Source organism: Bizionia sp. (assembly GCF_048259285.1).
GTDB lineage: Bacteria > Bacteroidota > Bacteroidia > Flavobacteriales > Flavobacteriaceae > Algorimicrobium > Algorimicrobium hallyeonense.
Window position 1 is genome coordinate 115343 of the sequence record NZ_JBLXHU010000006.1, and the last position, 41510, is coordinate 156852.

General features: G+C 33.8%; 39 protein-coding genes and 1 tRNA gene (1 of these 40 cut by a window edge). 7 read left to right on the forward strand and 33 right to left on the reverse strand.

All coding sequences use genetic code 11. From position 1 onward, the window contains the following. From ACN0QX_RS04945 to ACN0QX_RS05020, 16 genes are all read right to left on the reverse strand, one after another. A protein-coding gene (locus ACN0QX_RS04945) for an aldo/keto reductase (RefSeq protein ID WP_417195752.1) crosses the window boundary here: on the reverse strand, positions 1 to 125 show its beginning. Its footprint begins 712 nt before the window's first position; only the first 125 of its 837 coding nucleotides appear in the window; it begins with the start codon at positions 123 to 125; its stop codon lies beyond the left edge, outside the window. Continuing rightward, positions 109 to 1263, reverse strand: a complete 1155-nt coding sequence (pseC, locus tag ACN0QX_RS04950) for a UDP-4-amino-4,6-dideoxy-N-acetyl-beta-L-altrosamine transaminase (protein ID WP_417195753.1) — start codon at positions 1261 to 1263, stop codon at positions 109 to 111. The genes ACN0QX_RS04945 and pseC overlap by 17 nt, the downstream gene beginning before the upstream one ends. A gap of 5 nt (positions 1264 to 1268) precedes the next feature. Then, a complete protein-coding gene (gene pseB / locus ACN0QX_RS04955; RefSeq protein WP_417195754.1) occupies positions 1269 to 2282 on the reverse strand; it encodes a UDP-N-acetylglucosamine 4,6-dehydratase (inverting) in 1014 nt (337 codons plus the stop codon). A gap of 157 nt (positions 2283 to 2439) precedes the next feature. Next, complete coding sequence (locus ACN0QX_RS04960; RefSeq protein ID WP_417195755.1) at positions 2440 to 3693, reverse strand: sulfate adenylyltransferase subunit 1; 1254 nt, start codon at positions 3691 to 3693, stop codon at positions 2440 to 2442. A 51-nt stretch (positions 3694 to 3744) separates the two neighbouring features. Further along, positions 3745 to 4650: a sulfate adenylyltransferase subunit CysD gene (cysD, locus tag ACN0QX_RS04965; protein WP_248396857.1), complete on the reverse strand. Its 906-nt coding sequence runs from the start codon at positions 4648 to 4650 to the stop codon at positions 3745 to 3747. Positions 4651 to 4656: 6 nt separating this feature from the next. After that, positions 4657 to 5244 (reverse strand): adenylyl-sulfate kinase, encoded by a 588-nt coding sequence (cysC, locus tag ACN0QX_RS04970; RefSeq protein WP_417195756.1) that lies wholly within the window; start codon positions 5242 to 5244, stop codon positions 4657 to 4659. A 2-nt stretch (positions 5245 to 5246) separates the two neighbouring features. After that, positions 5247 to 5675, reverse strand: coding sequence for a DUF2061 domain-containing protein (locus ACN0QX_RS04975; protein WP_417195757.1), 429 nt, complete (start codon positions 5673 to 5675; stop codon positions 5247 to 5249). Beyond that, positions 5675 to 6469, reverse strand: coding sequence for a 3'(2'),5'-bisphosphate nucleotidase CysQ (cysQ, locus tag ACN0QX_RS04980; protein WP_248396860.1), 795 nt, complete (start codon positions 6467 to 6469; stop codon positions 5675 to 5677). The genes ACN0QX_RS04975 and cysQ overlap by 1 nt, the downstream gene beginning before the upstream one ends. Next, positions 6462 to 7328, reverse strand: coding sequence for a dTDP-4-dehydrorhamnose reductase (gene rfbD, locus ACN0QX_RS04985; RefSeq protein WP_417195758.1), 867 nt, complete (start codon positions 7326 to 7328; stop codon positions 6462 to 6464). Before rfbD ends, cysQ begins: the two co-directional genes overlap by 8 nt. After that, entirely contained in the window at positions 7325 to 7870 is a 546-nt protein-coding gene (gene rfbC, locus ACN0QX_RS04990) for a dTDP-4-dehydrorhamnose 3,5-epimerase (protein ID WP_376858344.1), read from the reverse strand. Before rfbC ends, rfbD begins: the two co-directional genes overlap by 4 nt. Next, positions 7870 to 8733 carry a glucose-1-phosphate thymidylyltransferase RfbA gene (rfbA, locus tag ACN0QX_RS04995; protein WP_248396863.1) on the reverse strand — a complete coding sequence of 288 codons (864 nt, stop codon included), beginning with the start codon at positions 8731 to 8733 and terminating at the stop codon, positions 7870 to 7872. The genes rfbC and rfbA overlap by 1 nt, the downstream gene beginning before the upstream one ends. Then, positions 8734 to 9750, reverse strand: a complete 1017-nt coding sequence (gene rfbB / locus ACN0QX_RS05000) for a dTDP-glucose 4,6-dehydratase (protein WP_417195774.1) — start codon at positions 9748 to 9750, stop codon at positions 8734 to 8736. Next, positions 9740 to 10807 carry a hypothetical protein gene (locus ACN0QX_RS05005; protein ID WP_417195759.1) on the reverse strand — a complete coding sequence of 356 codons (1068 nt, stop codon included), beginning with the start codon at positions 10805 to 10807 and terminating at the stop codon, positions 9740 to 9742. Before ACN0QX_RS05005 ends, rfbB begins: the two co-directional genes overlap by 11 nt. A 6-nt stretch (positions 10808 to 10813) precedes the next feature. Beyond that, positions 10814 to 12508, reverse strand: coding sequence for a DUF6909 family protein (locus ACN0QX_RS05010; RefSeq protein ID WP_248396866.1), 1695 nt, complete (start codon positions 12506 to 12508; stop codon positions 10814 to 10816). Positions 12509 to 12536: 28 nt separating this feature from the next. Beyond that, positions 12537 to 14039: a GH3 auxin-responsive promoter family protein gene (locus tag ACN0QX_RS05015; RefSeq protein ID WP_417195760.1), complete on the reverse strand. Its 1503-nt coding sequence runs from the start codon at positions 14037 to 14039 to the stop codon at positions 12537 to 12539. Beyond that, complete coding sequence (locus ACN0QX_RS05020) at positions 14039 to 14908, reverse strand: M23 family metallopeptidase (protein ID WP_248396868.1); 870 nt, start codon at positions 14906 to 14908, stop codon at positions 14039 to 14041. The genes ACN0QX_RS05015 and ACN0QX_RS05020 overlap by 1 nt, the downstream gene beginning before the upstream one ends. Before the next feature lie 118 nt (positions 14909 to 15026). On the opposite strand from ACN0QX_RS05020, the gene ACN0QX_RS05025 reads away from it, so the two are divergent. Continuing rightward, a complete protein-coding gene (locus ACN0QX_RS05025; protein WP_066254180.1) occupies positions 15027 to 15203 on the forward strand; it encodes a twin-arginine translocase TatA/TatE family subunit in 177 nt (58 codons plus the stop codon). A gap of 74 nt (positions 15204 to 15277) precedes the next feature. Here ACN0QX_RS05025 and ACN0QX_RS05030 read toward each other — a convergent pair whose 3' ends face one another. The 3 genes from ACN0QX_RS05030 to ACN0QX_RS05040 are packed head-to-tail and all read right to left on the reverse strand — an operon-like array spanning position 15278 to position 19100. Further along, complete coding sequence (locus ACN0QX_RS05030; RefSeq protein ID WP_376858347.1) at positions 15278 to 16255, reverse strand: DUF4837 family protein; 978 nt, start codon at positions 16253 to 16255, stop codon at positions 15278 to 15280. A gap of 22 nt (positions 16256 to 16277) precedes the next feature. Next, positions 16278 to 17873 carry a LysM peptidoglycan-binding domain-containing protein gene (locus tag ACN0QX_RS05035; RefSeq protein WP_417195761.1) on the reverse strand — a complete coding sequence of 532 codons (1596 nt, stop codon included), beginning with the start codon at positions 17871 to 17873 and terminating at the stop codon, positions 16278 to 16280. Between the two features lie 39 nt (positions 17874 to 17912). Further along, positions 17913 to 19100, reverse strand: coding sequence for a phosphoglycerate kinase (locus tag ACN0QX_RS05040; RefSeq protein ID WP_417195762.1), 1188 nt, complete (start codon positions 19098 to 19100; stop codon positions 17913 to 17915). Between the two features lie 188 nt (positions 19101 to 19288). Between ACN0QX_RS05040 and ACN0QX_RS05045 the strand changes: the two genes are divergently transcribed. Continuing rightward, on the forward strand, positions 19289 to 20443 hold the full coding sequence (locus ACN0QX_RS05045) for an ATP-binding protein (RefSeq protein WP_417195763.1): 1155 nt from the start codon (positions 19289 to 19291) through the stop codon (positions 20441 to 20443). Between the two features lie 39 nt (positions 20444 to 20482). On the opposite strand, the gene ACN0QX_RS05050 is transcribed toward ACN0QX_RS05045, so the two are convergent. The 5 genes from ACN0QX_RS05050 to ACN0QX_RS05070 form a co-directional block, all read right to left on the reverse strand. Beyond that, a complete protein-coding gene (locus ACN0QX_RS05050) occupies positions 20483 to 21004 on the reverse strand; it encodes an OmpH family outer membrane protein (RefSeq protein ID WP_417195764.1) in 522 nt (173 codons plus the stop codon). Positions 21005 to 21238: 234 nt separating this feature from the next. Beyond that, positions 21239 to 22090: a class I SAM-dependent methyltransferase gene (locus tag ACN0QX_RS05055; RefSeq protein WP_417195765.1), complete on the reverse strand. Its 852-nt coding sequence runs from the start codon at positions 22088 to 22090 to the stop codon at positions 21239 to 21241. 78 nt (positions 22091 to 22168) lie between these two features. Continuing rightward, a complete protein-coding gene (gene mnmG / locus ACN0QX_RS05060) occupies positions 22169 to 24040 on the reverse strand; it encodes a tRNA uridine-5-carboxymethylaminomethyl(34) synthesis enzyme MnmG (RefSeq protein WP_417195775.1) in 1872 nt (623 codons plus the stop codon). A 116-nt stretch (positions 24041 to 24156) separates the two neighbouring features. Further along, a complete protein-coding gene (ybeY, locus tag ACN0QX_RS05065; RefSeq protein ID WP_417195766.1) occupies positions 24157 to 24576 on the reverse strand; it encodes an rRNA maturation RNase YbeY in 420 nt (139 codons plus the stop codon). Further along, positions 24569 to 27994, reverse strand: a complete 3426-nt coding sequence (locus ACN0QX_RS05070; protein ID WP_417195767.1) for a DUF4175 family protein — start codon at positions 27992 to 27994, stop codon at positions 24569 to 24571. The genes ybeY and ACN0QX_RS05070 overlap by 8 nt, the downstream gene beginning before the upstream one ends. Before the next feature lie 254 nt (positions 27995 to 28248). On the opposite strand from ACN0QX_RS05070, the gene gltX reads away from it, so the two are divergent. Further along, a complete protein-coding gene (gene gltX / locus ACN0QX_RS05075; protein ID WP_417195768.1) occupies positions 28249 to 29769 on the forward strand; it encodes a glutamate--tRNA ligase in 1521 nt (506 codons plus the stop codon). An 88-nt stretch (positions 29770 to 29857) separates the two neighbouring features. Here gltX and ACN0QX_RS05080 read toward each other — a convergent pair whose 3' ends face one another. Next, positions 29858 to 30541 carry a hypothetical protein gene (locus tag ACN0QX_RS05080; protein ID WP_417195769.1) on the reverse strand — a complete coding sequence of 228 codons (684 nt, stop codon included), beginning with the start codon at positions 30539 to 30541 and terminating at the stop codon, positions 29858 to 29860. Between the two features lie 162 nt (positions 30542 to 30703). Between ACN0QX_RS05080 and ACN0QX_RS05085 the strand changes: the two genes are divergently transcribed. After that, positions 30704 to 31621 (forward strand): SPFH domain-containing protein, encoded by a 918-nt coding sequence (locus ACN0QX_RS05085; RefSeq protein ID WP_248396890.1) that lies wholly within the window; start codon positions 30704 to 30706, stop codon positions 31619 to 31621. A gap of 86 nt (positions 31622 to 31707) precedes the next feature. Here ACN0QX_RS05085 and ACN0QX_RS05090 read toward each other — a convergent pair whose 3' ends face one another. From ACN0QX_RS05090 to ACN0QX_RS05105, 4 genes are all read right to left on the reverse strand, one after another. After that, positions 31708 to 31920, reverse strand: a complete 213-nt coding sequence (locus tag ACN0QX_RS05090) for a hypothetical protein (protein ID WP_248396892.1) — start codon at positions 31918 to 31920, stop codon at positions 31708 to 31710. A 78-nt stretch (positions 31921 to 31998) separates the two neighbouring features. Further along, positions 31999 to 33159 carry a GNAT family N-acetyltransferase gene (locus tag ACN0QX_RS05095; protein ID WP_417195770.1) on the reverse strand — a complete coding sequence of 387 codons (1161 nt, stop codon included), beginning with the start codon at positions 33157 to 33159 and terminating at the stop codon, positions 31999 to 32001. A 61-nt stretch (positions 33160 to 33220) separates the two neighbouring features. Then, entirely contained in the window at positions 33221 to 33703 is a 483-nt protein-coding gene (locus ACN0QX_RS05100) for a DUF1761 domain-containing protein (RefSeq protein ID WP_376858358.1), read from the reverse strand. A 134-nt stretch (positions 33704 to 33837) separates the two neighbouring features. Beyond that, positions 33838 to 35844, reverse strand: coding sequence for a glutamine--tRNA ligase/YqeY domain fusion protein (locus tag ACN0QX_RS05105; RefSeq protein WP_417195776.1), 2007 nt, complete (start codon positions 35842 to 35844; stop codon positions 33838 to 33840). Between the two features lie 100 nt (positions 35845 to 35944). Between ACN0QX_RS05105 and ACN0QX_RS05110 the strand changes: the two genes are divergently transcribed. The 3 genes from ACN0QX_RS05110 (at position 35945) to ACN0QX_RS05120 (ending at position 36741) form a co-directional block, all read left to right on the forward strand. Next, positions 35945 to 36154 (forward strand): zinc ribbon domain-containing protein, encoded by a 210-nt coding sequence (locus ACN0QX_RS05110; RefSeq protein WP_248396897.1) that lies wholly within the window; start codon positions 35945 to 35947, stop codon positions 36152 to 36154. Between the two features lie 69 nt (positions 36155 to 36223). Further along, positions 36224 to 36592 carry a dihydroneopterin aldolase gene (gene folB, locus ACN0QX_RS05115; RefSeq protein ID WP_248396899.1) on the forward strand — a complete coding sequence of 123 codons (369 nt, stop codon included), beginning with the start codon at positions 36224 to 36226 and terminating at the stop codon, positions 36590 to 36592. Between the two features lie 78 nt (positions 36593 to 36670). Next, a tRNA-Cys gene (locus ACN0QX_RS05120) sits at positions 36671 to 36741 on the forward strand. A gap of 199 nt (positions 36742 to 36940) precedes the next feature. Here the strand turns inward: ACN0QX_RS05120 and ACN0QX_RS05125 are convergent. Genes ACN0QX_RS05125 through ACN0QX_RS05140 form a run of 4 tightly spaced genes read right to left on the reverse strand, consistent with a single transcriptional unit; the run spans position 36941 to position 41331 of the window. Then, entirely contained in the window at positions 36941 to 37594 is a 654-nt protein-coding gene (locus ACN0QX_RS05125) for an SUMF1/EgtB/PvdO family nonheme iron enzyme (RefSeq protein ID WP_417195771.1), read from the reverse strand. Positions 37595 to 37645: 51 nt separating this feature from the next. Beyond that, on the reverse strand, positions 37646 to 38332 hold the full coding sequence (locus tag ACN0QX_RS05130) for a LysE family translocator (protein ID WP_248396903.1): 687 nt from the start codon (positions 38330 to 38332) through the stop codon (positions 37646 to 37648). A gap of 45 nt (positions 38333 to 38377) precedes the next feature. Then, positions 38378 to 39055 (reverse strand): head GIN domain-containing protein, encoded by a 678-nt coding sequence (locus ACN0QX_RS05135; RefSeq protein ID WP_417195772.1) that lies wholly within the window; start codon positions 39053 to 39055, stop codon positions 38378 to 38380. 44 nt (positions 39056 to 39099) lie between these two features. Continuing rightward, entirely contained in the window at positions 39100 to 41331 is a 2232-nt protein-coding gene (locus ACN0QX_RS05140; protein WP_417195773.1) for a ribonuclease R family protein, read from the reverse strand. Positions 41332 to 41510 lie beyond the last annotated feature (179 nt).

The following is a 41510-nucleotide window of genomic DNA, read 5'->3' on the forward strand; positions in this document are numbered from 1 at the left end:
AAATTGTACGCGGTATCTAAAATATATTTTACCTCTAATTTTGAAGTCATTCCTGATTGATTTGATATGCCATAATCAACTCCAAACTGAACAGTTCCTAATCCTATTTTAGTTGTTAAATCCACAACAATTATTTACTTTTTCAATTACAAATTCTTGTTCTTTATCCGTTAAACTTGGATACATAGGTAAGCTAATACATTTGGAATAGTAATTTTCAGAGTTATTTAAATTTGCATTATCATAGCCAATTTCCTTATAATAGGGCAAGGTATGAACTGGAATGTAATGTATTTGAGCAAAAATATGATGTGACTTTAAAAAGTCGTAAAGCCCTTTTCTATCGTCTACCTCAATTACAAATAAATGATGGGCATTTTGAGTTTTACTGGGTAGACTCTGAAATTTAATTTTATTTTTAAACGCTTGTTTGTATCTATCTGCTATCTCATTTCTACGTGCAACACCAGCTTTGTTTTTAGACAATTGGGTGATTCCCAAAGCAGATTGAATATCGGTTAATCTATAATTATATCCCAATTCTTGCATTTCATAAAACCAGCCACCATGATTTTCTGCCATGTTTTCTTTGGTAATGCCGTGCGTTCTTAAAGATGCTAATTTTTTGTATAGCTTTTCAGAATTAGTGGTTACCATTCCTCCTTCTCCACAAGCAATATGTTTTACGGGGTGAAATGAGAAAATACCAATATCAGCATAATTCCCGTTCCCACACATTTGTTTGTTGCCGTTGGAATCGGTAAAATAGCCTCCAGGTGCATGACAGGCATCTTCTATAATCCACAAATCATGTTCTTGGGCTAATGCTCTGAAAGCTTCCAAATTTACAGGTAAACCTGCAAAATCTACTGGAATAATACCTTTAAAAAAACCTTTTGGTTTGCTTTCAATTAATTTTTTAGTACTCTTTAAACACAGTAAATAGGTATCCGGATCAATATCTGCAAACCAAACTTCGCCATCGGCATACCGTACGCAATTTGCGGAAGCTGCAAACGTAATTGGTGTCGTTATAACACGTTCGCCTGCTTTTAACCCTAAAGCCAATACGGCCAAATGTAAACCGGAGGTGGCGTTATTTACAGCTACGGCATATTTGGAGCCTACGTAAGCAGCAAATTTATCTTCAAACTCCTTAACCTTCGGACCTTGTGTTAAATAATCGGCAGTTAGGGTTTCTACAACCGCATCTATATCATCTTGAGTAATTGATTGTCTTCCGTAAGGTATGGCGTCTTTCATGACTATTAAAAGTTTGGATCTACATGTTGCTTAATTAAGTTTCGCAAGGTTTGAACGGTTTCCCAATCGTCATTATCTCCAGAATTATAGCTAAAGCCGTAAGGCACTTTTTTAGCATTAAAATTGCTGATATAATCTTCTAAACTCCATTTATGAGTTGGAGGTAAAATAGTAAAATATTTACCTAAATCATAAGTATAAAACGAATCGGAAGCAGTTATCATTTCCTCATGAACTTTTTCACCTGGTCGGATTCCCACCACGGGTTTATCACAATCAGGACCAATAGCATTTGCCACATCTAAAATTTTATAAGATGGAATTTTAGGAACAAATAACTCACCTCCCCAAGCATGTTCTAATGCGTGCATAACCATATCTACACCGCCTTGTAATGAAATATTAAAGCGTGTCATATTCGGGTCTGTAATTGGAAGGACGTTTTCTTCTTTCTTTTTATTTATGAAAAATGGAATGACGGATCCGTTAGACCCCATAACATTTCCGTAACGTACTACAGAGAAACGAATAGGATTTTCACCTTTTATATTATTAGCCGCAATGAATAATTTATCTGATGTAAGCTTGGTAGCACCATATAAGTTAATTGGTGCACAAGCTTTATCGGTTGACAATGCAACAACGCGTTCCACTTTGGTTTTAAAGCAGGCATCCACCACGTTTTCTGCACCTCCAATATTGGTTTTAATACATTCGTCTGGATTATATTCCGCTATATGAACATGTTTCATAGCAGCTGCATGAATAACGTAATCAACACCTTGAAACGCCCTTACCAATCGTTCTTTATCTCTAACATCGCCAATAAAATAACGGATTTGTGGATAGGTATCAGACGGATATTCTTGAGCCATTTGAAATTGCTTTTGCTCATCTCGTGAAAAAATGATTAAACGTCTTAAATCTGGGTATTTAGAAAGGATATGCGTTGTTAAGGCTTTCCCTAAAGAACCTGTACCTCCTGTTATTAATATTGATTTTCCTTTTAAATCTAGCATGTTCTAATTTTAAATCTTATGTTATTCTTAAAGATGTTGATTTTTAAGTAATTATAAACCCGTAAAATCTCTTTTATGATATTTATCAGTTGGCAAATATAAATAAATCAAAGAGACTTTATAATTTTTATGTTATAAATAAAACAATGCAAATAGCCTAAAAAATCATTCCCGCAGCTACAGTGTCGTTAGTTAAATCATCAACTAAAATAATACTTCCTGTGGCTCTATTATCACGATAAGAATCCACCAATAATGGTTTAGTTGTTCTAATTTTAACTTTACAGATATCGTTCATGTTTAATTCTTTATTTTCAATATCGCGATTTAGTGTTTCAATGTCTATTTTATAAATGATTTCTTTTATCATAGCTTTTTGTACATTATTAGCATGATGTATACTGTATTTTGCACGAGGTTTTGCCGATTTATTATTTAACCAACATAGCATAACCTCAATATCTTGTACCGCTTCGGGTTTATTGTTTGAACGCACAATCATATCACCGCGACTTATGTCTATATCGTCTTCTAATGTCATTGAAACAGACATAGGAGCAAACGCTTCAGATATTTCTTCTTTAAATAAATTAATAGATTTTATCTTTGATGAAAAGCCTGAAGGCATAATGGTTACTTCATCACCGATTCGAAAAACACCACTGGCAATACGACCAGCATATCCGCGATAATCAATGAAATCGCCATATTGAGGCCTAATTATGGTCTGAACTGGGAAACGGGCATCTACTTTGTTAATATCACTACTAATATGTAAGGTTTCCAAGGTGTGCAGCAAAGGCGATCCTTGGTACCAAGGCATATTTTCAGATCTGTTTACAACATTGTCACCTAATAAAGCTGATATAGGAATAAAACGAACATCTTTCACCAACATTTTAGATGAAAAACTTTCAAATTGATTAATTATAGTACTATAAACTTCTTCGGAGAAATTAACTAAATCCATTTTATTTATGCATACGATAATGTGCGATATTTGAAGTAACGATGCTATAAAAGAATGGCGTTTTGTTTGCTCAACAACACCATGTCTAGAATCCACTAAAATTATTGCTGCATTGGCCGTTGAAGCACCTGTAACCATATTACGGGTGTATTGATGATGTCCTGGTGTATCTGCTATAATGAATTTACGTTTGGGAGTTGTAAAATATCTATAGGCAACATCTATGGTAATACCTTGATCTCGTTCATCTCTTAAACCGTCCGTTAACAATGCTAAATCAATCCCTTCACCCCCTTTTCTCTTACTCGTTTTTTCAATGGCTTCGAGTTGATCCTCAAATATTGATTTAGAATCGTATAATAAACGGCCTATTAAGGTGCTTTTCCCATCATCAACACTTCCTGCTGTTGTAAAACGTAATAATTGATTATTATCTAACATGGTAATTATTTGAGTTTTGTAAAAAATTTATATCTTCAAGAGATTTTTACATTAAAAATATCCTTGACGCTTTCTGTCTTCCATAGCCGTCTCAGATCGTTTATCATCGCTTCTATTGCCACGTTCTGTATGGCGAATACTGGCAACTTCTATAACAATCTTTTCTAATGTATCAGCATCAGATTCATCACCGCCTGTAATTGTTATATCTCCTAATGTTCTAAAGCGAATTTTTTTAGTGACCACTTGCTCATAATCTTCCAAAATTAAAAACTCTGAATTTGGTATCCATGTTCCACCTCTATTAACCACTTCACGTTCATGTGCAAAATAGAGAGACGGAATGGGAATATTTTCGAGTTTAATATAATTCCAAACGTCCATTTCGGTCCAATTGCTGATAGGAAACACTCTAAAATGTTCACCTTGAAAATGTTGGCCATTAAAAATATTCCATAATTCTGGACGTTGATTTTTTGGGTCCCACTGACCAAATTCATCTCTATGCGAAAAAATACGCTCTTTGGCGCGTGCCTTTTCTTCATCACGACGACCACCGCCAATGGCACAATCTATATTATGCGCTTCTATGGCATCTAAAAGTGTAGTGGTCTGTAAAGCATTTCGCGTGGCATTTTTACCTCTTTCTTCCGATACGCGTCCACCGTCAATAGAGTCTTGTACAGAACCTATAATTAATTTTACGCCTAAATCCTTAACAATATCATCTCGAAACTTAATCGTTTCTGGAAAATTATGCCCTGTGTCTACATGCATTAAAGAAAAAGGTATTTTAGCCGGATAAAAAGCTTTTTGAGCGAGATAAGTGACTAAAATTGAATCTTTTCCTCCGGAAAATAAAATTACAGGATTCTCAAATTGCGCATAAACTTCACGTAGTATATATATTGCTTCGCTCTCTAATTCCTTTAAATAATTTAAATAATATTTACTCATAATCCATTATAATTTAGGCATTATATAATCTATTATTCGCTCTACGGCCTCATCTACAGTTTCAAATTCGGTGAGAATTTCAATATCTGGATAATCTGGTGCTTCGTAAGGTGCTGATATACCAGTCATATTTTTAATTTCACCAGCCCGCGCTTTTTTATATAGACCTTTTACGTCACGATTCTCGCACTCCTCAATACTTGTATTAATATATACCTCAACAAAGTTAACATCTTTCACTATATTTTTAATCTTCAGTCGATCTTTTTTATACGGAGAAACAAAGGCTGCTAATGTAACTAATCCCGCATCTAGCATAAGGTTTGCAATTTCACCAATTCGTCGCATATTTTCATTTCTATCGGCGGGAGAAAAGGTTAAATCGCTATTAATACCTTTCCGAATGTTGTCGCCATCTAAACAATATGTTTTTATACCTTCTTGAAATAATTTGGTTTCTACAGCATTCGCTATGGTAGATTTACCAGAACCTGATAAACCCGTAAACCATATTAATAAAGGTTTATGACCATTTGATTTTTGACGGTCTTTTCTTGAGACTTGATACGCTTGTAAAAAAATATTATCGTCCATAATTAGTCATTTTGACGAGTGGATAACCCGTAATTTAATCTATACCAAATACGCTCATGCAAATAGTATAAAATCATTTTTGTCACAACTTCAGCTAAACCAATTTGTACAGCCGCTAAAGGATTACCAGAAATGATCCAGGCTAAAGTCATAGTATCTAAAGTACCTACTATACGCCAAGTTATAGTTTTAAACAAATGTCGTTTTCTACTTTCTAAAGTTACACCACCCTTTGTAACAGACATTTTATACCAAACACGCTCATGCAAATAGTACAAAATACTTTTTGTAGTTACTTCAGCAAAACTTAATTTAAATCCAATTAATGGGCTTCCTGTAATTAACCAAGATAAAACAAACGTATCCATAGTACCTATAGCACGCCAAGTTATGGTTTTAGCTATATGTCTTTTGTAAGATGAATCTGCCATTATTTACTAACTAAAAAAGAACTATTCAATAAATTCTCTTTATTGTATACTAATTTCTGTTCCATGTCTACTGATATTACGTTAATACCTACTGCCTCACAAATAGCCTGACCAGCAGCTGTATCCCATTCCATTGTTGGTGCAAAACGCGGATAAATATCAGCTTCACCTTCCGCAATTATGCAAAATTTTAAAGAACTCCCTTTAGAAACAATTTCGATATCCTTTCCTGCAAATTTTAATTTTTCAATAAAATCTAGCGTATCTGGATTCATATGCGAACGACTTCCCACTATTTTAACCAATTTATTATCAGTAATTTTAGGGTGAATTGCTTTTGCTACTTGCTGAACACGTTCGAGTGATACATCATGCGATGTCAAACTAGCTTTAAAGGATTTACTATTTTCTATATCTGAATAATAAAGTGTTTGAGTTACTGGCACATAAATAACCCCTAACACTGGTTTTCCTTGGGTAACTAATGCAATATTTACAGTGAATTCGCCATTGCGCTTTACAAACTCTTTAGTGCCATCAAGAGGGTCCACTATCCAACAAGTTTCCCAATGCTTTCTAATAGAAAAATCTGTTTGTTTATTTTCTTCTGAAATTATGGGGATTTTTGAAGGAACTAAATATGAATTAATAATGTTGTTTGCTTTCTTATCGGCTTCGGTTAATGGCGAATTATCATCTTTAAAGTCTACCGCAAAAGCAGTATCATAAACTTCCATTATTTCCTTTCCTGCGGCTAAAGATGCTTTTATAGCAATTTGTAAATTTTTATTCATAATATTTAGCAATTACCTGATGTAACCCGTTTTTCCAATCGGCTGTTGTTATCTTAAATGCAGTTTCAATTTTTGAGGATTCCAATACACTATTTTTTGGTCTTCTAGCGGGCGTTGGATAGTTTTTAGTCTGTATTGAATTTAACTTGATAGAAATTTGGCCTAATTTAAAAACAGCTTGAGCAAATTCAAACCAACTTATAGCGCCTTTGTTGCTAAAATGATATAAGCCGAATTTCTTATTGCCACTTATTATAATTTCCAAAACAACTTCTACCAAATCTTGGGCATAGGTTGGACTGCCAATTTGATCATTTACAACATGTAACTCCTCTTTTTCAGCGCCTAAACGCAACATGGTTTTTACAAAGTTATTTCCAAATTCAGAATACAACCATGAGGTTCTAATGATAAAGTAATTCTCTAAAATAGACTGAATATTTCTTTCGCCTTGTAGTTTGGATGCTCCATAAACATTTATAGGATTTGGAATGTCTGTTTCCGAATATGGTTCATTTTTTGAACCATCAAACACAAAGTCTGTAGAAATATGAATTAAAATAACTCCATATTTTTTGCAAGCTTCCGCTAAATTTCTAGCTCCAATAGCATTAATTAAAAAGGCTTCTTCTTTTTCGTCTTCAGCTCTATCAACCGCCGTATAAGCTGCACAATTTATGCAATAGTTAAAGTTATTAGATTTAAAGTATCTGTCTACTTGCTCTTGGTTTGAAATATCTAAAGTAGCTTTAGTTGTAAAGGTAAAATTAAGAGCCTTATAATTATTGCCCTGATGTAAGGCGAATACAGTCTTACCTAGCTGACCGTTAGAACCCGTAATTAAAACCTCTGTTTTCATTTAAAAAAGGCTTCAAATGTTGGCAGTAGTTTGTCTTTATCTGATAAAAGCAACTCCTTTTCTGGCAATTGCCAATCAATATTCAAGCTGGGATCGTTATAAATAATTCCAGCTTCAGACTCTTTATTGTAATAATTATCACATTTATAAGCAAAAATGGCTGTGTCACTCAGCACCACAAACCCATGAGCAAAACCTCGTGGTAGAAAAAATTGTTTTTTGTTATCTTCAGATAATTCTAAAGCTTGAAACTCACCAAATGTTGAGGAGTCTGGCCTAACATCTACGGCAATATCTAAAACACGACCTTTTATAACACGAACGAGTTTGGCTTGGGCAAATTTGCCTGTTTGAAAATGAAGGCCACGTAAAACGCCTTTGGTAGAAAAAGTCTCATTGTCTTGAATAAAATTGACATGTTGACCTGTTGCCTCAAAAAAATTATTCTGATTAAAGCTCTCAAAAAAATAGCCCCTTGAATCCTGAAAAACTTGGGGTTCAAGAATGAAGCAATCCTTTAATTTTGTTTCTGTAATTCCCATTATTTATTCAACATACCTAAAAGATTGATGCCATAACCACTTTTTAATAATGGTTCTGCTAATGCTCTAAATTGATTTTCTGTAATATAACCCATTTCAAAAGCAGCGGCTTCTATGGAGCCAATTTTTAATCCTTGACGTTGTTCTATAACCTCAACAAATTGTGCCGCTTGCATAAGCGAATCAAACGTGCCAGTGTCTAACCAAGCTGTTCCTCTATCCAAAATACTAACACTTAGTTTACCTTGTTTTAAATAGGCTTTATTAACGTCTGTTATTTCTAATTCACCACGATGACTTGGCTTGATGTTTTTTGCGACTTCAATAACGGAATTATCATAAAAATAAATACCTGGAACAGCATAATTAGATTTTGGCTTTTCAGGTTTTTCTTCAATAGACATAACTTGTCCTTCATCATTAAAATCTACAACACCATAGCGTTCTGGATCATTGACGCGGTATGCATATATAATACCACCATCAGGATTATTATTACTCTGAAGCAATTTAGCCAAACCAGAACCATAGAAAATATTATCACCCAGAATTAAAGCGACTTTATCTTTTTGAATAAAATCTTCAGCTATTAAAAACGCTTCAGCTAAACCATTAGGATGTTCTTGAACGGCATATTCAAAGGTGCAACCAAACTTCTTGCCATCGCCTAATAACTCTTGAAATAAGGGTAAATCTTTAGGTGTTGAAATAATAAGGATTTCGTGTATTCCAGCATACATTAAGGTTGATAACGGATAATAAATCATGGGCTTGTCATAGACAGGCATGAGCTGTTTACTAACCGATAACGTTAATGGATGTAACCGTGTGCCTGATCCTCCTGCTAGAATAATCCCTTTCATCTATTTTTTATATTTATCTAAATACCAATTAATTGTTTTCTTAATGCCTGACTCAAAATTTTCATCAGCCTTCCAGCCTAAATTAGATTCAATTTTGGATGCATCAATGGCATAACGGAAATCATGACCAGGTCTGTCAGAAACAAAGGTAATTTGTTCTTTATAGCTTGTGTGTTTCGGTTTTAATTCGTCTAACGCGTCACAAATAGTATGAGCTATTTCTAAATTGTTTCGTTCATTTTTACCACCAATATTATAGGTTTCTCCAGCTTTTCCGGTTTGATAAGCTAGATAAATTCCTTGGCAGTGATCCAAAACATACAACCAATCGCGAATATTTTTACCATCGCCATAAATTGGAATATTCTCTCCAGTAATGGCTTTTCTTATAATTGTTGGAATCAACTTTTCATCATGCTGTTTTGGTCCATAATTATTAGAGCAGTTTGTGGTAACTACATTCATTCCATAGGTATGAAAGTAACTACGCACGATAAAGTCTGATGACGCTTTTGAAGCGCTGTATGGACTATTTGGCGCATAAGGTGTGGTTTCTGTAAACAAGCCTGTTTTGCCTAATGTTCCGTAAACTTCATCGGTTGAAATGTGTAAAAACCTATTATTCTCACAACCTGATTTAAATTGATTAGGTCCATGCATCCAATGCTTTTTAGCTACATCTAGTAGATTAAAGGTACCAAAAACGTTTGTCTCTATAAAGGCATCCGGGTTTTTGATGGAATTATCTACGTGAGATTCCGCAGCAAAATGGATAACTCCATTAAATTGGTGATTTTCAAATAACTTTTCAATTAATTCTCTATCACAAATATCACCTTCAACAAAATGGTATCTACTATTTTTTGCTATTTCGGTTAAATTAGAAAGCTCACCTGCATAAGTGAGCTTGTCTAAATTTACAATGGAAATATCTTGAAAATTCTCAAGCAAATGAACAATAAAATTTGAGCCTATAAACCCAGCGCCACCGGTTATTAATAAGGTATTATGCTTCATAACTCTTGACATATAACACGGTTCTTCTTGTTATGTAAAATACACAAAGAATTAAAAATGCAATTAATGGAAATATTAAAGCGTATTTATCCGTCCAATGGCTGACATTTTTACCTACTTTCTGAAAGCTTGAAATAACATCGAAAACCACATCTTCGTCTACTTTCTTCTCATCTAAATCCCGTAATTGGTTTCTTAAACTTATTTCTTTCTCTAATAAGTCGTATTCACGTGTATTGGACTTGTCTTTACTTAATGAAAATCCTTCTCCTCCAATACTAAATTCTGATGCTTGGGATTGTGATTCATTTTCTAAAACGTTAATATATATCTTTTGTAAGGAATCTACTTGCGCTAGTTGAGAGATAATATTGTCTTTTTGAATACCAATTAAGGAGTCTCTTTTTTTCATTCTTTTTATAGAATACTCATTGGTAAACGATGCATTTAAACCATTTTCTAATTTTGTGAAAATATCATTCTTGCGAGAACTAACTGTGATTTGAAATATTTCGCCACTGTAAATGCTTCTATTTGCTATATAATCATCAAAACTAATTTCATTTGCACGAACACTATCTATAGATTTCACAAAGCGATCGTACTGTATAATTTTGTCATTTTCAGTTTCTGGACCAGGCTCAATTTCAAAACTTACCAGTTCATGCGCATCTTCTTTAGAGATTTCGAATAAGTCGGCTATCGTTTCATAATTGTTATTACTTAACAATGCATTATAATAACCTATGTTTGTAACAAGCTGGAATTTGGACTCAAAATATGGTCTAACTAGCATAGATGAACTATAAACTTTAGGTTTCATCCTTTCAAGTGTATACCCCAAAATACCAGCTAAAATCATTATAACCACTATGATTTTAATATTTACTATTACAACCTTTAAACTAAAAATTATAACAGAAAAAATAGCTTTGAAGATATTGGATATGAAGCTAATAAACTTATTAAAGACGTTTCCTATCACATTAAATAACTGCCCTAAATCAACCTCTTCTGAATCGTTTGATTTATTAGAATTTTGAGGATTCTCGTTCATATCTATCTACTGATTATTAAATATTTGTTGTAATATTTTTCTTGTTATTAAATAGGTTGGTTTTACTCCTGACGTCCCCAATCCACCTGATGCTAATGTACCTCCTGTTTCTAAAGGATTATCACTCGCATAATAGGCATAACGCACTTTAACATCTGGATTAATTGTTTTTCTTACCTTGGATGCCGATTGAATTGCTTTTTGGTAATGAGCACCTTCCATTTCAAGTCCTATAACATGCCACGTAGAATTATAGAAAAACCTTAAAATATCTTTGTTTTGTAATGATGTTCCTAATACCGTTATCATAGAGCCTTCAAAAACAGACAAACCATGACCATCCAAATCTGCCTTGGATAACTCATTTACAAATGGATAATTATCAGCTGTCCCTTCAAAAATATGTGCAGACGGTATCATAATATCGCCTTTTCCACCTTCCAAAATTCCTGCTTTACCCATAATGGATACGGATGCCACATTTAAATGAATACTTTTATTATCAATTTGGGCAGGTTTTAATAACTCGTCAATGGTTTCGTAGGCTTGTTCTCCAAAAGCATAATCCATAACAAATATAATAGGTTTTTCGGATTTCTTATCGGTTTTAGTAATTTCTAAATCAGTTTTCGATAAATCTATCTTTTCTGTATCAAAAATCTGTACATCTATATTGGTTCCAGACGTGTCTGGTATATAAATCATGCCCCCTTGTAAGGCTTGCTTGGTTACCTTTTCACGTAGAGATTCATTTTCTTTTTTACTGATTTCTTCGTAAACCTGAAAAATGGTTTTTTTACCTAGTAAACTTTTTAGCGCTGTTGGTGCATAAATTGTATTCATAACACTATGCATATTGGCACTAATGATATGAATTGGTCTTTCTAAAAGGTTATTTTTATGTAAAATATTTTTAATATTATCTGCCCATATTTCACCATGAATATGATGACCTAAACGCTCGCGTAAAACAGGGCTAAAAGTAATGGTGCGTTTATTATTATTAATAACTTCCTCAATAGCAAGTTTTCCTAACCAATAAACAATATGTAATAAACGCTCTGGTTGTTCTGGTGTTTGAAATTGCTCATAAACAAAGCGCAACTCATCAAACGTTCTTCCCAAAATATTTGCCGTATGTGTTATAGCAATCTCACGTTCGTTTTGGGTAAGTTTTTTTTTGGCTAAAACAGCTTTTTCTAACTTAATCCAATCGCGCGTAGTACCACCAGATTCATCAATTAAAACGCGCTTGCTTATTTTATGAGATTCCACAAACATAAAGGTTAAGTGGGTTAGAATATCATAAATCTCTGAACGACCTCTTGTAATTTCAATATTCATTTGTTCATCGTCAATGCGATAACAATTTCTGCGTCGTTTTGGAGGAATTATAGCTTTAAAATGGGAGTTACCGTAACCTTCATCACTAGTCAGGTTAATAAACATGCATTCTTCAATACCTTGAGGTAATCTATCTATAACATATAAAAGTCCTTCTAATTCTGCTTTTTCATCACCAATGGACCCATAAATTTCAGGACGTAAAAGTAATAAAGCCTCACGAAGCGTTTCACCTGAAACACCCATAGGCTTATAAAAACCACGATTAAATAAATGTCTCATGGTAATGTACATTCTTTCTATTGCATTTGAGCTTTCTTGAGCTCTCGTTCTAGCATGATGCTTTTTTTTGTTCATAAAAACTGTTTAATTATCAAATATACTATTATTTAATCAAATTCAAATTGTAGATTTTATCTGCAATTTTCCTATCGTTTGATAAACGTGGTAATTTATTCTGACCTCCTAATTTTCCTATAGATTTCATATAGTCCTGAAAACCATTTTTGGTAATCATAGTTATTTTTAACGGCTGTAAAACCCGACCTTTAATTAAATCGAAATAATAACTGTTTTGATTCTGTAAAGCCGCATCAATTTTAGCAGCTAATTGCGAAACATCTGCTACGTCATTTTCAAATTCTATAAACCATTCATGATAGGGCAATCCCGATTCTGGTGTAATTTGGGGAGCAACTGTAAATTCAGAAATTTGAAAATTGGTTCCTTCAATGGCTTCTTTTAAAGCTTGTTCTACTTCTTTTCCTATAACATGTTCGCCAAAAGCTGAAATAAAATGCTTAATCCTGCCAGAAACAATTACACGATACGGTTTTGTGGATGTAAACATAACGGTATCTCCAACATTGTATGCCCAAAGCCCTGCGTTTGTTGAAATGATCATCACGTAATTAACACCAATTTTTACATCTTTAAGGGTTAATCTAGTTGGATGTGCATCAAAAAATGCATCAGCTGGAATAAATTCGTAAAATATACCCGCATTTAAAAGCAATAACATGCCTTTTTCATCTTGCTTATCTTGATAGGCAAAAAATCCTTCGCTGGCTGGATATAATTCAATACTATCAACTTTCCGGCCGATTAAATTTTCAAATTTAGCACGATAGGGTTCATAGTTTACACCTCCAAAAATAAAAAGGTTGAAGTTTTTAAAAACATCACCCACTTTCTGACCTGTTTTTTGTTGAATTTTCTCAAAATACATTTGAACCCAAGATGGAATTCCAGAAATAACGGTCATGTTTTCTGGAAGCGTTTCTTTAACAATAGCTTCCACTTTGGTTTCCCAATCTTCAATACAATTGGTTTCCCAAGACGGCATGCGATTTTTCTGAAGATATTCTGGGACAAAATGAGCCACAATTCCGGATAAGCGTCCCAATTGAATCCCATTTTGCTCATGTAAAACAGGACTTCCTTGTAGAAATATCATTTTTCCTGCTACGAATTGTGAATTTCCCGTTTCATGAATGTAGGATAAAATAGCATTTCGCGCAGCCGTAACATGGGTTGGCATACTTTCCTTAGTCAACGGAATATATTTAGCACCCGATGTAGTACCTGATGTTTTGGCGAAATAAAGCGGTTTTCCTGTCCATAATACATCGGGTTCCCCGGCAACAACACGCTCTACGTAGGGTTTTAGTTCTTCGTAATCGCGAATTGGTACACGTTTTACAAAATCCGCATGATGGTTAATGCTAATAAAATCATGATCCGCTCCAAAGGCCGTGGAACTGGCTTGACTTATGAGTTCCTGAAACACCTGTTCTTGGGTTTCAATAGGGTTATCAATCCACTTTTTCTCCTTTCTAATAATATAACTTGCGAATGGTTTCGCCAATAAAGCTTTTAGTGAAAACATTATTTAAAATCTATAAAATTAGTCGGATTAATAGGGTATCCATCACTCCATAATTCAAAATGCAAATGTGGTCCAGTAGTAATTGAACCTGTATTACCAGTTGTGGCAATCACTTCGCCAGCTGTTACAACATCACCTTGTACTTTGGTAAGCAGGGTATTATGTTTATACACGGAAATTAAACTTTGACTATGTTCTAAAATGATAACGTAACCAGCTTCGGTTGTCCAATCGGCAAAAATTACTGTTCCGTCAGCGGTTGCTTTTACTGGTGTTCCTTTTTCTGCTACAATATCCACAGCAAAATGTTTTTCTTCCACATTATATTCTTGAGAAATAGTTCCAGAAACAGGTGGAAATAGTATAAAACTGGAATTGAGTTTTGCCGATTCAAATAAATTGTATTTATCTTCTTTTTTTACTTTTTCTCGTAAAATAGAATCCTCTTTGGTTGGCGATAAATCTATAGTTTTAGCTTCTTGTCGTGTAGCTTCAATAATTGAATCTTTGTTAAAATCTACCTTATCAACTTCGCCATACAAAACCTTTTTTATAGATGAAAAATACTGCTCATTTATTGCAATAACTTGTTGGAGTGAATCGGTTTTATAATTTAACTCTGTTGCACGTTTTTTAAGTGCCACAGATGAATAACCAGGAATATATTCGCGGAGTGGCGTAAACGCAATTAAAATGGTAGTGGCTACAATTAAAAAAATAGCCGATAATGACATGAGCACAAATACATTAAGTCGCGTTAGTTTTAAGGAAATACGCTCTTCAAAAGTGTCCTCGTTTAAAATAACCAATCGATACTTATTAAGTAGTTTCTTGGTAAACTTTCTAGATTTCTTCTTTTTATTAGCCATAGGTTCCACAAAATTACTTAAAAATATGGCACAATCGTATTTAGTTCATGCTAAAGTTGGTGTTAAAACGTTTATATTAAACTTTAATTATTAACTTTGTACTTTAAAATAACATACGATGATTTCATTAAGTATATTTTTAGCCCCAGGACCATGGCAAATAGTTTTAATTGTCGTGATTGTTTTACTACTTTTTGGTGGTAAAAAAATCCCTGAATTAATGCGTGGCTTAGGTAGCGGAATTAAAGAATTTAAGGACGCAAGTAAAGAAGAAGAAACTGATAAAAAAGAGTAATCTTTTTTAGTACATACGAAAAAACCCAACCTGTTATCGAGTTGGGTTTTTTTGTGTCTAATTATGTTTCTATTTTAATGAAATTTTATGGACTTAATAATGGCTTCCAACTCAAACATATAGTCCCGCTTACTAACCGATGGTGCAAAAGCAAAACCTTCTACCACCAGAAGTCGATTATTAGCCTCATCATCAATTATATAGTTAACAAATGGTCCAGACATAAAGGCATTTTTAACATCCCAAATACCTCTAGTTTCATAAGCTAATTTATCATTAATTGTAGTTTTGGCTAAAAAGGGTGTGTATTTATTTTCAGTGATCATAAACGAGCCATCCAAAGGTCCTGGAATATGCTTTTCCCCTATGGAATCTCGAATTTTTATTATTTGACCAACCACGCTATCATTGTCTGTAATGCTGCCATAAGGAAGCTCATAAAGCAAAATATTAGTGGTTCCGGTGGTAATATCTTTTCGAATCCAATAAAATTTTCCGTCTTCCGTTGCAATTCTGTATGCAGATGGAAAGTTAATGGATATGCCTAATTTTTCTTTAATGGTATTATTTTTATGAAGCGATAATTTAATGCGTCGTTGCTGTTCTTTAATTTCTTCATTTTTTAAAGCCATTACAATTTGATCCGCATTATCCGTTAACTGTTGCGAAATTTCCTCATCCGTTTTACCTGTTACAACCACCACACGTTGGGGTCTAGCAAATAAATTTTTTGCAATTTTAACCTTGGCAGAATCACTTTTTTCAATTTTTAAAACAATCCGACTTTGCTGTGCAAAACCTGTGAAAACAACTGGTGGTAATTGGCTCAATATAAATAGGGGTTCGTCTTGTGGTAAGCCGTGAACAGGAGCCGCCAAAATATTCCGAAGTGTCTCTCCTACCTGACCTTCCCACAATTCATTGTCTACAACAACCGACAGATTATTGATTTTCCCAGACGATTGGGATAAAAGACGTTTATTTGAAGATTTGTTGTCGTTACATGACGTCATTACTATTAATGACATAAAAACAAGTAATAATTTTTGCATGATAGTACCTAGTTTATACTGATTAGCCTTTGGAAAGTTTTAATGACATTCCTGGTTTTAAATTGTTACCACTAATATCGTTCCAATCTCGAATATTTTGAACAGAAACGCCTGGAAATTTTTGTGAAATACTCCAAAGCGAGTCACCACTCTTTACAATATAGGTTTTTGGCGTTGATTTTGAACTACTTGAGTTGTTAGAACTGCTTGCCTGTGGAACAGGATTTCTTGGGTATATAGTTAAACGCTGTCCAATACGTAAATTATTACTCCGCAAACCGTTCCATTGTTTTATTTGACTTACGCGAACACCATATTTCCTAGCTATTAAGCCTAAATAATCTCCAGATTTAACGCGATATCGTTCTTTACTTTGACTATCAAAAAATTGTGGTAATGGTTTTTCCCGTTCATCCAATTCAGCCTTCGCAGATTTGTAAATAGTATCCTCGTTAGTTACAAATGTTCCAACAGCTGTTAGTGGCAATCGTAATGAATAGTTTTCCTCTGGAATAAAGGGAATAATATCTAATTTGTAGGATGGGTTTAAAAATTGTAATTCTTCTATATTAACACCTGTCGCTTCTGAAACCTGATCTAAAGTAATCATTTGCTTTACATGAATTGTATCGGTTTCAAAATGATGAAATGCTGGTTTTTCAGCAACTAATCCGTGTTCTTCAGCATATTCAAAAATATACATGGTTGCCAAAAATGCAGGAAGATATCCCGCTGTTTCACGTGGTAAATTATGCCGAATATTCCAGTAATTTTCATAACCACCTGATCGTCTAATAGCTTTTAATACATTTCCTGGTCCCGAATTATACGCTGCTAATGCCAAATCCCAATCTCCGAACATAGAATACAAGGCAGCCAAATATTTAGCTGCTGCTTTGGTAGATTTTATTGGGTCGCTACGTTCATCTACATAACTACTCACATTTAAACCATATTCTTTTCCTGTGGCAAACATAAACTGCCATAAACCTGTTGCACCTACACGTGATCGTGCTCGTGGTTTTAAAGCGGATTCTACAATGGCTAAATACTTAATCTCCAAAGGCACATTTTGTGCATCCAACTCTTGCTCAAACATAGGGAAATAGAAGTGACTCAACCCCATGAGTCGCTCAAAATAACCACGCCTATTTTTTAAAAATCCTTTTATAACACTTTCTAAAGATGGATTGTACGCAATATTAAAAGGTGTTCTAGCATTTAAGCGATCTAAACGTGCCTTTAAAGTATCGGTTGGTAAATCTGGATAATAAACTTCCTTATAATCTAATTCTGAAATGGCTGTATAAAGGGTATCGTACAAAGCGTTGCTATATAATTCTTCCCGCCATTTTTCATCTAATTCTGCTGTAAATTCTAAATCTTTAAGCGCTTTTATATCAACAGAGTCGGTTTCTATTTCAATCTGCTTTTTGTAAAATTGTTGACCATCAATTATGGTGTCCACTTCATAAGATTCACCAGCAATTAATTGCTCTTCGGGAATATGCGTTTTTACAATTTTCTTGGGAATAGAATCTTGCGCATAGGTTATTCCCACAGCAATAAATATTGCAGAAAGACTTAAACGTATGTTATTTTTAGTAAAACAATTCACGTATTTAGGTTTTAAATATTTGGGGTAATAGTTTTTATATTAATCTAAAATGGCAGCAATTCCAGGAAGGGTTTTACCTTCAAGACTCTCTAACATAGCGCCTCCTCCTGTACTCACATAACTAACTTGATCTTCAAATCCAAACTGCTTAACAGCTGCAACCGAATCACCTCCACCTACTAACGAGAAAGCACCTTCTTTTGTTGCATCGGCAATAGCATAACCTAAAGCCATTGTTCCTTTTGCAAAGTTTGGCATTTCAAAAACACCAAGGGGACCATTCCATAAAATAGTTTTCGAATTTTTTACAACCGTAGCAAATTTTTCCTCGGTTACGGGACCTATATCTAATCCCATCCAGCCATCGGGAATATTATTGACTGCACATGTGTTCGTATGCGCATTATTATCAAAAGCATCTGCAATAATGGCATCCACTGGTAAATGAACTTCAACATTTTTATTTTTAGCCTTTTCTAAAATCGAATTAGCCAGGTCTAATTTATCATCTTCTACTAATGAATCTCCTATCTTACCGCCTTGTGCTTTAATAAAGGTAAAGGTCATACCACCACCAATAATTAAATGGTCAATTTTATCTAAAATATTATCAATAATGGTAATTTTACTCGATACTTTAGCACCACCTAAAATAGCACAGACCGGTTTTTCGCCCGTATTCATTACCTTATCAATACTTTTTATTTCTTGAGCTAATAAATAACCAAAACACTTGTTATCAGGGAAAAATTTAGCCACAATAGCGGTTGATGCATGCGCTCTATGCGCAGTACCAAAGGCATCATTAACATAAATATCACCTAATTTAGCCAATTGCTTTGCAAAATCCTCATTACCAGCAGTTTCTTCTGCATGAAAGCGTAAATTTTCTAACAAAATAATTTGTCCAGGCTTTAAATTTTTCACTGCAGTCTCTGCCTCTTCCCCAAAGCAATTAGGAACAAAAAGTACTTCAACACCTAAAATATCTTCAACTTTATCTGCAATATGCTTTAATGAAAATTTATCCTCAACACCTTTTGGCCTTCCTAAATGCGACATTAAAACACAACTTCCGCCATCTTCCAAAATCTTAATAATAGTTGGTTTTGCTGCAAGAATTCGTGTGGTATCACCAACATGAAGATTATCATCTAAAGGCACATTAAAATCTACACGAATTAAGGCTTTTTTGTTTTCAAAATTAAAATCGTCTAATGTTCTCATAATCCAATTGTGGTATAAATTAGTCCTGTTAAAATATGATTTAATATCATGGATTCACAAATATATATTTTTCAGGCAATAATGACTTAACTTTTAGGCTTACTTTAATAGTATTCTATCAAATTAAAAGCGGCTTTCTTTTAAGGTATGCTTCACAAAAAATGAAAAAAAATATGTAGGTTTGCCGTATGCTATTTAGTGATATTTTAGGTCAGGAATATATAAAAAGTCATTTAACACAAAGTGCTGATAACGGCCGAATTCCGCATGCGCAATTGTTTGTAGGACCCGAAGGTTCAGGTACTTTACCAATGGCTATTGCCTATGCGCAATACATACTTTGCCATAATACACAAGGTGAAAACACCACTGGAAATGAATCTTGCAATATAAAATTTAAGAATTTTGGCCATCCAGATTTACACTTTGCCTTTCCCGTAGCAGCGAATCAAAAAGTTAAAAAACATCCTGTTTCTAGTCATTTTTTAGAAGAATGGCGCGAATTATTAAACCAACAACCCTATGGCAACTTATTTGATTGGTATAAAAAATTAGGCGTTGAAAATAAACAAGGACGAATAGGTGTTGATGAAGCGCAAGAAATTGTAAAAGACTTAACCTTAAAGTCTTATGAAGGTGGTTTTAAGATAACCATTATTTGGATGGCCGAAAAAATGAACACCGAAGCGGCCAATAAATTGTTGAAATTAATTGAAGAGCCACCCAAAAAAACCATTTTTATTTTAATTGCTGAAGATGAGGACCAACTTATCAGTACCATCAGGTCCCGTTGCCAAGTTTTACATTTCCCACCATTACCAGAAGATGTTATTACCGAAGGCTTAATAAATAGCTATCAAATTGAAGCGTCTATTGCTGCAAAAATAGCACATCAAGCGCACGGAAATTACAATAAAGCGTGTGATTTGGTATATCATGACAGCGAAGATACCCAATTTGAAACTTGGTTTATTTTCTGGATCCGAAGTGCATTTAAAGCAAAAGGTAACAAAGCGGCCATTCACGATTTAATATCGTGGAGCGAAGATATTGCCAAAACGGGTCGTGAAACACAAAAGCAGTTTTTACAATTTTGTTTGAATTTTTTCCGTCAAGCCATGTTGCTAAATTATGGCGCGGCAGATTTGGTTTTTTTAGAGCCCAAAACAGACGGTTTTAAATTGGAAAATTTTGCCCCTTTTGTTCATGGTAATAATATTCTAGATATCTCAAATGAAATTCAAGATGCTATTTATCATATTGAACGCAATGGAAATGCTAAAATTATTTTAACGGATTTATCTATAAAACTAACCCGTTTATTGCATAAAAAAGCCAGTTAAATTAATAACTGGCTTTTTAATAGTGTAAGTTTCTAAATTTTATTCTGGTTTTTTATAATCTGCGTTTAAGGCGTCTAAAATTTCTTTAGTCAAATCGTTTTTTTCATCACCATACATAACACTTCCAGCTTCATTGCTGCCTAAAATATATGTATAACCGTTTTTCTTACCGTAATCTTTTACGTAATCACGTACTTTTTTAATTAGGGTGTCAATTGTTTGTTGGCTTTCCTCTTGAATTTTACTCTCCTCCAATTGGATACGCTGTTGCAACATTTGTTGTTTCTGCCCTAAAGCTTGATATTCCGCTTGCGCCTGATCCTGCTTCATGCTTTGAGCTTTTAATTGAAACGCTTGAGCTTCCTGCTGAAACGCTTGACCAATACTATCGGTTCTTTTTTCAAAGGCTTCAATTTTAGTTTTGAATTCAGCTTCAATGTCAATTTTTTCTTGGTAGTCATTTACCAAGTCCTTATTATTTACAAAACCAATTTTTTGAGTTTCCGTGTTACAAGACACTGCTGTTAAAAATAATAAGAATATTACGAATATGTTTTTCATGATATGATTTTTAATTTTTTTAAATCGGCACAAATGTAATAAAGTAAATAGTTTGTTTTTACAAAAGGTGCAACTTTTACATTATAAACATAAATTATAGCATATTGTTAACCCATAATCAAAATCGATTAAAAACGACTTATTTAAACTATGTTTTAAAATGAGTTGAGATTATTTGAAGCACTTGTTATATGTAACGCTCTAAAACACGCTTATTTCGTCTTAAATTAAGTTTTAAGCCTTTTTTACCACATAAATAAGTGAAGAATAGGCACCAGACCGTTTAGCTGCACGATTGGAACGCCATCCTATTCTAAATGCTTTTAGAAAATTCATGTTTCCTGTTTTATATTTTTCTGAAAGCAGACTCACATAATACGCATCAAAAATCATGGGTTTTGTTTCTACAATTTTCAAACCCTGTTTTTCTATTAATTGCTTCATACCTTTTTCCGAAAAATGCCAAAGATGTCTTGGCACATCATAGGCTGCCCAAAAATTCTGGTAATATTCAGCATCGTAACTATTATAATTAGGAACAGCAATAATTAGGGTTCCGGAATTTCTTAATAGGCTTTTATATGTAATAATCTGTTTTTCTAAATCTGGTAAATGTTCTAATACATGCCATAGGGTAATAACCTCAAAACTTTCATTTTTCAATTTAAAAAGTTCATGGGCATCATGAACGGCATTATTTGTTTTAGTGTTTGCAATGTTGCGTGCTTCTGCATTAGGTTCAATTCCAGAAATTGTCCAATTGTTTTGCTGTGCTGTTTGCAAAAAATCACCGGTTCCACAACCAATATCTAATAGTGTTTTTTCTGAAGTACTATAAGAATTAATTAATTTCAATTTACGTTTTAGCGCAATGGAACGAATAATGTGATAGGCTTTTTCAAAGAGGTTTCGTTTGGAATCTGTATGCGAAATATAATCATCACTATTATAATAAGCTGGTAAATTTTCTAATTTAGGTTGTGGCGTTGTCACCAAAATTTCAAATTCTGGATGCATTTCTAATTGAAATATTTCATTGGAAACAGAATAATCTATAACCTGAAAATCTACTTTTTTCGTACTCACCTCTTTTTCTTTTATTATGCTTAATATTTTCTTTTTTCAAGAAAACTATTTAAACGTTCCACGTGGAACATCAAAAAATTAACGCCCTAAATAAACTAATAATACGGAAATATCACTTGGCGAAACACCACTAATTCGAGATGCTTGAGAAATAGTAACTGGTTGTATTTTATTCAATTTACTGCGCGCCTCCATACTCATAGATTGCATGTTTGAATAATCAAAATTCTTTGGAATTTTAATGTTTTCTAACCGCGTTAACTTATCCGCATTGTTCTTTTCCTTGTTAATATATCCAGCATACTTAACTTGAATTTCAGCTTGCTCTATTTCTTCTGTATCTAAATTCTGTTCTACTATATACGCATCAACACTTGCCACTTTACGCATGTCATTTATGGTGATATTAGGCCTAGCAAATATTTTGAACATCTTATCGGATTGAGACATTGGAGCAGAATCATTCGCTTCTAAAATTGGATTTATCTCTTCGGGCTTAACACTCGTTTGTTTGAAAAAATCAACAAACGCTTCCGCCTTACTATGCTTTTCCTCCATACGTTTTAAGCGCTTTTCAGAAGCTAAACCTAAATCGAAAGACATAGGAGTTAATCGGATATCCGCATTATCTTGACGCAACAAGGTTCTATATTCTGCGCGAGACGTAAACATTCTATAAGGCTCTTCCGTTCCTTTAGTAATTAAATCGTCCACCAAAACACCTATATAAGCTTCACTTCTAGTCAAAATAAAAGGATCACGTTCTTGCACTTTTAAGCTGGCATTAATTCCTGCCATTAACCCTTGTGAAGCCGCTTCCTCATAACCCGTAGTTCCATTAATTTGACCCGCAAAATATAAACCTTCAACTAACTTGGTTTCTAATGTATGTTGTAATTGTGTTGGTGGAAAATAATCGTATTCAATAGCATATCCTGGACGGAAAAATTTCACATTTTCAAAACCAGCTACAGAACGCAATGCTCTAAATTGAACATCCTCTGGCAAGGATGTTGAGAAGCCATTTACATAATATTCTACGGTATCCCAACCTTCCGGCTCCACAAATAATTGATGTCTATCCTTATCGGCAAATCTATTAATTTTATCTTCAATAGAGGGGCAATATCGTGGTCCTAAACTTTGAATCCGACCGTTAAACATTGGCGATCTATCAAAGCCTTCACGCAGTAAATCATGCACTTCATTACTGGTATATGTTAAATGACACGAGCGTTGTTTAGTTAAGGGTTTTGTAATATCTAAATAGGAGAATTTTTCTGGAACCGCATCACCTGGTTGCTCCACCATTTTAGAAAAATCTAACGAACGTCCATCTACTCGAGGAGGTGTTCCCGTTTTCATTCTACCAGATTCAAAACCTAATTGAACAAGCTGTTCAGTAATTCCAGTTGCAGCTCTTTCACCTGCTCGTCCACCACCAAAATTTTTATCACCAATATGAATTAAACCATTTAAAAAAGTGCCATTTGTTAGCACAACACTTTTAGTTTTTATCTCAATTCCTAATGAGGTTTTTACTCCCACAACTTTATGGTTTTCTACTATTAATCCGGAAACCATTTCTTGATAGAAATCCAAATTTTTTGTTTGCTCCAATATATTCCGCCAGTCTTCAGCAAAACGCATCCGATCACTTTGAACCCTGGGACTCCACATGGCAGGCCCTTTGGATTTGTTAAGCATTTTAAACTGAATAGCTGATGTATCACTAACAATACCACTATAACCACCAAGCGCATCAATTTCACGAACAATTTGCCCTTTAGCAATTCCACCCATAGCAGGGTTACACGACATTTGCGCAATATTTTGCAAATTCATGGTTATTAGAAGCGTTTTACTTCCCATATTGGCAGCAGCAGCAGCGGCCTCGCTACCTGCGTGCCCACCTCCTACTACAATTACATCGTAAACTTCGTTAAACATGTCTACTTGATTTATAAGATTGAATTGTTCCACGTGGAACAATAGATTTATATATTTACTTTAACCTGAAGCTCCAAAGGAATTCCCAAATAAAAAGTCTGCAAATATACGATATATTATGAGATATCTTTTAGTAGTTTCAGATAGTGGTTCTCCATACTTCTCATAGCTTCAGACTCGGCTTCCGATTTATCTTTATAACCACAATAATGTAATACACCATGAACCATAACTCGATGCAACTCATCACTAAAAGTAGCCTTGAAATCTTGCGCATTATCAGCTACACGTTCGGTGGAAATATAAATATCGCCCTGTATGACATTTCCTACAGTATAATCAAAACTAATCACATCGGTTAAGGTGTCGTGATTAAGATATTCTACATTCAAATTATGTAAATAATCATCATCACAAAAAATATAGTTGATTTCACCCAATTCAAATTTTTCAGAAACTATAACACCTTCAATCCAAGTTTGCAATATTTGGATATTATCTATTTTAAAATTGTTTTCGTAATTAAAACTAATCATTGGCTTTTTTAAAATACTCTTGAACTTTCTTTTTATAAACTGGTTGCAAAGGTAAACTTTGACGATTTAAAATCTCAATGGTATTGAAATATTGTTTAGCTGTAGGAATTTGAGTATTCGTGTTGTTTTGAAATTCCTCACGATTGGTATTCGCCTTCCGCTTTGTATCTTCACCTTGCTCCATGGTTGCATTTTCCATTTTCAGTAATTGATGCTGCAAATTCATCATTTTTTGAAGTGTTTGATTAGTGAATCCTTTAATCAACAAATCCATTTCAACGTCTTCCATCTGCTTTAAAATAGAATTACCGAGTCCATTTTTCCCCTCTTTAGCTAGTTTATCCTGTAAGGCTTGACGGATTTCTTGCTGCTGCTGATATATTCTAAACAATTCGCCTTTACTAATTTCGCTCCCTTCACCTTCACCCATTTGGTTTCCTTCTTGGCTCCCATTTTGTCCTTCGCTTCCCGGCTTTCCGTCTTGACCATTTTTACCATCTTCACCCGGTTTATCACCTTCCTTTTTACCTTTTTCTCCCTTCTCGCCTTCGCCCTCATCTTTAGGTTTTCCTTCTTGGCCTTTCATGCCATCTTGCATTTCCTTATTCAGCTCCTCTTGACTTTTTATAATATCCGGCAATCCTTGCTCTGGTTTACCTCCACTACCAGCACCAGATGATTGCATTTGCATCTGCATCTGATTCATAATATCACTCAAAAAATTAGCTAAATTATTGGCAGCCGTAATGGTGTATTGTTGATTAGCTATACCTTGAAATAATCTATTTTCCGAAAACTGCTCTAGCGATTTATCAATATTAAAAAACACGTCTGAAATTTCCTTATTTACCGATTCTGATAATTTAGGTTGCCGCAAGGATAAAGCAAAAAGACTGTCGTCAACATGTGAAAAATGTTCTTTTAAATCATTTTGTTTCCGCAAATAGGTAGCATATTTATTATGGTTAATTTCAATACCTTTAAACTGTTCCATTAAATTTTCTTGATCAAATGAAAATAAGATAAGATTATCTAAAATCTGACGTAACATATCCACATCTTCCTGCATCTGCTCGCCTCCTCCAGATTGCATGGCCATTTTCATTTTCTCACCCATTTGTTTCATTTTTTGGGCAGCTTGCTTTTGTTTCTTTTGGGCATTTTGCTGATTTTTTTCAGCGTCTTTATCATGATTTTGTTCTTCGTTTTCTTCTTTTTCACCTAACTCATCCGAAGCTTCTTGTTGATCTTTTTTAATAGATTCTTCCTGCTTCTCATCACTTGGAACATCCATAGGTTGTTTCAAATCCTGATTATCTTTTTGCAATTCTTCTAAAGCCTTCTGAAAATCTTCAAACTTTTCGTTCAAATTATCTTGCGACTCTTTGGTGTTTTTCTCTTTTGTCTCTTCAGCTAATTTCTCCTGTTCCTCTGCTAATTTTTCGAGATCTTGTTGTAGCTTTTCTAATTTTTTAGCCACATAATAACGCTTTGTCAATTCCAATAATTGCTCTAAACTCCGCTTCTGATTTTTATTTTGTTTGGCTAGTTCCTCAAGTTTTTCACTTAATTCTTCCTTATTGATTTTCTCTTGCATTTTCTCCAACTCTTCCAAAAGTTTCTCATCCTTTTTTAGCTGCTCTTCGTTTTCTTTTAAGCGTTCTTTTAAATCCTCTTTAAAGATATCTTCTTCCTGATTTTCTTTTTGAAATTCCTCTAAATTTTCTTCTAATTTTTTATTGAAATTTTTCATCATGTCTTCCTGTTGCTTCTGACGCTTCAAAAAGTTTTCAAATTTCTTTTTATCATTAAAATTCAATTCGGATTTTTCTTTTTGTGTTTTAGAAAATTCTTCAAGCTCTTTTTCGCGCTCACTCATTTTCTCCAAAGATTTATTTAAATCCTTAATGGTTTCATTTTGTTGTTGCAATTGTTTGTCCTCGGTTTCCGCTTGTGTTAATTTTCTATAACTATAGGTCTTACTTTTAGTGCTTTTAAAATTGTTAATTACATCATTATCAAATACTTGAAAATACAAATCATAACTCACACCTTCAGTAAGCTCCAAATTATTAGGAAAAGCGGTTATAAATTCCCCAATATTCCCATTGGAAATTGGAATAGCTTCTGTTTTACGCTGCTTTTCATCAGCTGACGGATAGTAAACCAATTGCAACTTGCGTAAGCCATAATCATCCGTTGCTTGCCCATAGAAATACATGCTTTGTTGATTTATGCTGTCAATTTCCATTTTCACACGAAGTTCAGGATAATCATCTTTTATAACGTCAATAGAAAAAGCCAAACGTTCATAATCTTTTAAAGAATTATTACTAGTAGATATGGTATAATCCAACGCACTATACACTGTTTTAGTTAGGTTAAAATCACCTTTATTTTTCGTAGCAAACTGTACGGTATCTTCTGCATATAGTTGCACTATTTCAGTAGATTTTGTTTGTAAGTTCCAGGTTACTTTGGTGCCTTGAGGAATAACGGCGTTTCCGGTTCCTGTTAACACCTCGTCCGCTTTATTAATGTAAGATGGATAATCTAAAACCATCTCGAATCCCAAAATTGATGGAACTTCAGAAACTTTTAGCACATAGGGCTTTGAGGTTACCGAATTGGCATTAAGTTGGAATTCTACATCATTTTTTAAGCGACTAAACACAAACTCAAAATCGCCAGCACCTTTTTGTTGCAGAAAATAGGTTTCATTATTATAGGTAATTTTAGCGTTTTCAGGAATCACATTTCCTACGGTTTTCACGTGTAACGTAAAGTCTTTGTTTTCTGTTGTCGTTAAATTTTCATTCACTACAAAAAACTGAAAAGGTGCAGGTGGTTCATAAGCGGTGTTATGGTTAACAACGCGATTATAACTCTCGCTAAACCAACTTATTTGTCCTGATAAAACCGATAATAAAATAATAACAACAGGAATAGCAGCATATTTAGCATAGCGTAAATTCTGCTTGAAATTAATAGCCAATTTAAACGGAATAGGTTGTAATTCTTCAGATTTTTGATTGATACTTGCCAGTAATAATTCAGATTCAACACCTTGCTCTTTCAACTGTAAAACATTCAGCAATTTATCATTAACTTCAGGAAAATGTGTACCGATAATTTTGGAAGCTTGCACGTAATCTATTCCTTTTTTTAGTTTGAATAGTTGCGCTAAAGGCATGGCTATAAATTTGATAAATAAGCCGATTTCAACGGCAACAAAAACCCAAAATAAAATAGTTCTAGACGTGGTATTTAGCCAAAATACATATTCAACAAATAGTGTAAATAGAAAATATAGAAATCCAATAGCAAAAAATAATATGCTACCCTTTATAAGCTCGTTTGTGTAATAACGCCTTACAAAAGCTTCTAATTTCTGAAGAATGATATTAAAATGAGACACGTTTTTTATTGATTTTCTTTTCAACCTACTAAACTACAATTTTTTTTGGTCGATAATAATCTATAATTGATAACATTATGTTAACAAAAGCGTCTTGAAAACAGGGTTTTACACCAATTTGCACCAAATTAGATAAAAACATCCGGTTTTTATAAGTCGCGTTTTAGAAATTATCCGCTTCCCTATCGCTTTATGCTATTTTCTTTGCGGTTTGTTAATTGCTATTCTATCTTTGCGTTATTAAAACAAAAAACATGTCAAAACCCGTACGCGTGCGCTTTGCACCAAGTCCAACAGGACCTTTACATATAGGTGGTGTTCGCACAGCCCTTTTCAACTATTTATTTGCTAAAAAATACAACGGAACCTTTATACTTCGTATTGAAGATACGGATCAAAATCGTTTTGTTGAAGGTGCTGAAAATTATATTGAAGAATCTTTAAAATGGTGTGGTATTACGGTTGACGAAGGTGTAAATACTAACGAGAAATTTGGACCATATAGACAAAGTGAGCGTAAAGACATTTATAAAAAATATGCAGATCAGTTAATTGCCAATGGCAAAGCCTATTATGCATTTGACACAGCTGACGATTTAGATGCACATAGAAAAAATCACGAAGCCGAAGGAAAAACCTTTATTTACAATTGGCATAATCGTGAAAAAGGCCGTTTGGTGAACTCGCTCGTGCTTTCTGCTGAAGAAACACAAGCAAAATTAGATGCTGGTGATGATTATGTGATTCGTTTTTTATCACCTCAAGATGAAACGCTGCATTTAACAGATATAATCCGTGGCAATATGACCATAGATACCAATATTTTAGACGATAAAGTATTGTTTAAAAGTGATGGTTTACCAACCTATCATTTAGCCAATATTGTAGACGACCATTTAATGGAAATCACGCATGTTATTCGTGGCGAAGAATGGTTACCATCTTTAGCATTGCATTATCAATTATATGATGCTTTTGGTTGGGAAAAGCCTGAATTTGCGCATTTACCATTGATTTTAAAACCAACTGGAAAAGGAAAGTTAAGCAAGCGTGATGGCGATAAACTAGGGTTTCCAGTATTTCCATTAGCTTATAAAGATCATCAAACGGGTGATATATCTCGTGGTTACCGAGAAGATGGTTATTTTCCAGAAGCAGTTGTGAATTTCCTAGCCTTTTTAGGTTGGAATCCAGGAACAGAACAGGAAATTTTTAGCATGGACGAGCTGATTGCTGCCTTCGATTTAAACCGTGTGAATAAAGCAGGAGCCCGTTTTGATCCAGACAAAACCAAATGGTTTAACCACCATTATATGCAAGAGCAATATAATGACGACTTAGCTGTTACGTTCAAGCAAATTCAACCAGAATTAGCCGAAATTGATGTGAATTATGTAGAACTGGTTGTAGCCCTTATTAAAGAACGCGCAACCTTTGTTACTGATTTTTGGGCATTAAGTCACTTTTTCTTCCAAACCCCAACCGATTTAGACGAAAAAGCGGTTAAAAAAGCTTGGAAAGACGATTCTCCCGAACTGATGACGCAAGTCGTTTCAGTTATTGAATCTGTGGAGGATTTCACTGTTGAAAACCTTCAAACTGAATTAAAAGGTTGGATTACCAAAAACGACATAGGTTTTGGTAAAGTCATGATGCCATTACGTTTAGCATTAGTAGGTGCCTTACAAGGACCAGACGTGTTTGATATTATGTATTTAATTGGTAAAGATGAAACCAAACGACGTATTGAGAATTTGGTGAATACGTTGTCTTAATAATTATAAAATGTCACTTCAAAATGATAAGGATTTCTACATTAGATTTCCTTTCATTCTGAAATGACTTTTTTTTATTAAACTTCTTCTAAAACGAAATCATAGCCGTAAACGCCAACATAGATTGGTTTCCTTTAAATTTATTTGGATTTCCTGTTTGGTCTAAATTGTTATCATTTAATTTATCCAAGGTGTTTAGAAATCCGTAAATATATTGGGCTTTGAGTCTGAAATGGCTAAATCCAGCGGATACTCCAATAGCGCCATCCACATTAAAACGGCTGATTTTTTTGATGTCTTTTGCCAAAAGGTTATTGTAATTCGCTATCAAATAATTTTCTTGATTTTGATCATCAAGTTCCAATTCACCATTAAATTGCAACATAGGACCCACATCAATAGTTAAAAAGCTTCCGATTAATTTTACATGCATTAATAAAGCTATTTGAGCGGTAAAAACTTTATAATCAATAAATTCTTCATTGGAGAGTAAAACAGGCCTTGCAGCTATTCCTAAATGGTTTTCAGCGAGTTGAATGCTATAACTCACATTGTACCATTTATGAGGTAAATCGACCGTTGCAGATGCACCAGCCATCCAACCGTTACCCTGTTTAGTTGAAAAATTATCAGTTAAAATATCATATTGGGTAATACCACCGGAAATTCCGATACCATTAACAATTTTGTAGTTTTTAGGCTGCGCAAAACCTATTGTAACAAAACTAATACAAATGGCGACTAATAGAATACCTGACTTTTTGTTTATCATGATGTACGTGTCTGTTTGTAACAAACCTATGAAAAAAATAGGATAAATATTTCTTTTTCTTGATAACCACGTCATTCCGAATAGATTTATTTTCAAATAACAGCTTACCACCAAAATATACATTAAATTAGTAAAACCATTTTAACCTTTAAAAATTACAATATGTTAATATTTGTTCCCTTTATTTTATTTGGACTTTTTGTTTTATTCTCCTCCTTTTTTATGGTGAAGCAACAATCGGCTGCCATAATTGAGCGTTTTGGAAAATTTCACAGTATTCGCCAATCTGGTTTACACATGAAAATTCCTTTGGTAGATAAGGTTGCAGGTCGATTAAGTTTAAAAATTCAACAATTAGATGTTATTATTGAAACCAAAACTTTGGATGATGTCTTTGTAAAACTGAAAGTGTCTGTACAGTATAAAGTAGTAACCGAAAAAGTATATGATGCTTTTTACAAGTTAGATTATCCGCATGAACAAATTACAAGTTATGTGTTTGATGTAGTACGTGCCGAAGTTCCAAAAATGAAATTAGATGATGTTTTTGTTAAAAAAGATGATATTGCTTTAGCTGTAAAAGCAGAATTAAATGATGCTATGATGGATTATGGTTTTGATATTATTAGAACTTTAGTAACGGATATTGATCCAGATCCACAAGTAAAAATAGCTATGAACCGTATTAATGCAGCCGATAGGGAAAAAACAGCTGCCCAATATGAAGGTGATGCTCAACGTATTTTAATTGTTGAAAAAGCCAAAGCAGAAGCTGAAAGTAAACGATTACAAGGTCAAGGTATTGCAGATCAACGCCGTGAAATAGCACGCGGTTTGGAGGAGTCTGTTGATGTGTTAAATCGTGTAGGTATTAATAGTCAAGAAGCATCAGCATTGATAGTTGTAACCCAACATTATGATACCTTGCAAGCCATAGGTAGTGAAACGAACAGTAATTTAATTTTACTTCCAAATTCACCACAAGCAGGTAGCCAAATGCTAAATGATATGGTAGCGAGTTTTACGGCTAGTAACCAAATTGGCGAAGCCATGAAAAACAATAAAAAAAATAAGGAATAAGGTCTTCAAAAATTAATTAAATTCCTTAATTAAGAGGAACATATTGCCATTAAAACTTCAGATTGAAAACTTCAGAATTACAAAATTCAATCGGCCTTATGTTCCTCTTTATATTTCTTGATAATATCCTTCAAACTTTCCAAATAGTTTTCTAAATCCTTAACATCAATATCTGGGTTTTGTTGATCTGGAATGGTCATAGGCATTTCATCTAAATGCTCATAAACTTCTGGGTAGTTGGTTTCAATATTCCGCGTTACAGTCGCAATTTCCGTCAGTAAATCTTTTGCTTTTTTCATAATTCTTATATTTGATTAGATTGGATATAAGGTATTATAATATACATAAATAACAAAAGAAATTCTGTTAGCTATTTGTTAATTTGACTTAAAGGGATGACGTTCTTCCCATATTTTAGACGGATTCATCAGCCTGAAAATATATTTAAGTATCCCATTCATAAACCAATTAGTATGTTTTAAATACATAACCATATCTTTCGGTTTTGCACCAATAGAACTTTTTATTTCCATAGCAGTTCTAGCATAAACAATCGTTTTAAATTGATTATTAATACCAAATTGCGCCATATCATACAACATATTTAAATATAACTGATGCTTATATTGATACTCGGAATCATAGCCTAAAAAGTAGGTTTCCAAGTATTTATTATTTAGAATGAGCGTGTAAAATCCAACCAATTCATTTTTATTAAAATATCCAAACACTTTAAAGTTTGCACCTAATTGTTTTTTGAAGGCATAAAAATGATTTTCTGGTAAAATAAAGCTATTTATTTTAGCGTTGCTAGCAACGTTTTTATACAATTTGTAGAGTGTTTCTGATTGGTTAAAAACCGCCGTTACATCCAATTCCTTGGTGATAATAGATTCAGATTTTTTCCTAGCTGATTTATAACGGTCTCGATATTTTTTGTTTAATTCAGAAATATAATCCTCAAAATGCACCCAATGTTCAGGAAGGTTCAAAACCATATTTGGTTGTACAACTATGTGATGGAAACCTGATGTATTTAGTGCGTTTTTAGTTTGCAGAATGGTATCTGTTAGGAAATAATCTTTTAATAAAACAGCTCTAATATTTTTATTAAAAACAGTCTTAATTTTACGTTTTAGCACATCAACAGCTTTTAATAATGTAGACATAAATTCCTCATTTGTTATGGCATTGGACTTAAAATAGATGCCATGCTGTCCTGTATGTGTTAAATTCCCGACTACCAATATATTTCCTTTTAAAACCTTTGAAACCTGATTTTTAAAACGCTCATGAAAACACGAATCATCATGATTTCGGAACATGTCATTAAGGTATAATTTAACGCGTTGCATTACGGCAATTCCTACTAATTCCTGTTCTAGATAAAATCCAAAATAATAAAGCGTAATATTTTTTGGAGCAGCTTCTTCCAAAGCTTTTAAATATGTTGTTTGCAGAAAAATATCATGTACAACCAAGGCATCCCAAGCTCGTGGTAAATCAATTGCAGATGTAAATAGTTTTGTTTCTATCAAAGTATCATGAAAAAAGACTGATTTGGTCAATCAGTCTTTAAAGTTATATAATCATTACAAATTAATTCCAGGCACAAACAATACCTCCCATTATGGTTAAACTGATTATCCAATACCCACTATTAATGAAAATGTATTTCCAACTTTTACGTTCAAATAAGGCCGTTATAGCCAAAATAGGAAATACGAATAACACGCCAGCCATACAACCGTGTAAGGCACCATGTTTAAAAGTTCTAAATGCTAAACCATAATCGTTCATAAAAGCTGTGTATGATGGTAAAGCTTCCGAAACGTTGCCGCCAATCATGCCTAAAGCTCCTGTTTGATGAATGGTTAAGAATTGTAAAATAAAAGCAATTAAAATTGAAAATAGAAGGGTGAGAACAAAAATTACAAACATGTTTCCACCTTTTAAAGTTTCCGAAGTTAAACCAGATTCACGCATCCAAGCGTTTCCAAATGTTTTAGGGTTGTACCAAAAAAAACCCACAATTAACGGAACCAAAGCCGCCACCAAAATGGCCAAAAAATTAATATCCATGGTTAGGTATTTAAAAATTAGTGTTTTAAAGATAAATGAAAATTATGATTTATATTTTTCACTTGATAAAAATTAAAAAAAAACCTTGAAACAATTCATGTTTCAAGGTTTTAAATATTACGTTGTTGTCGTGGTTATAACGCTTTTGCTTCAGCCACCAACAAGTCATTTTTGTCATCTAAAGCTTTAGCTATAAAATCATTAATTTCAGAATTTCGTTCTAATCCATTATTCAGTAATACACCTAAGGTTATCATGGTAATAATTCGCGTTCCTACCTTTTTTGCAGACGTTCCAAACAAGGGTTCAACATCACTATAGCTTACATTTTGCGCCAATTCCTGAATTTCAGATTTTGCTTTTACGCGTTCATCATCTTTCATTCTATCATACTTTTTCCCGTATGATTTTATCTGCTCAATAGCTGGTCTATTAGATTGTTGGTTTTGTTTTTTTGCTGGCTGATTTTCATTATTTTTAGGAGCTTGTTTTGCCCATGTATCTCGTAATCCAACCGTTTTATTGAATACTAATTTTTCAGAGGTACTATCATCATCCACATTAAAATAACCCAAACGTTGAAATTGGAACCGCTCTCCTACTTTCGCTTCTAACAAACTTGGTTCTACAAAAGCATCAATTATTTTTAAAGATTCTGGATTTATAAATTCCATAAAATCTTTATCGGCATGACTATCTGGAGCTTCATCTAAAAACAATCTATCATATTCCCGAACTTCTGCTTTAATGGCATGCTTTATAGACACCCAATGCAAGGTTCCTTTTACTTTTTTCTCGGTATCTTCAGAATAGGTAGCATGAATTTCTGTAACGTTTCCATAAGCATCTTTCACTACACCTTCTGCTTTGATGATGTAGGCATTTTTCAAGCGGACTTCACCGCCTAATTTCAATCGGAAAAATTTACTACTTGCTTCTTCTTTAAAATCGTCTTTTTCAATATACAACTCACGTGAAAAAGGTACTTTTCTAAAACCTGCCGAATCATCTTCCTGATTATTTTCAGCTTCCAACCACTCCTCTTGTCCTTCAGGATAATTGGTAATGACTAATTTAACTGGATCTAAAACAGCCATCACCCGCGGTGCCGTTTTATTTAAATCCTCACGAATGCAGAATTCTAAAAGTGATACATCAATAACGTTATCACGTTTGGCTACACCTACTTTATCAATAAACTGTCTGATGGAATCTGGTGTGTAACCACGACGACGCAACCCTGAAATGGTTGGCATTCGTGGATCGTCCCAACCGCTTACAACACCTTGCTCAACCAATTTAAGCAACTTACGTTTACTCATAATGGTATAACTTAAGTTCAAACGGGCAAATTCACGTTGTTTAGGAAGCATTGGTAAGGCTTCTGGCTGGTATTTATACACTTGCTCCTTGAACCAGTCGTAAAGCTCTCTATGCGGCTTAAATTCAAGGGAGCATAAAGAATGTGAAATTTGTTCCATATAATCACTTTCACCATGGGTCCAGTCGTACATAGGATAAATACACCAATCATTTCCTGTCCTGTGATGTGATTTTTTTAAAATACGGTACATCAACGGATCACGCATTAACATATTAGGATGTTGCATATCAATTTTTGCACGCAATACATGAGAACCTTCTGGAAATTCTCCAGCTTTCATGCGCTGAAATAAATCCAAATTTTCTTCAATACTCCGGTTTCGGTATGGACCATCAACACCAGGTTGCGTTGGCGTACCTTTCTGTTCAGCCATAGCTTCGCTGGATTGCGAATCTACATAAGCTTTTCCTTCTTTGATTAACGCTACTGCCCAATCATATAACTGCTGAAAATAATCAGATGAATACAATTCATTAGCCCATTGATAGCCTAACCATGCAATATCACGTTTTATAGCATCTACATATTCCTGCTCTTCTTTGGCGGGATTGGTATCATCAAAACGTAAGTTTACAGGTGCTTGGTATTTTTCACCCAAGCCAAAACTAATACCAATAGCTTTGGTGTGACCAATATGTAAATAACCATTCGGTTCTGGAGGAAAACGGAAGCGAAGTGCTTCTTTTTCCAATCCATTCCTTAAATCTTCTTCTATAATATGCTCAATAAAATTGAGTGATTTTGTTTCTTCAGACATACGCTGTTCTCTATTGGAAATATGAAGCACAAAATTAGTTAATTTTAGACTAATTGTAACATTTGAATGATTTTTCATACCTATAATTAAAACTTATACCATGCAACATAGAAATTACGAATGTCCAAAATGCCATAATCGGACTTACGATATGGATCAAATGCAGGCAACGGGCGGTTTGTTTACAAAACTTTTTAACATCCAGAATAAAAAATTTACCTCTGTAACATGTGAAAAATGTACATATACCGAATTTTATAAATCTAAAACTAGTAGCATTAGCAATATCTTTGACTTCTTTACAAATTAAATGACTTTACACTATTAATTTCTTTCAGAATTTCTCTTGCAGTCACGTTCTGAATAGTATTTTTGCAATATGGGAACAATTAAAGTTGAAAATATTCGGGTATTTGCCAATCATGGTTGCTTAAAAGAAGAAACCAAAATTGGTAGCGATTACCGTGTGGATTTAGAAATAAAAGCCAATTTACAAACATCAGCCAAAACAGATTTACTTCAAGATACGGTTGATTATGTGTTTCTAAATAAGGTGATTCGGGAAGAAATGGCACAACCTTCTTACTTATTAGAAACGGTGGCCAAACGTATTTTAAATCGTATTTTTAAAGAAGATATTATGGTTAGCAAAGCCACGGTTTGGGTCAGTAAAATTAACCCACCTATTGGAGGCGATGTGGAAATGGTAACTATAAAAATGAGTGACAAGCGAAAAAAGCAAAAGTAAGTAGCGAAAAAGTTATATTTTTTTTACATTTGCCATCCTATTATAAAATATGGGATATCTTTACACGAAAGTATATTAGGTGTCGTGGCCGAGTGGCTAGGCAGTGGTCTGCAACACCATCTACAGCGGTTCGAATCCGCTCGACACCTCAAAGAAACCTTCAACTTACGTTGGAGGTTTTTTAATTCTAATTTTTAAGAAAAATTGATTAAAGAAAATCCATCTACAACGGTTCTCCGGAAGTTTCGGGACGCTCGACAATTTTAAAATTTTTCGGATTTAGACCTATAACAGGTTTCAAAAACCTGTTAGGTCATTAAGTAAACAAGCTTATTAAATAGCGACGTATTACTTCGTTGTCACTTCACAGATGCAGCGAAAACCTGTGTAGGTATTTGGTAATATAATTTGAGTTTCAGATTTCCAATTCTCACCAAAATAGTGATCATCACCAGTAATTTCCGAAATATTATAGCTAACATAATTCTTTTTAGGATGTTTCTTTATTTTTAATTCTAATGGATTATCTGCTTCATAAGCTTTAAAACGCTTTGAAGCTTTAAAATATGCTTCAGCCTTTTCAAATTCTATAGTGGTTGGCAGTCTATAGAGAACCATTTTATTGTTCTCTGGAAAATTTGTATCCCATAAAAGTTGAACCCTTTCTGTACGCCATTTACAGTAATATTCTGCCTGTTTTCGAGTAATATGAAGCTTTGGAAAGAACTGGTATTTGGGGTTTTTGCTATACATATCAATCCAATTACCATCCACATTAGAACCGTTAGAAACAATTAGAGTAATAGGCGCTTTTTCGTTATTAGAGTCCAAACTATAAAATAATTCCTGATACATGTTGTTCGTTATAGGCGACTTATCCATAAACAAACTATCATTAATTTTAAGCGTTCCTGGTGGAATTAACGCTGTTTGTGCATGTAAGAATTGAAAGCTACATACAATAAGTAGAATAAATAAAAATTGATTATTTGTAGATTGCATGCTGTAAATTTTTGGGAGTTGATAACTTAAATTTAAGTTGATTAGAACCAATTATTCTGATTTAAAAATTTCAATATTATCAAGCTTATGCTTTAAACGTTCTTTTTCTTTCGGAAAAAACCCCTGTAGAAGCAGTAAAATACCAAAACCCATAATGACTAGCGATACAATCTTCTTTGTTTTAAAAATGCGTCTGGGTGTGAGTTTGTTTTTAAGCGTTTTTGCCGCCAGTATTTTAAGTAAATCCACAATAAAATAAACAACCAAAATAGTTCCTAAAAACACAAATAAACCTTGTTCGGTTTCTGTTAGCGAGTTCCCTATTACAATAAAACCTAACCAACCCAATAATACACCAATATTGATAAAATTGAGTAAAAACCCTTTAATAAAGAGCTTTCCGAAGTTCTTTTTTAATTCAACTGTATGAAATTCGCGCACAATATCCCGAAAGGATTTGGCGGTTTTTGTAAAGGATATAAAACCGTAGACAGCCAACAAAACACCTCCAAAAATGAGGAAGTTTGGATCGTCTTTAATCTTATCAAGAAGTTTAGTGGTACTGTAATATGCTACCACTATAAATAAAATATCAGCTAGAATAACACCAAAATCAAATATTAAAGCACTTTTAATACCTTTAGTAGCACTGGTTTCTAGAAGAACAAAAAACACAGGGCCAATGGTAAAAGATAATAGTATTCCGAAAGGAATAGCTGCTAAAATATCGTCAGTCATAAATTTTAAAAAGCAATTTCTACAAATTTATGAAAATCCTAGGTATTAATCCTTACGAATTATTTTTCCGCCAAAAACAGTATTTTCTTCAACCAATTTTGGATTTCCATATATATACACGCTACCTCCAGCACGTACTTTGGCCTCTACTTTTTCAGACGCTTTAACATGAACTTCACCAGCCGCTCGGATAACCACTTTTGCTGTTTCACTTTCTAATTCCTTTCCAAGAAAAGAACCACCTGTTGATACATCGATATCCTGATTTTTAGTGTGTCCACTAACGCGTATAACACCACCCGTTGTGGCTTTAACTTCTAGAAAGGTAATATCTTGAACCATGAGTTTTATGCTGCCACCTTCTTGCGCATTTAATTCAATTTCAAACTGGTTAAAAACCTCATTAGAACCTACAAAGGCACCTTCATTTACATCAATCAAATCAATTTGTTTGTAGTATAATTCAACAGTTGTTTCGTCTCCATCAAACAGTTTTTCTAGAGACATTCTCACTTTTAGTTTACCATTTTTGTTAACAATAACAACATCTTCCGTGTTTTTTCCTGTGATGATAATTTTATTTTCATCCGATTTTATTAAGGCGACTTCTATCCTATCGTAAACTTTAAGTTCATTAAAATCGCCTAGCATTTTTTCAGTTTGTGCTGGACTTATTTGGGTTGTTGATACGATTAGAACGAGTGCAAAAAGAAATTTTTTCATGGTCATTGAGGATTATTTTATATTAAAAATACACGTTGCAAAAACTATTCCTGATGTTTTCCTATTAGGTAAAAATCTAAATGTTTTTTAACTAAATCTGTATTTTTAACTTTAACAACGACCTCATCACCCAATTGGTACATGGTTTTAGAATTTTTTCCAATTAATGCATAATGATCTTCATCAAATTGGTAATGATCGTCTTTCATATCACGAACACTCACCATGCCTTCACATTTATTTTCAATAATTTCTATATAAATTCCCCAATCGGTTACACCTGAAATAACACCTACAAAATTTTCATCTTTATGGTCTTCCATAAAGCGAATTTGCATGTATTTAATAGAGTCACGTTCCGCTTTTGTGGCTAAATTTTCCATATTGCTGGAATGGTTACATTTATCTTCATAAATATCCGCGTTAGCAGATGGTTGACCATCTAAATACAGTTGTAATAATCGGTGTGCCATAACATCTGGATACCGACGAATTGGTGATGTAAAGTGACTGTAATAATCAAAAGCTAAACCGTAATGACCAATGTTGTGCGTGGTATATTCGGCTTTACTCATAGTTCGTATGGTTAAGGTATCAACTAAGTTCTGTTCTTTTTTACCGTTTACACTACTTAATAAATTATTTAAAGATGATGCTGTGGTTTTTTTATCCTTGAAATTCAATTTATAACCAAAACGACTCACTACATTTTGCAGTGCGGCCAGTTTACTGTCATCTGGTTCATCATGAACACGATAAATGAAGGTTTTTTTCTGTTTACCAACAAATTCCGAAACTTTTCGGTTTGCTAATAACATAAATTCTTCAATCATTTTGTTGGCATCTTTTGATGTTTTAAAGAATACCCCAACTGGATTTGCATCTTGATCCAAATTGAATTTTACTTCCACTTTATCAAACGAAATAGCGCCTGAACGCATCCGTTTTGAACGCATTTTTTTAGCAAAAGCATCCATTTTTAAAACGGCTTGAGCTATTTCTGGCGTTGTTTGATATTCCTTTCCTGAGATGGCTACATCTGGAGGTATGGTTGTATCTATTTTTTTGGGATTATTGGATACATCGTCTGCGCTCATGGCGTCATTATGCTCAATGATAGCTTGAGCTTCTTCGTAAGCAAAACGTGCATCTGAATAAGTAACGGTTCTACCAAACCATTCGTGTACCACTTCGGCTTTATCATTCATTTTAAAAACGGCCGAAAAGGTATATTTCTCTTCATTAGGACGTAATGAACAGGCATTATTTGATAGTACTTCTGGTAACATAGGTACCACGCGATCTACTAAATAAACCGATGTTGCACGCTCATAGGCTTCATCATCTAAAATGGTTCCAGGTTGTAAGTAATGCGACACATCTGCAATGTGAATTCCAATTTCATAAAGTCCATTGTCTAACACTTTAAATGATAGAGCATCATCAAAATCCTTGGCATCTTTTGGGTCAATGGTAAAGGTTAAATCCTCACGCATATCCCGGCGTTTAGCAATTTCTTCTTTCGTAATTGATGTATCAATTTTATTAGCAAAATCCTCTACTTCTTTCGGAAATTCTAATGGCAACCCATATTCCGCTAAAATGGCATGAATTTCGGTATTGTGTTCACCTGGTCTTCCTAAAACTTCTATAACTTTTCCGTTAGGAGAATCGGCTTTTTCTGGCCATTCTTCTAATGAAACTAATACTTTATCGCCATCTTTAGCTTTCATGGTTTTGTTGATTGGTACAAAAATATCTGTGTACATTTTGTTACTATCAACTACCACAAAGGCGTAGTTTTTATTCAGTTGAATAACACCAACATATTCCGTTTTAGCCCGTTTTATAATTTGGGTAATTTCGCCTTCACGCTTACCACCTTTTAATCGTTTATACGCGTAGAATTCCACCTCATCGCCATGAAGCGCTTTATTCATATTGTTTGAAGCAATGTATACATCATCTTCAAAATCGTCTGAAATAATATAACCAGCACCTCTGGATGCCATATCCACACGACCAGTATGGTACTCTGTAGAAATTATGGCTTTAAATTTTCCACGTTCTACTTCTTCAATCTCTTGTTTTGCTTTAAGTTGTTGAAGTTTTTTTATAATCTGATTGCGGCTACTAGCATCGTTAACACCAATTTTAGCAGCAATTTGTTTATAGTTAAAGGATTGGTTTCTGTCTTTTTTTAATATACTTAAGATTGTATTAGTCAAATTGGAAATCTTGTTATTAGAAGGTTTCCTGTGTTTCTTTTTTGTCATTTAAATTGTAATAATTTTATTCCCTTGAATCCTAATAGTTATCAGGAAGGAATCTTATAGTTTTATAAAAATAATACATTTAAGGAAGAGATTAACGCTTTCACTTTAATTATTAGTAGTGAATAGGTTACTAAAGGTATTAATTTCAAGCAAAGCTACGGTTTTAATATTAAATGATA

Bases quoted from the DNA above. Each gene is read 5' to 3' on its own strand.
- cysC (WP_417195756.1), bottom strand. From the start codon at position 5,244: ATGGACGATAATATTTTTTTACAAGCGTATCAAGTCTCAAGAAAAGAC.
- ACN0QX_RS05125 (WP_417195771.1), bottom strand. From the start codon at position 37,594: ATGCAATCTACAAATAATCAATTTTTATTTATTCTACTTATTGTATGT.
- rfbB (WP_417195774.1), bottom strand. From the start codon at position 9,750: ATGAAGCATAATACCTTATTAATAACCGGTGGCGCTGGGTTTATAGGC.
- ACN0QX_RS05130 (WP_248396903.1), bottom strand. From the start codon at position 38,332: ATGACTGACGATATTTTAGCAGCTATTCCTTTCGGAATACTATTATCT.
- ACN0QX_RS05025 (WP_066254180.1), top strand. From the start codon at position 15,027: ATGATTTCATTAAGTATATTTTTAGCCCCAGGACCATGGCAAATAGTT.
- folB (WP_248396899.1), top strand. From the start codon at position 36,224: ATGGGAACAATTAAAGTTGAAAATATTCGGGTATTTGCCAATCATGGT.
- ACN0QX_RS05090 (WP_248396892.1), bottom strand. From the start codon at position 31,920: ATGAAAAAAGCAAAAGATTTACTGACGGAAATTGCGACTGTAACGCGG.
- ACN0QX_RS05110 (WP_248396897.1), top strand. From the start codon at position 35,945: ATGCAACATAGAAATTACGAATGTCCAAAATGCCATAATCGGACTTAC.
- pseB (WP_417195754.1), bottom strand. From the start codon at position 2,282: ATGCTAGATTTAAAAGGAAAATCAATATTAATAACAGGAGGTACAGGT.
- ACN0QX_RS05140 (WP_417195773.1), bottom strand. From the start codon at position 41,331: ATGACAAAAAAGAAACACAGGAAACCTTCTAATAACAAGATTTCCAAT.
- gltX (WP_417195768.1), top strand. From the start codon at position 28,249: ATGTCAAAACCCGTACGCGTGCGCTTTGCACCAAGTCCAACAGGACCT.
- ybeY (WP_417195766.1), bottom strand. From the start codon at position 24,576: ATGATTAGTTTTAATTACGAAAACAATTTTAAAATAGATAATATCCAA.
- ACN0QX_RS05030 (WP_376858347.1), bottom strand. From the start codon at position 16,255: ATGCAAAAATTATTACTTGTTTTTATGTCATTAATAGTAATGACGTCA.
- rfbD (WP_417195758.1), bottom strand. From the start codon at position 7,328: ATGAAAACAGAGGTTTTAATTACGGGTTCTAACGGTCAGCTAGGTAAG.
- ACN0QX_RS04975 (WP_417195757.1), bottom strand. From the start codon at position 5,675: ATGGCAGATTCATCTTACAAAAGACATATAGCTAAAACCATAACTTGG.
- ACN0QX_RS05020 (WP_248396868.1), bottom strand. From the start codon at position 14,908: ATGGCTAATAAAAAGAAGAAATCTAGAAAGTTTACCAAGAAACTACTT.
- ACN0QX_RS05040 (WP_417195762.1), bottom strand. From the start codon at position 19,100: ATGAGAACATTAGACGATTTTAATTTTGAAAACAAAAAAGCCTTAATT.
- cysD (WP_248396857.1), bottom strand. From the start codon at position 4,650: ATGAGTAAATATTATTTAAATTATTTAAAGGAATTAGAGAGCGAAGCA.
- pseC (WP_417195753.1), bottom strand. From the start codon at position 1,263: ATGAAAGACGCCATACCTTACGGAAGACAATCAATTACTCAAGATGAT.
- ACN0QX_RS05005 (WP_417195759.1), bottom strand. From the start codon at position 10,807: ATGAACGAGAATCCTCAAAATTCTAATAAATCAAACGATTCAGAAGAG.
- rfbC (WP_376858344.1), bottom strand. From the start codon at position 7,870: ATGGGAATTACAGAAACAAAATTAAAGGATTGCTTCATTCTTGAACCC.
- ACN0QX_RS05100 (WP_376858358.1), bottom strand. From the start codon at position 33,703: ATGGATATTAATTTTTTGGCCATTTTGGTGGCGGCTTTGGTTCCGTTA.
- ACN0QX_RS04960 (WP_417195755.1), bottom strand. From the start codon at position 3,693: ATGTTAGATAATAATCAATTATTACGTTTTACAACAGCAGGAAGTGTT.
- ACN0QX_RS05085 (WP_248396890.1), top strand. From the start codon at position 30,704: ATGTTAATATTTGTTCCCTTTATTTTATTTGGACTTTTTGTTTTATTC.
- mnmG (WP_417195775.1), bottom strand. From the start codon at position 24,040: ATGTTTAACGAAGTTTACGATGTAATTGTAGTAGGAGGTGGGCACGCA.
- ACN0QX_RS05010 (WP_248396866.1), bottom strand. From the start codon at position 12,508: ATGAACAAAAAAAAGCATCATGCTAGAACGAGAGCTCAAGAAAGCTCA.
- ACN0QX_RS05080 (WP_417195769.1), bottom strand. From the start codon at position 30,541: ATGATAAACAAAAAGTCAGGTATTCTATTAGTCGCCATTTGTATTAGT.
- ACN0QX_RS05135 (WP_417195772.1), bottom strand. From the start codon at position 39,055: ATGAAAAAATTTCTTTTTGCACTCGTTCTAATCGTATCAACAACCCAA.
- ACN0QX_RS05015 (WP_417195760.1), bottom strand. From the start codon at position 14,039: ATGTTTTCACTAAAAGCTTTATTGGCGAAACCATTCGCAAGTTATATT.
- ACN0QX_RS05045 (WP_417195763.1), top strand. From the start codon at position 19,289: ATGCTATTTAGTGATATTTTAGGTCAGGAATATATAAAAAGTCATTTA.
- ACN0QX_RS05050 (WP_417195764.1), bottom strand. From the start codon at position 21,004: ATGAAAAACATATTCGTAATATTCTTATTATTTTTAACAGCAGTGTCT.
- ACN0QX_RS05105 (WP_417195776.1), bottom strand. From the start codon at position 35,844: ATGTCTGAAGAAACAAAATCACTCAATTTTATTGAGCATATTATAGAA.
- cysQ (WP_248396860.1), bottom strand. From the start codon at position 6,469: ATGAATAAAAATTTACAAATTGCTATAAAAGCATCTTTAGCCGCAGGA.
- rfbA (WP_248396863.1), bottom strand. From the start codon at position 8,733: ATGAAAGGGATTATTCTAGCAGGAGGATCAGGCACACGGTTACATCCA.